The organism is Sphingobium naphthae (assembly GCF_043589935.1).
GTDB classification, from domain to species: domain Bacteria; phylum Pseudomonadota; class Alphaproteobacteria; order Sphingomonadales; family Sphingomonadaceae; genus Sphingobium; species Sphingobium naphthae_A.
In genome coordinates this window covers 1-47,367 of the sequence record NZ_CP171458.1, presented here as the reverse complement: position 1 = coordinate 47,367, position 47,367 = coordinate 1, and the positions used below count along the sequence as shown (strand labels likewise).

General features: G+C 59.6%; 40 protein-coding genes. 16 read left to right on the top strand and 24 right to left on the bottom strand.

The features are described 5' to 3' along the window. Positions 1 to 68: 68 nt before the first annotated feature. From ACGGKE_RS18710 to ACGGKE_RS18695, 4 genes are all read right to left on the bottom strand, one after another. Positions 69 to 1,700: a hypothetical protein gene (locus tag ACGGKE_RS18710; RefSeq protein ID WP_394443421.1), complete on the bottom strand. Its 1,632-nt coding sequence runs from the start codon at positions 1,698 to 1,700 to the stop codon at positions 69 to 71. 126 nt (positions 1,701 to 1,826) lie between these two features. Further along, positions 1,827 to 2,849 (bottom strand): glycosyltransferase, encoded by a 1,023-nt coding sequence (locus tag ACGGKE_RS18705; RefSeq protein WP_394443419.1) that lies wholly within the window; start codon positions 2,847 to 2,849, stop codon positions 1,827 to 1,829. A 545-nt stretch (positions 2,850 to 3,394) separates the two neighbouring features. After that, positions 3,395 to 5,425: a hypothetical protein gene (locus ACGGKE_RS18700; RefSeq protein WP_394443417.1), complete on the bottom strand. Its 2,031-nt coding sequence runs from the start codon at positions 5,423 to 5,425 to the stop codon at positions 3,395 to 3,397. A 302-nt stretch (positions 5,426 to 5,727) separates the two neighbouring features. Continuing rightward, positions 5,728 to 6,939, bottom strand: coding sequence for an IS256 family transposase (locus ACGGKE_RS18695; protein ID WP_380909150.1), 1,212 nt, complete (start codon positions 6,937 to 6,939; stop codon positions 5,728 to 5,730). A 300-nt stretch (positions 6,940 to 7,239) separates the two neighbouring features. Here ACGGKE_RS18695 and ACGGKE_RS18690 point away from each other — a divergent pair, with 300 nt between their 5' ends. From ACGGKE_RS18690 to ACGGKE_RS18675, 4 genes are all read left to right on the top strand, one after another. Beyond that, complete coding sequence (locus tag ACGGKE_RS18690; protein ID WP_254908191.1) at positions 7,240 to 8,055, top strand: ABC transporter permease; 816 nt, start codon at positions 7,240 to 7,242, stop codon at positions 8,053 to 8,055. A gap of 419 nt (positions 8,056 to 8,474) precedes the next feature. After that, a complete protein-coding gene (locus ACGGKE_RS18685) occupies positions 8,475 to 9,377 on the top strand; it encodes a replication initiator protein A (protein ID WP_394443414.1) in 903 nt (300 codons plus the stop codon). Positions 9,378 to 10,000: 623 nt separating this feature from the next. Beyond that, a complete protein-coding gene (locus ACGGKE_RS18680; RefSeq protein ID WP_394443412.1) occupies positions 10,001 to 10,735 on the top strand; it encodes a helix-turn-helix domain-containing protein in 735 nt (244 codons plus the stop codon). Positions 10,736 to 11,020: 285 nt separating this feature from the next. Next, positions 11,021 to 11,176: a hypothetical protein gene (locus ACGGKE_RS18675; RefSeq protein ID WP_394443410.1), complete on the top strand. Its 156-nt coding sequence runs from the start codon at positions 11,021 to 11,023 to the stop codon at positions 11,174 to 11,176. 36 nt (positions 11,177 to 11,212) lie between these two features. On the opposite strand, the gene ACGGKE_RS18670 is transcribed toward ACGGKE_RS18675, so the two are convergent. The 5 genes from ACGGKE_RS18670 to gmd form a co-directional block, all read right to left on the bottom strand. Continuing rightward, on the bottom strand, positions 11,213 to 11,578 hold the full coding sequence (locus tag ACGGKE_RS18670; protein WP_325233912.1) for a hypothetical protein: 366 nt from the start codon (positions 11,576 to 11,578) through the stop codon (positions 11,213 to 11,215). Next, the gene (locus ACGGKE_RS18665) at positions 11,575 to 12,273 is read right to left on the bottom strand and encodes a ParA family protein (protein WP_325233914.1); all 699 of its coding nucleotides are present in this window, start codon (positions 12,271 to 12,273) and stop codon (positions 11,575 to 11,577) included. Before ACGGKE_RS18665 ends, ACGGKE_RS18670 begins: the two co-directional genes overlap by 4 nt. 195 nt (positions 12,274 to 12,468) lie before the next feature. Then, a complete protein-coding gene (locus ACGGKE_RS18660; RefSeq protein ID WP_325233916.1) occupies positions 12,469 to 13,128 on the bottom strand; it encodes an ATP-binding cassette domain-containing protein in 660 nt (219 codons plus the stop codon). A 68-nt stretch (positions 13,129 to 13,196) separates the two neighbouring features. Next, positions 13,197 to 14,033, bottom strand: coding sequence for a GDP-mannose 4,6-dehydratase (locus ACGGKE_RS18655; protein ID WP_325233919.1), 837 nt, complete (start codon positions 14,031 to 14,033; stop codon positions 13,197 to 13,199). Positions 14,034 to 14,044: 11 nt separating this feature from the next. Continuing rightward, on the bottom strand, positions 14,045 to 15,082 hold the full coding sequence (gmd, locus tag ACGGKE_RS18650) for a GDP-mannose 4,6-dehydratase (RefSeq protein WP_086486484.1): 1,038 nt from the start codon (positions 15,080 to 15,082) through the stop codon (positions 14,045 to 14,047). A 478-nt stretch (positions 15,083 to 15,560) separates the two neighbouring features. On the opposite strand from gmd, the gene ACGGKE_RS18645 reads away from it, so the two are divergent. Beyond that, positions 15,561 to 17,642 (top strand): glycosyltransferase family 1 protein, encoded by a 2,082-nt coding sequence (locus tag ACGGKE_RS18645; protein ID WP_325233926.1) that lies wholly within the window; start codon positions 15,561 to 15,563, stop codon positions 17,640 to 17,642. 20 nt (positions 17,643 to 17,662) lie between these two features. Here the strand turns inward: ACGGKE_RS18645 and ACGGKE_RS18640 are convergent, their stop codons facing one another. After that, positions 17,663 to 18,574, bottom strand: a complete 912-nt coding sequence (locus tag ACGGKE_RS18640) for an FkbM family methyltransferase (protein WP_325233929.1) — start codon at positions 18,572 to 18,574, stop codon at positions 17,663 to 17,665. Between the two features lie 377 nt (positions 18,575 to 18,951). Here ACGGKE_RS18640 and ACGGKE_RS18635 point away from each other — a divergent pair, with 377 nt between their 5' ends. After that, entirely contained in the window at positions 18,952 to 20,082 is a 1,131-nt protein-coding gene (locus ACGGKE_RS18635; protein WP_325233932.1) for a lipopolysaccharide biosynthesis protein, read from the top strand. A 46-nt stretch (positions 20,083 to 20,128) separates the two neighbouring features. Here the strand turns inward: ACGGKE_RS18635 and ACGGKE_RS18630 are convergent, their stop codons facing one another. The 4 genes from ACGGKE_RS18630 to ACGGKE_RS18615 all read right to left on the bottom strand — a co-directional run bounded on the left by ACGGKE_RS18630 (position 20,129) and on the right by ACGGKE_RS18615 (position 26,055). Beyond that, positions 20,129 to 21,214: a polysaccharide biosynthesis/export family protein gene (locus ACGGKE_RS18630; protein WP_325233935.1), complete on the bottom strand. Its 1,086-nt coding sequence runs from the start codon at positions 21,212 to 21,214 to the stop codon at positions 20,129 to 20,131. 200 nt (positions 21,215 to 21,414) lie between these two features. Then, positions 21,415 to 22,725 carry a glycosyltransferase family 1 protein gene (locus tag ACGGKE_RS18625; RefSeq protein ID WP_325233938.1) on the bottom strand — a complete coding sequence of 437 codons (1,311 nt, stop codon included), beginning with the start codon at positions 22,723 to 22,725 and terminating at the stop codon, positions 21,415 to 21,417. Beyond that, complete coding sequence (locus tag ACGGKE_RS18620; protein WP_325233941.1) at positions 22,722 to 23,867, bottom strand: glycosyltransferase family 1 protein; 1,146 nt, start codon at positions 23,865 to 23,867, stop codon at positions 22,722 to 22,724. The genes ACGGKE_RS18625 and ACGGKE_RS18620 overlap by 4 nt, the downstream gene beginning before the upstream one ends. 34 nt (positions 23,868 to 23,901) lie before the next feature. Further along, positions 23,902 to 26,055 carry a glycosyltransferase gene (locus ACGGKE_RS18615; RefSeq protein ID WP_325233945.1) on the bottom strand — a complete coding sequence of 718 codons (2,154 nt, stop codon included), beginning with the start codon at positions 26,053 to 26,055 and terminating at the stop codon, positions 23,902 to 23,904. 257 nt (positions 26,056 to 26,312) lie between these two features. On the opposite strand from ACGGKE_RS18615, the gene ACGGKE_RS18610 reads away from it, so the two are divergent. Next, on the top strand, positions 26,313 to 27,590 hold the full coding sequence (locus ACGGKE_RS18610) for a hypothetical protein (protein ID WP_325233948.1): 1,278 nt from the start codon (positions 26,313 to 26,315) through the stop codon (positions 27,588 to 27,590). A gap of 80 nt (positions 27,591 to 27,670) precedes the next feature. Here ACGGKE_RS18610 and ACGGKE_RS18605 read toward each other — a convergent pair whose 3' ends face one another. Further along, positions 27,671 to 28,921: a DUF6492 family protein gene (locus ACGGKE_RS18605; RefSeq protein WP_325233951.1), complete on the bottom strand. Its 1,251-nt coding sequence runs from the start codon at positions 28,919 to 28,921 to the stop codon at positions 27,671 to 27,673. 411 nt (positions 28,922 to 29,332) lie between these two features. On the opposite strand from ACGGKE_RS18605, the gene rfbC reads away from it, so the two are divergent. Genes rfbC through ACGGKE_RS18580 form a run of 5 tightly spaced genes read left to right on the top strand, consistent with a single transcriptional unit; the run spans position 29,333 to position 33,604 of the window. Then, positions 29,333 to 29,899 (top strand): dTDP-4-dehydrorhamnose 3,5-epimerase, encoded by a 567-nt coding sequence (rfbC, locus tag ACGGKE_RS18600; protein ID WP_325233983.1) that lies wholly within the window; start codon positions 29,333 to 29,335, stop codon positions 29,897 to 29,899. Between the two features lie 13 nt (positions 29,900 to 29,912). Next, positions 29,913 to 30,968, top strand: a complete 1,056-nt coding sequence (rfbB, locus tag ACGGKE_RS18595) for a dTDP-glucose 4,6-dehydratase (protein ID WP_325233954.1) — start codon at positions 29,913 to 29,915, stop codon at positions 30,966 to 30,968. Continuing rightward, positions 30,965 to 31,876 (top strand): dTDP-4-dehydrorhamnose reductase, encoded by a 912-nt coding sequence (gene rfbD, locus ACGGKE_RS18590; protein ID WP_325233958.1) that lies wholly within the window; start codon positions 30,965 to 30,967, stop codon positions 31,874 to 31,876. The genes rfbB and rfbD overlap by 4 nt, the downstream gene beginning before the upstream one ends. After that, entirely contained in the window at positions 31,873 to 32,748 is an 876-nt protein-coding gene (gene rfbA / locus ACGGKE_RS18585) for a glucose-1-phosphate thymidylyltransferase RfbA (RefSeq protein WP_325233960.1), read from the top strand. Before rfbD ends, rfbA begins: the two co-directional genes overlap by 4 nt. Positions 32,749 to 32,785: 37 nt before the next feature. Next, positions 32,786 to 33,604 (top strand): class I mannose-6-phosphate isomerase, encoded by an 819-nt coding sequence (locus tag ACGGKE_RS18580; protein WP_394443443.1) that lies wholly within the window; start codon positions 32,786 to 32,788, stop codon positions 33,602 to 33,604. A 156-nt stretch (positions 33,605 to 33,760) separates the two neighbouring features. Here the strand turns inward: ACGGKE_RS18580 and ACGGKE_RS18575 are convergent, their stop codons facing one another. The 6 genes from ACGGKE_RS18575 to ACGGKE_RS18550 all read right to left on the bottom strand — a co-directional run bounded on the left by ACGGKE_RS18575 (position 33,761) and on the right by ACGGKE_RS18550 (position 38,156). Further along, on the bottom strand, positions 33,761 to 35,254 hold the full coding sequence (locus tag ACGGKE_RS18575; protein ID WP_325233966.1) for a phosphomannomutase: 1,494 nt from the start codon (positions 35,252 to 35,254) through the stop codon (positions 33,761 to 33,763). A gap of 35 nt (positions 35,255 to 35,289) precedes the next feature. Then, entirely contained in the window at positions 35,290 to 36,375 is a 1,086-nt protein-coding gene (locus ACGGKE_RS18570) for a mannose-1-phosphate guanylyltransferase/mannose-6-phosphate isomerase (protein WP_325233969.1), read from the bottom strand. A 181-nt stretch (positions 36,376 to 36,556) separates the two neighbouring features. After that, positions 36,557 to 37,036: an RES family NAD+ phosphorylase gene (locus ACGGKE_RS18565; RefSeq protein WP_394443440.1), complete on the bottom strand. Its 480-nt coding sequence runs from the start codon at positions 37,034 to 37,036 to the stop codon at positions 36,557 to 36,559. Beyond that, a complete protein-coding gene (locus ACGGKE_RS18560; protein WP_325233980.1) occupies positions 37,033 to 37,467 on the bottom strand; it encodes an antitoxin Xre/MbcA/ParS toxin-binding domain-containing protein in 435 nt (144 codons plus the stop codon). Before ACGGKE_RS18560 ends, ACGGKE_RS18565 begins: the two co-directional genes overlap by 4 nt. A gap of 121 nt (positions 37,468 to 37,588) precedes the next feature. Continuing rightward, positions 37,589 to 37,816: a conjugal transfer protein TraD gene (locus ACGGKE_RS18555; RefSeq protein ID WP_394443438.1), complete on the bottom strand. Its 228-nt coding sequence runs from the start codon at positions 37,814 to 37,816 to the stop codon at positions 37,589 to 37,591. A gap of 37 nt (positions 37,817 to 37,853) precedes the next feature. After that, positions 37,854 to 38,156, bottom strand: a complete 303-nt coding sequence (locus tag ACGGKE_RS18550) for a conjugal transfer protein TraD (protein WP_394443448.1) — start codon at positions 38,154 to 38,156, stop codon at positions 37,854 to 37,856. Positions 38,157 to 38,332: 176 nt separating this feature from the next. Here ACGGKE_RS18550 and traA point away from each other — a divergent pair, with 176 nt between their 5' ends. The 3 genes from traA to ACGGKE_RS18535 all read left to right on the top strand — a co-directional run bounded on the left by traA (position 38,333) and on the right by ACGGKE_RS18535 (position 43,172). Beyond that, positions 38,333 to 41,398 carry a Ti-type conjugative transfer relaxase TraA gene (gene traA, locus ACGGKE_RS18545; RefSeq protein ID WP_394443436.1) on the top strand — a complete coding sequence of 1,022 codons (3,066 nt, stop codon included), beginning with the start codon at positions 38,333 to 38,335 and terminating at the stop codon, positions 41,396 to 41,398. 13 nt (positions 41,399 to 41,411) lie between these two features. After that, positions 41,412 to 42,122: a DUF6118 family protein gene (locus ACGGKE_RS18540; RefSeq protein WP_394443433.1), complete on the top strand. Its 711-nt coding sequence runs from the start codon at positions 41,412 to 41,414 to the stop codon at positions 42,120 to 42,122. Positions 42,123 to 42,359: 237 nt separating this feature from the next. Continuing rightward, entirely contained in the window at positions 42,360 to 43,172 is an 813-nt protein-coding gene (locus ACGGKE_RS18535) for a phosphotransferase family protein (RefSeq protein WP_394443431.1), read from the top strand. A gap of 142 nt (positions 43,173 to 43,314) precedes the next feature. Here the strand turns inward: ACGGKE_RS18535 and ACGGKE_RS18530 are convergent, their stop codons facing one another. Continuing rightward, positions 43,315 to 44,268 carry a tyrosine-type recombinase/integrase gene (locus ACGGKE_RS18530; protein ID WP_394443429.1) on the bottom strand — a complete coding sequence of 318 codons (954 nt, stop codon included), beginning with the start codon at positions 44,266 to 44,268 and terminating at the stop codon, positions 43,315 to 43,317. Between the two features lie 209 nt (positions 44,269 to 44,477). On the opposite strand from ACGGKE_RS18530, the gene ACGGKE_RS18525 reads away from it, so the two are divergent. After that, positions 44,478 to 45,035, top strand: coding sequence for an integrase core domain-containing protein (locus tag ACGGKE_RS18525; protein ID WP_394443427.1), 558 nt, complete (start codon positions 44,478 to 44,480; stop codon positions 45,033 to 45,035). 29 nt (positions 45,036 to 45,064) lie between these two features. On the opposite strand, the gene ACGGKE_RS18520 is transcribed toward ACGGKE_RS18525, so the two are convergent. Next, positions 45,065 to 46,321 (bottom strand): hypothetical protein, encoded by a 1,257-nt coding sequence (locus ACGGKE_RS18520; RefSeq protein WP_394443425.1) that lies wholly within the window; start codon positions 46,319 to 46,321, stop codon positions 45,065 to 45,067. Continuing rightward, positions 46,318 to 47,367, bottom strand: coding sequence for a glycosyltransferase family 4 protein (locus ACGGKE_RS18515; RefSeq protein ID WP_394443423.1), 1,050 nt, complete (start codon positions 47,365 to 47,367; stop codon positions 46,318 to 46,320). Before ACGGKE_RS18515 ends, ACGGKE_RS18520 begins: the two co-directional genes overlap by 4 nt.

The following is a 47,367-nucleotide window of genomic DNA, read 5'->3' as shown; positions in this document are numbered from 1 at the left end:
GCCATGATCCTATACATCCGCCATATTCCTGTTCTACCGTGAATCAGGAATATACTTTTTTAATTTATTCAGTGCGACGCTCGAGGCTGCGTCTCGACGTCAGGGGCACCGTCTTCTACCCGTTGAGCGCAGATCGTATGAACGAAGAATCCGAGCTGTCGGTCGTCCGTGCTCAGTCCCAGGCTGCTTGGCGAAAAGCTTGACGCCAGGCGTAGCTCGACGGTGACGACATCACCTTTAGACATCTCCGGTAATGGGACGTGGAAAGTGGTGATCTCGCCGGGCCGTTCGAGCACCGCCGTACAGACCTCCTGTCCGTCGAGCCAAGCCGAAATTTGGTTGCTTTCGAGCGGTGGCAGGAACGGCTTACCGACGATCACGAGATCATGGTCGTTCAGGTCTTCTTCTGCCAGCAGCGAGAGCAGGCTGCTCTGGCCGATCGACCAGACGCCTTCCTCCTCGGGGTAGCTCCATCCGGCGATCAGGCCCGTGTCACCAGATGCTCCACTGGCCGTGGACACCGGCCTATCGCTCCACAGCGGCGCAGGGGCCCGCGTCTCGACGTCAGGGGCACCGTCTTCTACCCGTTGAGCGCAGATCGTATGAACGAAGAATCCGAGCTGTCGGTCGTCCGTGCTCAGTCCCAGGCTGCTTGGCGAAAAGCTTGACGCCAGGCGTAGCTCGACGGTGACGACATCACCTTTAGACATCTCCGGTAATGGGACGTGGAAAGTGGTGATCTCGCCGGGCCGTTCGAGCACCGCCGTACAGACCTCCTGTCCGTCGAGCCAAGCCGAAATTTGGTTGCTTTCGAGCGGTGGCAGGAACGGCTTACCGACGATCACGAGATCATGGTCGTTCAGGTCTTCTTCTGCCAGCAGCGAGAGCAGGCTGCTCTGGCCGATCGACCAGACGCCTTCCTCTTCGGGATCACTCCACCCCTTTATCAACCCATGACCGAATGCATTGTCGGCCATGGACAACGGGCTCTCACCCCATAACGAGGCAGGCGCGCGCACTTCCGTATCGTCAGCACGATCATCCAAGGCTTCTGGACTTATCGCTTCATGCACGATTTCGGGATACGGATGTTGCCAATCGGTCACAGCGGCCACCTCGAGTGGCGGGAACAGACCTTGCGCGTCCGGAACAACTCCTGGGAAGGTTGCGTGAGGGTAGAGGAGAGCGATGTCAGCATCCGCAGAATGGACACCGATCGATTGCACGAAAAACCCCAGCTCCCGAGGATCCGGCCCTATGCCTAGACTTTGGGGAGAGACGACCGACGTGAGGCGCAATTCGATGTCGATGACCGCTCCTGCGTTGACTGCCGGGAAGGGAAAACGGAGCGCGCAGAAGAGATCCGCCTGACCAAGCAACGCAAGGAAAACCCTGTTACCGCCGATCCAGATTGATATCTCATTGGTCATGCCGAACGGGATGAATGGTCCGCCGGCGATGACGAGTAAATGGTCCTGAAGGCTTCTCTTCGCGACGAGCAACAAATGACTGCTCGTCCCGATAGACCATATACCGGTGTCTTCCGCACCACTCCAGCCGCTGACGAATCCGGCATCGCCAAAGCTGCGGTTGACCGCCATCGGCGCACCATCAAGCTTCAAGGCAAGCGGTTCGCGGCAAGACGCAAGGAAACTCTTTTGATCATCTCCCCACAAATCGTCGCCGATTGCCAGGTCCAATACAGCCTGATCGTACGAGGTTAGGATCGATGAGAATGTCGTGGAGTAGTCCGCCCACTGACTTAATCGCCGAATTGCCTTGCTCATCTCAAGTATTCCCGTTCGCAACCTGTATCCCAACGGCTACTAGATAGAGTCGAGGAGAGTTTGCCACTGAGGTGCTATGACCTCGCGGCCAAAGAGCGAACGGGCTTTTCGCTGTCCGGCAGCGCCTATCTGGGCTGCGCGTTCCGGATTTCCGATTAGTTCCGTGAACAATTCACGGGCCTGAGCTGCGTTTGACACCAGAAAGCCGTCCTCATCGGAAGTGATGAGGCTCGGAATTTCGGCGAATTTGCAGCGGTTTTCATCGTAAATGGAGTGGCAGTCCAACGCCACGACTGGGATCCCCGAAAGCCAGGCCTCCATGAAATTCAGCGTGTAGGGTATGAAGGATCCTGCACAGTAAAAATATGCAGCGGATTGGGATAGTAGCTTGAGTTGCTCGGAGTAGGACACCATGCCGATCGCCTCGGGAAAGCTGTCGTTACCGATCCCGCCGAGCTTGAAGCTGAATTCTCGTACCACTTCAAGAAAGAAGGAGGATTCAATAGGGTAGCGTGCGACAAAATCGTTTGAGAAGAGAAGTATATCGTCATTTGCACGTTTGCGATGATCAAGTTCGTCACTGTTCTTGCAGAAACGGATGATACTGTCATGGCCAATATAGTCGGTTGCTCGCTGCTCGGTCGGGCAATAACGAACGATCTTGCAGCCATTTTTCCGATAAGGCAACATGCGGCGTTCGACTAGTTCAGTATCAACGCCGATAGTGCGCCAAATAACTGGAATAACAGAAAGACTTTCCCAATATAACTCAAATAATTCAGGATTGTGCATCACGATGCAGCAATCGAACATCTTTATAAATTCTTCAGGAAGATTATATTCGTCCTTTTTAATGTGCGGCGAGTAGTGGCCCCCCAGTACGGTGAAGCGGTCCATCCACTCAAGAAGCTCCGGGCCAAAATCGATTTCGGGTCGAAACTGCTGAGACGCTTCGCCTCCGAAGTAACTCCCAAGTGGGAAAACGAAATGCCCCAGAGAACGAAGCAAGTTTATTTCATCAAATTCGAGGATCGCATGAACTGATACATATAAAATATTCATAAATCCTCGTTTCTATGTCTGTAATATATATATTAGAGGGCTCTGCACGCCATTCGACGCAATCCAGGTACAACGGATTTCTGTGCATGTATATCGAGCGGCATACTACGCCATATCGCGGATCCAGGACTTGCTGTGTGTGCGAAAACCTCGATAGTTGCAAGCCCGGAGAAAAGCGGAGGCCCTCCTTCGGCTGCGCTGAATACCCTCTTATCACATACATACGCTATCGGCATAAACGTTCTATGAGGGAGCACGCTGTGGCAAGCTCCACCCGAGGAAGAAGTCCTTGCGGATGTAGCTGAACGGCCACTCGACCTTTCCCTTGGTTTTGGCCCGATACCGCAAAGAGCAGGTTGGATGGATAACTCGTCGCGATTTCAACTCTACGCCCGCTTCAAAACTCTACGCCCGCCCGCGCCCAAGTCTCATAAGTGACTTGGCAAATGATCTGTGCTTCGAGGTTCTTGAGCTTGGCGGTCTCGATGGCGGAATAAACGGACGCCTCGAAATCCCCCGGTTTTGAGGTATCCATTCGCCGGGGATTAGCGTCCCCAGAAACGTGACCAGCCATGTGAGTTTTTGGCATTGACGGCCGCCGCGACAAGTTCGGCATGGAGCTGGTCGCGCTCTGCTGTAAGCGCTTGGGCTGTCTGCTCAGCGGCTGCGCGCGTTTGCGCCAGATCGGTGGTGAGCTGGTCGCGCTCTGCTGTAAGCGCTTGGGCCGTCTGCTCAGCGGCTGCGCGCGTTTGCGCCAGATCGGTGGTGAGCTGGTCGCGCTCTGCTGTAAGCGCTTGGGCCGTCTGCTCAGCGGCTGCGCGCGTTTGCGCCAGATCGGTGGTGAGCTGGTCGCGCTCTGCTGTAAGCGCTTGGGCTGTCTGCTCAGCGGCTGCGCGCGTTTGCGCCAGATCGGTGGTGAGCTGGTCGCGCTCTGCTGTAAGCGCTTGGGCCGTCTGCTCAGCGGCTGCGCGTGTTTGCGCCAGATCGGTGGTGAGCTGGTCGCGCTCTGCTGTAAGCGCTTGGGCCGTCTGCTCAGCGGCTGCGCGCGTTTGCGCCAGATCGGTGGTGAGCTGGTCGCGCTCTGCTGTAAGCGCTTGGGCCGTCTGCTCAGCGGCTGCGCGTGTTTGCGCCAGATCGGTGGTGAGCTGGTCGCGCTCTGCTGTAAGCGCTTGGGCCGTCTGCTCAGCGGCTGCGCGTGTTTGCGCCAGATCGGTGGTGAGCTGGTCGCGCTCTGCTGTAAGCGCTTGGGCCGTCTGCTCAGCGGCTGCGCGCGTTTGCGCCAGATCGGTGGTGAGCTGGTCGCGCTCTGCTGTAAGCGCCTGGGCTGTCTGCTCAGCGGCTGCGCGCGTTTGCGCCAGATCGGTGGTGAGCTGGTCGCGCTCTGCTGTAAGCGCCTGGGCTGTCTGCTCAGCGGCTGCGCGCGTTTGCGCCAGATCGGTGGTGAGTTGGTCGCGCTCACTTACAACATGCGCGAATTCAAATGATTTCTGCTCAGCATGAACTTCTAAACCAGACAACTCTTTTTCATAGAAGGAAATAGTATTGCATGTCACTCTACTATGATAAGACCATGCAGAAATAAAATCATCTCTTGATTTGACTGAAAAATCAACACTGGTTTGGCTATCGCAACTCGATATTATAATCTTAGTGAATTGATCAACAGTATCAATAAACTTCTTTTTGTCTTTTATCAAAATAACAGATGAGTCGAAATTAACTTCGACATCAGAAAGGTCTATCGAAGACAAGAGCATTTTTGATAGCTCCGATTCTGCATCCGTTCTAAGTTTATCGTCACTTGCAATTGCGGAAGTGTCTATAACAAGATCAGAATAATCTATGCATTTTGAATAAAAATATATATGCATTATCACAAATAATAAAAATAAACTCTCATTTTTTGGTGACAATTGAGCATTTGAAAAAAAATCTCTTAAGGAATTAATGAACTTATCATTTTTACTGGATGAATTAACAGTCTCTAATATAGTCGATATAAAGTAGTCGTTTCCTTTCAGACTTTGTCCGCAATACGATGCCCACTGATCGAATATGTTTCTATAGACTAGCACATTATTGACGGGAATAGACTTTTTTATAGAAAGAATTCTTCCCAAGGTTCTGGTCTCGCTCAGTACTGGGATCTTCCTACTTTTATATCCTTGCTCTATCAGAAGTCTTAAATATGATATCTCTTGCAAAGACAATTCGCCATTTATTCCTCCTTCGGGAATAAATCTTTCAAAAGACATACTTGAGTCAAATAATTCTATGCCGCCATCTTTTTTTAAAAAAGGCAAGAACTCCAAGAAATAGGGCGCTTGCGCAGGATGTCCGGATGACCAGCTAGAATGGCTGTTAAAATTTAAGGATCTTGCATCAACATTAGCCAAGGACTCGTGAAATACCTCATAATATGCTAAAACATTAGGAAGTTTCCTAATCTTACTCCATAGCCAAGTGCTTGAAGTGCGAAAACTAGAGTGAATAAATACTGGAGGCGGTAAAATATTAGCATTTTCTACACCAAATTTATTCCGTGAATTAACTATAGATGTATTCTGGTTTGTCATTGCTATGTTTCTTTCTGTTCGGATTCACCAGAAGAAGCAAATTTCAATTCGTATATGCAGGATTCATGGCCTTCCGTGCAAGGCTTGCGTTTATGGCCGTGCAATCAGTGCAGGGTTTGGCAAGGATGAATTTTCAAACGCCGTGCCGGCGCATCAGGGTATCGCAATGGAGAGGCTCGGACCCATTCGCCTCCGCGTCAATTCAGAAGCGAACGGTTGTCCCTGTTGCCCGCGACAAGGTCAGAAATCGGTCGCGTCCGTCAATGTGGTGTAAAATCGGGTGTGGCCACTGGGCTGCATTTTCAGGCGGCCTTGGGTGTAATCTGTAGCGGCTGTGCCTCCTCGATCATTGGGGTGGCAAGGGCGGCCATGCCCTCGATCTGCATGTAGCGGTGCTGGAGCTGGTATTCGTCATTCTGCTCGAGCAGGACGGCGCCGACGAGGCGGATAATGCTGTCCTCGTTCGGGAAGATGCCGACCACATCGGCGCGGCGCTTCACTTCCTTGTTCAGGCGTTCCAGCGGGTTGGTGCTGTGGAGCTTGACCCGGTGCTGCTCGGGGAAGGTCATGTAGGCGAGTACGTCGTGCTCGGCATCGTCCATGCAAACGCCGAGCTTTGGCCAGCGGGCGCGCAACTGATCAGCGACCTGACGCCAGACCTGCGTCGCAGCGGCATGGTCGGGCTGAAGGAAGACCTGACGGATGGCAGCGGCAACGACGGTATTCTGGCCTTTGGGCACATAGGCCAGGGCGTTGCGCATGAAGTGGACGCGGCAGCGCTGCCAGGTCGCGCCCATGACGCGGGTAATCGCCGCCTTGAGCCCCTCGTGGGCATCGGAGATGACCAGCTTCACGCCGGTCAGGCCGCGCCGGGCGAGGTCCTTGAGGAAGCTCGACCAGAACGGCTCGGCTTCGGAAGGACCGATGTGCAGGCCGACGATCTCGCGCTTGCCCTCGGTGTTGACGGCCACAGCGATTATCGCGGCGACACTGACGATCCGCCCGCCCTCGCGCACCTTGAGGTAGGTAGCATCGAGCCAGAGGTAGGGCCAGTCGCCGGCGAGCGGCCGCTTGAGGAAGGCGTGGACCCGCTCGTCGATGTCCTTGCACAGCTTGGATACCGAGGACTTGGAGATGCCAGTCATGCCCATCGCCTGCACCAGCTCATCGACGCGCCGGGTGCTGACGCCGGCGATCCATGCTTCCTGGATCACCGCGACCAGCGCCTTCTCGACGGTCTTCCTGGGCTCCAGAAAGCCGGGAAAGTAGGCGCCGGTCCGCAGTTTGGGGATCTTGAGATTGAGCGTGCCGAGCCGGGTATCGAGGCTGCGGTCGCGGTAGCCATTGCGCCAGGTCGTGCGATCGCCGGAACGCTCGTGCCGGCCGGCGCCGACCAGGCCATCGACGTCGGCCTCCATGATGATCTGTAATACGCTCTCGGCGATCGTGCGCAGGAAATCTCCATCTCCGGTCTTCGCCATCAGCTCGGCAAGCGGTAATCTATCGTCGGTCATCGGGATCAACTCCTCGGTGGGCGTGTGAAGTGTGGTAACTCCACCTTACCGATGAGCCCGGTGGCCACCGAGACCGAAATCGCGTGGGTGGGGCATGCCCCACCCACGCGATCGCCTCAATCTACACCGGAAATTACACCACGAGCGCGGACGCTAACCAGAAATCGTGGGCGTTTTATTGCTGTCTCCTGCCCGCGCTGGGCCGATAGGGAGTGCGCGTCATGGGGGCCAGTAGTCTCCCGCCTGCCAGGAGAGCGAGAGATCTTTTCTTGTCACGGTATCCGGCTTAGAAGCCCTATTATGACGATGATTTCAGATGTTTCAGGCTCGACCGGCGACCGGGGATTTTGGTACGGCTTGAGAGTTCAGGGCAATGTCATCGGCGCCTTGCTGATGCGTGAACTGCACACCCGCTATGGTCGTGAAAATATCGGTTATCTGTGGGTGTTTCTGGAACCCCTCAGCCTAGCGAGCGCCGTTGCATTGCTGCACGCTGGGCACGGGTTGCCGCATGGCGGCATTCATCCTGTCCCATTCGCCATCCTGGGTTACACGATGTTCCTTATGTTCCGTGGCATGGTCACCCGCGCTGATGGGGCATTGGAATCCAACATGCCCCTTCTGTATCATCGTCGTGTGACGATATTCGATATGATGCTGGCGCGTGGGCTGCTTGAAACTGTCGGCTCGATTATGTCATTTGCGGTTCTCATGAGTTTGATGGGGATATTGGGCCTAGCTGACAGTCCAAGTCGTCCTTACGAACTTCTGCTTGGAATTTGGCTTCTGTTCTGGCTGTCATTCTCGCTGTCGCTTTTGATATGCGCCTGGACCCATGATAACAGGCTGGTTGCCCGCTTTGTTCATCCCATTACCTATATTCTGATGCCGTTGTCGGGGGCATTCTATCAGGTTTCATGGGTTCCCGAACCCTATAGAAGCTGGCTGGGTTGGTTCCCCCTGACAGGCATTTTCGAACTGTTGCGCTACGGCCAGTTCCATATGGCGAAGGATACCTATGTGTATGTTCCCTATATCGCCGGCTGCTGTCTGCTGTTGAGCTATGCGGGGCTGGTATCCATCAAGGTGACCAGGCGCCATATCCACCTCCAATAGGGCGACACCGTGTCGTCCTCTGAGGGCGCCACGGTGACGGGGGTGGGGTGTTGCCTCTCCTTCGATCTGCCGACTGCCAAGCCGGGAAAGGCTTCCCTGATCCCGCCCCGTCCCCACCAACGCCAATATAGCGACGGAAGGCGGGTGTGCGGCGTCCTGCCCTTTCCCCGCCCCTCCTACCACTGTCGGGCCACTTTCTATGCCGGGCTGGCGTCCCCCTGTCTTTGGCACAAGGATATCCATAAGATATCCATGAGATACTTATAAAGTTGTGGGCCTGGAGCGGCGATTCCGCGGCGCGGGCGTCTGTTTTTTGCCGTATGGAGAGTCTATGATGCGCAATATTGCCGGCGACTGCGTACATTCGTGCTTTCGAGTAGAAATAGCCAACATGACCTGATCGCGGTAAAGTCGGCGCTATGGCCAACCCCCAGCGCGAACTCTTTCAGCTCGATAGCCCGCTTATGGGCGAGATCCGAGGCGAGCGGTCGCTCATGGCCTTCCCCTTCTTTGCGCTTGCCAAAAATGCGTGGATGAAGCCGCTCGCCTATTCCACCCCCACCGTCCAGATCGAGGTGCGCCCCTCGGCGCGCGGCGTCGCGACTATCTATGACAAGGAAATCGTCCTCTACATCGCCAGCCTCATGGCCGCGAAGATCGAGGCGGGCATGAGCGTGAGTCAGGACTTCACCTTCACCGCGCACGACCTCTTCAGCGTCACCGGCGCCAACCACAGCGCCCGTTCCTATTCGCGTCTGGCCGATGCGCTGGAGCGACTGCAGGGCACGCAGATTCGCACTAATATTGAGGCCGGGGGCGAGGGCGAGGAGGGTTTCTTCTCTTGGTTGTCCGAAGCGCGGCTGCAATATGCGCGCTCGGGAAAGGGCGAAAAACGGTTGAAAGCCGTACGTGTGCGGCTGTGCGACTGGTTGTTCCGCGCGATCCTGCGCGATGGCCAGGTGCTCGACTATGCCAACACCTATTTCCAGCTTGGCCCGATCGAGCGGCGCATCTACGAGGTCGCGCGATCGACCTGCGTGGAGGGCGCGCCGCTCGACCTCGACCTAGACCTTTTGCGCCATCAGATCGGCTTCCAGAACCCGTTGTCGAACTTCCGCATCGCCATGCGCCAGGTCGCGGCGACCAACGCCATTCCCGATTATGACATCCGCCTGATAGAGGACGCCCCTGCCCCGCCGCCGGCGCAAGGAGAAGAACGTAAGGCCGGACGCCGCCCCGCCAAGGGAAGGGTGATCATCACCCGCCGCCCCCCTGCCCTGCCCGAGGCGAACGAAGCGGGGGATGAAGACACGCAGGCCTGAAAACCTGTCTGCGGTGATTCGCGTGAACCCGGCAATTCTTACTCGAAAGCACGAATGGACGACCGAGTTTCTACTCGAAAGCACGAATGGGAAATATCCATTCTTACTCAAAAGCACGAATTTTCCCTTATTCCTACTCGAAAGCACGAATGATTTTCTGCATTCCTACTCGAAAGCACGAACCGGAAGGCCTTTTAGAACAGGAAATTAGCTGCGATCATATGCCCGCCCGTAGCGCTGTCGCTCTGCGGGCATGAAGAGGCCGGCGATACCGGTCGAAGGGATCATGGAAAGGGCGGCTGTGACCACATAAAAGAATACCCGGCACGAAGGCCGGGCATCCACTGGAGGTTGGAGCGACGTCGCCAAACGTCGAACCGGGTGCCTCAAAAGAGGTCAATCACCCCCCTCTCCTACTTCAGTTCTCCAATGGTTTCAAGGATGCGCGCTTCGCGCCACGCACTCTTTTTGTCTGGTGACGGCCTTCCTCGATGGAGGGACGAATGGGAACACTTGCCTTTGGCGAGGCGCTGGTCGGCGCGCTGGGTGGTCATGTCGCACGGGTGAAGGGGCATGGCCCCCGCAAAAACCGATCCGGCGCGCCCCACCCCACTGGCGCGCCGGTGCTGCGCGACAGCGTGGAGGAAGGGACGTTTGAGCATCTCTTCTTCACCCCTCCCGCCAAGGGTGAAACCGACCGTCTGCTGCGCGCCGCGCGCCGGATCCTCGATGCCGGGCGGCAGCTGCGGCGCGAGGCGCGCTGCGACGGTCGCGTCCTGACGCCCGGCGAACAGCGGCTCATCACGCTCACGGCTGCGAGCGTGCGCGTGTTCGAAGAGATTTTGACGCTCGCCCGCCTCAACAAAGGCCGCGTGTTCCCTAGCTACGACTATCTTGCCGACGCGACGAGCCTGGGCCGCGCCACCGTGGCGCGCGCGCTGCGCATCCTCGAAGGCATCGGATTTCTCGTGCGACAGCGCCGCTTCAAGAAGGTGGAGGGCGATGGCCCCGGGCCGCGCTATGCGCAGACCTCCAACGTCTATCGCGCCTTCTTGCCTGACCTCGTCGCGCGCTATTTGCCACGCTGGATGCGCCCTGCCCCCCTTCCCGACGACGAAGTCCAGCGCGAGGCTGACCGGCAGGACGACATGGTCGCAATGCGCGCCACACTCGACCCCAGCGAGCGGCGACAGGCAATGGAAAAGGGCGCGCTCGCCAAAGTGCTGGCGCGGATCGAGGCGATGATCGACCAGCAGGAGGTAGTCCCCAAGCGCGAGTCTCAAAATCATCCGGAACCGCTCTCAGATTCCTTTATAGAAGAAGAAAACGGAGTTGGCCTCAACCGGCCAACACGTTAACTATGATCGGAAAAGCCAAATGCCGAGCCCACCACCGCACTAACCTCCCAAACCGTCAGCCTCAAACGCACCGCTTCGCGGCGCGAATGCTCCCCAACGGGAGCAAGCGGCTTGGGCAGCGCTTCAACGCGACTACCAGAACAATCGGAAGCTCATCCAGAGAACGATATTGGATAGCTACCGGATACCATATGACATTACGCCTTTCTGACAGGTCGCCATAAACCACCATCGTCAGCGCCCTTGTCGAGGGCAAGCCTGCCTAGCGCGCTTTGTGCCCCAGGCATGACTGTGCTCGCCGCTATCCACGAACCGAGAGATGTGATGAAGGAAGCCGGTGTCGAAATCGTCCGACATGTGGAGAGGGCGAACTATTCCCATCAGAGCGAAGCCGCCAATAGCGGACGCCTCATGATGGAAGCGATAAGCCGCGATAACTGAAAGCTATCCTATAGCTACTATGTAGCTATAGGATAGCTACTCGATATCCTTCGCCAACGCCGTCAGCGCTCGCTCCAGCACAGCGCCCAAAGGCACACCCATCTTGTCCGCGATCCGGTAAAGCGCCTCAATCGTCTCTTCGGTCGCCTTGATGTTGATCTGCCGATTGCGTCCCGTGGTGTGCCGGCGCGGGGCACGATGCGGACCGGAGGCCGGGGCAGGAGAGGGGACGCGCGCTTCAGCTGTCCACGTCGCTGTCTCGCTCGCGGCTGCTTTCTCGGCTTTGCGGCTCGGAAAACCCGCCTTTTCCGCAATCTTGTTGATTGCGTCTGCAGGGACAGGCTTGGCCGTGCCATCGGACGCGAAATCGTCAAGGTCGCTGAAAGGATTGGCCCGGCTCATGTTGTTGCATCCTCCTTGTTCGCGGCCTTGCCGCGGCTCTTGCGCAGCTGCTCGATTACCTCGACCGCGAATTGTTCGGCATTGGCAATCGCCTTGTCGAGATTGGCGACCTCCCTTGGGTCGAGCGCTTCCAGCGTCTGGCGAAAGGAAAAGATCGCCCGGAACGCCTCGCGCTCATGCAACTGCGCCTTAAACATCGGCACGCCAGCGTCGGTCAGGCCGTCCTGGATATGACCCATGGTCCGCGTGCGGATGATTGGGCTCGTCCGCGACAGCAGCACGCCATAGGGCACCGCGCGGCCCGTCATCTTCTCATGCTGTTTGAGTACCCGGATCGCCCGACTCGCTTGTTCCGCATCGAGCTGCGATCCCTGCATCGGGATCACGACCAGGTCGGCCTGACTGACTGCCAGCAGCACGATCTTGGCCGCGGTGCCTTCTAGGTCGACGATGACGAAGGGGGTCTGCGCCGCCGCATCCTCGATCTTGTCGAGGATAGTATCCTCATCGACATCGGCGATGATCGACAGATTGCCGGGCAGGACTGCGTCCTTGCCCCACGCGGCAATGGGATGATTGGGATCGGCGTCGATGACCGACACTTTGGCCCCACGCGCCAGTTGCGAGGCAAGGAGCAGGGCGGCCGTGGTCTTCCCCACGCCCCCCTTGGGGCTGATGAACGCGATGGTTGGCATGGGACAGCGGTGTAGCGTTTGGATAACCGGGAAGCAATCCGATAGCTATCGGATACTACATCGATATCATTCAAACTATGACCGGATTGCTTTACCTCGATGCATTCACCGCTTCGGTCGCGCCGCTAGCGGTGTGGCTCATTCCCGTTCCAGCGCAGCAGCCGATTTAACCAGGCACCCTGACAGCGAAATGTCTCAGGCTGCGGCTTGATTATGCATGTGAACTTCGATGGCTTCGTCGATGCTGTCGTAGAATGTCAGTACACCTTTGTTGAGGACGGCCCCGCGCGTGCAATAGGATCGCAAAGTATTGGGGTCGTGGCTGATCATGATCAGCGTTCCAGTTTCGCGCCGATAATGAAGTGCTTCCTCGCAACGCTGGCGAAATCTGTCGTCACCTGCGGCCGTGACCTCATCGACGAGATAGCAGTCAAACTCAATCGCCAGCGATACGCCGAATGCCAGCCTAGCCAGCATGCCCGCTGAATAGGTGTGGATCGGCTGATAAAAATAAGGGCCGAGCTGAGCGAAGTCTTCGACATAGGCGCACAGCTCTTTGATGTCTTTATCATAGATGCGGGCAATGAACCGGGCATTATCGGCCCCGGTGAGGCTCGACTGGAAGCAACTGGCATATCCTATGGGCCAGGAACAGGATACCGTTCGCTCGATGCGTCCGGCGGTCGGTGATTCAACACCGGATATTAATCGCATCAAAGTCGACTTGCCGGCGCCGTTTGCCCCGCAGATGCCCAGGCTCGTGCCTGTCGCAATCTGGAAACTCAGGTCGCTGAAGACGGTCTTGTGGAACCGCCGGATATGATATGTCTTTGATACATCTTGGAATGAAATCATTGTCTTTTCGCAATTGCGTTAGCAGAGCGATGTTTCAGGAGACGTGCTGACAGTGCCCGACATCGTCATCAATTCATGGCCTCATACAGCCATTGGAGCGTATCGTCGATCGCATGTGGACTCCAGTTGGGAAGCGTCTTGCGAAGAAGCGTAGCGTCGCCGCCCAATACTTCCACATCGCCCTTGCGGACGAAGGCAGGATTAATCTTGATGTCGATCTGATGTCCGCTGAGCGCCGACAGCGTTTCGATGATGTCGCCGATGGATGAGACGCTGCCGGTCGCGATGTTGACGACACGCGGGACGTCCGGGGCCATGACCAGGCCGACATAGGCGTCGGCAACCGAACGGACATCTCCGAAGTCGCGCTGCACCCATGTGTTGCCAAGCTCGATCACAGGGGCGCGACGGCGGAAATGATCGACGATCTTAGGCACCAGATATTTGGTGTCTTGTCCTATGCCAGTGTAGTTGAACGGCCGCGCAATGACGATGTCCAACTTGTCGGCCCAGAGCTTGGACCCCAACTCCATGCCATATTTGCCGATAGCGTAATGGTTGGCGGGATTAGGCGTCGCTTCTTCGGTAATCAGGCCCTGGGCATTGGGACCATAAATCTGGGCGCTTGATGCTAAGATGCATCGTGTCCCCTCCGTCTTGCGCGCCACCGCATCGAGCAGGTTGAGGGTGCCGATCTGGTTGACCGTGTAGAAGGGGTGCCAGTCGGCGGCATGGACGAAGGCATGCCCGGCGAGATGGATCACATGGTCGAAATCCGCCGCCTGGATGGCCAGATCGGTAGCGTCAGGATTGGTAAGATCGACCTTGAGCGGGAGCGGCGTCGCCCCCGCCCGTTCAAGGGCGTCGGCAACGAAGCGACCGGTAAATCCAGTTGCCCCAGTCAACGCCACCCGCATCAGAAGGACCAACCCGCGGAATTGCGACGCATGTCCGCCTCGACCATCAGCTTGGTCAATTCCTCAAGCTCCACGACCGGCTTCCAACCCAGCTCACGCTCGGCTTTGCCGGGATCGCCGATCAGCAGGTCGACCTCGGCAGGACGGTAGAAGGCCGGATTGATGCGAACCCGGGTCTTGCCGCTCTTGGCATCAACACCGATTTCATTCTCGTCCTTGCCCGACCATTCGAGCGTGACGCCGATCTGCGCGAAGGCGAGCTCGACGAAATGGCGCACGGTCTCTGTACGGTTGGTCGCGAGAACATAAGTGTCGGGCGTGTCATGCTGCAGCATCAGGCGCATGCCTTCGACATAATCCTTGGCATAGCCCCAGTCACGCTTCGCATCGAGATTTCCCAACTCGAGCATCTCGGCCTTGCCATGGGCGATCTTGGCAACGGTGTCGGTGATCTTGCGGGTTACGAACTCACGGCCGCGCAGCGGCGATTCATGATTGAACAGGATACCGCTTGTGCCGAAGATATCGAAGCTTTCGCGATAGTTTACAGTCAGCCAGTGGGCATAGAGCTTGGCCACGCCGTAGGGGCTGCGAGGATAAAAGGGCGTATCCTCCTTCTGCGGGATCGCCTGCACCTTGCCGAACATTTCCGACGTTGATGCCTGGTAGAATCGGATTTTCTTGTTCACCGTACGGATCGCTTCTAGCAGATACGCCGCGCCGAGGCCAGTAATCTGGCCGGTGGTGATCGGCTGATCGAACGATACGCCTACGAAGCTCTGGGCAGCGAGGTTGTAGACTTCGGTCGCTTCCGACGTTTCGATCAGGCGGATCGCGGAGCCCATATCGGTCAGGTCATATTCGACCAGCTTCAGATTGGGATTATCGGTGATGCCTAGTTCGTCGATACGCCAGAAGTTGACCGAACTGGTGCGACGATAGGTGCCATATACGGTATAGCCCCGGTTAAGAAGATTTTCCGCCAGATAGGCACCGTCCTGGCCGCTGATCCCGGTAACTATAGCACTTTTCGTCATGTGATGGATCCCCTACTGAATCGCCTGTCTAGTAGAGAGAATATGGATCAATGCCTAGGCAGTAACTTATGTAGCCGCGCCGAAATGCGCATCGGCACAAGACACACGTTCCATCCTGCCGAAAGGGACGGCTATAGTCGCATGTCAGCGCAGTTAGATGCACCCCATGGTGGTGAGCGTGCGGCGTAGCGCGGCAGCATCGACGAATAGTCAGATCGCTTTATATGGGCGACATCGCCATCGGTCCGGTCCAGATAAAGGCGGGATCAGCCCGGAATGAAAATAGGGTCGATTTGTGCCACATATCGGCTGCTTTCGTGGGGACAGCGATCGGCCCGGCCGAAGGCTCGCGCGCCCGGTTGGTGCCGGCCAAAAACTAGTGTCATCTTTGCCCCATGCGCTCTAGGTCGGTTGCATGCAGACATGGAAGACATGGCGAGGGAATCTGATCCGCTGGATCAGGCCAAAGTCTAATGGCATGCCGGTACGTCGCCGCACTGCCGCACAGATACGTGCTGGCGATACCGCGCGGGTAGGCCAGAATTGGAGCGGGGCGGCGCATCATTATCGCCAAGCGCTGTCCATTGAACCGCATCTCTATCATCTGTGGGTGCAGCTTGGGCACATGGAAAAGGAGGCCGGCGCCATAGACCGCGCTGCCGCCGCCTATGAAGAGGCGGCGCGTCTTGGGGCAGGACAGGCCGAACCGCTTCTGCACCTTGGGCACATGGCGAAGGCCTGGCAGCAGCCCGATGAGGCCGCCCGCCATTTCGTGCGCGCCTTGCAACGCAAACCCCAAGATTTGCAGGCAATTTCCGAACTCGCGCGCGTCATGCCCGATCGTGAGGCCGTCGACTCAACTTTCTGGGCCGCCGCGCTCGCCGCGCTCGGCATTGCTCCAAACATGGTGCTGGATCAGGAGGTTGTAACGTTGTCGGACGCGCCGGTTCTGTTCGATGTCACCGACCTGCTGGCCTTTTTCGGCCGATCGCGCCTCCCCACCGGCATCCAGCGCGTCCAGATCGAAATATCGCTCGCATTGCTGGACGATGCCGCCGCACACAGGGCAGTCTTCTGTGGCTATTCGAGCAGCCGGCGCAGCTGGATCATGCTGCCAAGAGACAAGTTCTTCGCGCTGTGCCGCCTCGCCAAGCAAAGTGATGACGCGGGCGATCCTGCTTGGGTGGCCCAGCTTGTCGGCATCTACCGGGCGATGGCCACGGCGCGCACCTTGCGCTTGCCCGCCGGCACCACGCTCGTCAATCTGGGCACATCTTGGTCGGATCGCAATTATCTGCTCGACGTGCGCACGTTACGCGCCCGCGTAGGCATGATCTATGTCCCGCTGGTATTCGATCTCATTCCGCTGATCGATCCGACCTGGTTCATCGGTTCGCTGGTGCGCGACTATCGGGCTTGGTTTACCTCGCTGCTCCATTCGGCCGACGGGTATTTGGCGATATCGCGAGCGACCCGGCAGGATCTGCTGGACAAGTCGGTCGAACGCCAAGCGGCCATCCCGTCTGAGACGGTGTCTGTGGTCGCGCTTGACGGTGATTTCCGGCAGAATGCCGCCGATCGATCGATCCTGCGAGACTATGCGCTTGGCACGCGTCCCTTCGTCCTGCTCGTGTCCACACTCGAACCGCGGAAAAATCACATTGGCGCCTTCCAAGCATGGGTGATGCTGCGCGATAGGCTCGATGAAGCCGACATGCCCGATCTAGTGTGTGTGGGCGGGCGAGGTTGGCTCAACGACGCGATCCACCGGACATTGCGCCATGACCCTGCCTTGCGCCAACGGGTGCATATCCTGCACGGCGTTCCCGACGACAGGCTGGCCACCCTATACGAAAACTGTCTCTTCGCGCTCTATCCCAGCTTTTACGAAGGCTGGGGCCTGCCGGTGTCCGAAGCATTGTCCTATGGCAAGGTGCCGGCCATCTCCGCCGTCTCCTCGCTGCCGGAGGCCGGTGGGCGCTTCGCGCGCTATTTCGATCCGCACGATCCGGCCACGATCGCCGATGCGGTATGCGCCCTGCTGGACAAGCCCGTGCGCGACGCGGCCGAAGCGGCGATCACGGCGGGTTACAAGCCCCGAACATGGCACCACATCGCCTATGACCTGCTGGGGAAGGCAGTCACCGTTCAACCACGGGGGGAGGCGGGCCTGCCGCTGGTCGGCGGGCCGGGTATCTGGTCCCTCCTGTCGGACAGCGGGATGCAGCATGACGATGCCCCGGGCGAAGTCCTGCGCCACGGGCATGGATGGGGCCTTCCGACCGCCACGGGATGCCGGATTGCCGGCGACGATGTGTCGCTGTGGTTCCGCTGGGCCGGATGCGCTGGTGGGGTCCTGCATATCCATGTTGCCGCCGACCATGGCGGCGCGCCGATCGGGATCGACATCCATGGCTATTCGTCGTGCTTCGAGGGACGGGCGGGCGAACCCCTTGTCCTGTCCCTGCCGCTTCCGGCCCGACCCGGCCCGGTCCGTATCGGCCTAGCGCCTCCCGGCGGGGGATGCGCCATCGCGAAGCTGTGCTTTACCTGCGACTGAGGATCAGGGCAGCGAGGGCATCACCGTACCAGCAGCAGCATGACATCGTCCTGCGGAGGCGCAGCGAGGATACCCTCCCGGTCGATGGGCTGGACGCCGCCGTCAAGCATGATGACCGACAGGCTGAAGCCATCGGCCAGGATCCGGTCGATGAAGGCACCCGGATCGGCATAGCGGATGCGCGCAAATTCTAGCACGATCGTCAGCGGCCGCCTCTGATCTAAGATGGCCGACATGCCGTACCAGATCGTCATTTCGGACGTGTCGGCATCGATCTTTATAATGTCGGCGTCATAGAGTTCGGGATAGCTGTCGAGCCGCCTTGTCCGCATCAGCCGGGTTTCGACTGCGTCATCGCTCGATGTGGGATGATCAGCGGGCAGGAGGTGGCCATTTTTCGGTTCGTTTTTGGGGACAAGCAGAACCACGTCGGTTTCGGCATCGGCCAATGCCTGTTCATGAACGGTCGCGATCCTAGAAAAACCGTTGAGCGCCAGGCTCTGCGCCATGCGATGGGCAAGATCGACATTGGGTTCAAAGGCATGGACCTGACCTGTCGGGCCCACAAGGTCGGCCATCAGCAGCGAGAAATAGCCCAGATTGGCGCCGACATCGATGATCTTCATGCCCGGCTTCACCAGCGTGGCGAACAATTCAGTCAGCCACATTTCCCAATAGCCATCAAGCAGCAGGTGGCTTGACAGGCCGACATCACGAGTGTCGATAATCATCTTGTATCGGCCCAGCACCCGGCACAAGGATCTTTCCCCACCCAGATAGGCGTTCGCACAAAGCTCGCGAATGACCGCTTCGTTGCGTTGGCGGGGATAAGAGAGAAGATGTTCGAGATTGAACAAGCGGATACCAGCATCTTGCGCATGACTACGGCGGATGCGCTGCGAGACGCCGGCGATGAGGGAAGGCAATTTCATAGGGGCGGACCTATAGGGCAAAGCTGCCGGCAATGCGACCATGGCTTTGCGATCGCACGTACCCCGCGATATGATCGGCGGCCTGATGACAGAACATCGACGGGAGTGACGATTTTATATTCTAAGGTGCAGCGTCCCGCTGTAGAAGCGCCGCGATGATGATCGTTTCAGACATTTGGGAGTGTTGGCGTGGCCAAAGCTTTGGCCCGACATGCACGAGGAGGCCTGGTTGCTTATACTGCCCGGAGGCACACGGCCTGAAAACGTCGTACTTCGTTGACAGATAGAATCGATTTCACGCCCCTGTTGCACGCAGCCAGCTTTGTTGCCGGATCAAAAATCTCTAACATTTTCCCTTCATCGTAAGGTCTTGTATTTTGGATAAATTATACTCAAAAGCTGGATCGCGGCTGATTGAATGGACTAAAGAACATCGCAGCTGGTGTATCATCGTTCTTTTTCCAACAATTCTGGCGGCCTTGTATTTTTACTTAATCGCATCCAACCAATATCAATCGGAAGCGCATTTCGTCGTGCGTACGTCACAGACGCCGACATCCGCACCGAGCGGATTGAGTCAGGCACTGACCATGGTTGGCGGCGCGTCATCGGAGCGCGACGCGCTAGTAGTCGCCGACTATCTAGAGTCACATGATGCCGTGAATGCGCTGGAAAAGCGCATCGGCCTGATCGACCGGTTCCGTCGGCCCGAAGCGGACCCGCTGTCACGGCTGTGGTACGCCAATCCCAAGCCCGAGCAGCTGGAGAAATATTTCAAGGCTAAGGTTGATGTGGACGTCAGCACAGAAACGGGCATCACGACGCTCAAGGTGCGTTCATTCCGGCCAGAGGATTCCTACCGGATTGTCCAGGAACTGTTGCGATTGAGCGAGGCGCGGGTCAACACCCTCAACCAGCGCAACTATGCCAACGCGATTCAGATGGCGGAACGCCGCGTGCGCGAGGCGGAGAACAATCTGGCGCAGACACAGCGCCAGATCACTCAGTTCCGCCGCAGCGGGCAGGACTTCAACCCCCAGGTGACAGGTACGTCGCGGACCAGCATGGTGTCTGAACTACAGGCTCAGTTGGCCGCTGCCCGCGCGCAGGAAGCCTCCATGGCCGCCGTTGTCGGGCGCAACAGCCCGCAGCTAATTGCTTTGCGGAACCGTGTCGCGGCGCTGTCGCGGCAGGTGGCCGCAGAGCAAGCCAAGCTGTCGCAGGGACCGGGCAATGTCGCGGCGGGTCTGGGGGAGTATGAAGGCTTCAAGATCCGCCAGGAGATGGACGGCAAGCAGCTGGAAATGGCATCGGCCGCGCTCCAGCGCGCACAGGACGAAGCCCGACGCCAGCAGTTGTTCGTTGTGCCGGTGGTCGATCCCAACATGCCGGTAAAGGCGCTGTATCCTGAACGGACCAAGACGGTGGCGACGATCTTCTTCGCCTTGCTGCTGATCTATGGCATTGGTTGGCTGTTGCGAGCCGGCGTTAAGGAACATGCGGCCTGATCGATAGAGGGGGGTGCCCACCGCTGGTTCCAGCGGGCACCCTCACTTATCGCGTGGCGTTCTGGACACTCAGCACAGGCGCAAAAAGCTGACCGAGTGCTTGGACTAGCTTCAGGGGCTGATTAGCCGAAGCATTGCCGATATAGATCAAATCCTTGTCCCGCATCGTGAAGCGCTGCGACAGGAAGTAGTTTTCCGCCTCCATCATGTTGATCCGGTAGGCCACCGGATAGGCGATCTCCGTCGTCGAAGCGGGAATGCCCTGAGCCACCAGATCGGTGGCGGGGACCATGCGGAATATAAACACCGCCTTGGGATCGGCCCGATTGTCATTGGGGCCGCCCGCTCGGGCAAGTGCTTCCGCCAAAGTCAGCCTCCGGCTCTCGAAGGGAACCTGCGCAACGCGGTCGAGCGCGCCGAATACGGTGAAGGTGCGCGGCTGACGGATCAGTTCGATCCGGTCGCCGCCCAGCAGGACCAGATCGTCCACTGATCCTGCAACGATGCTGTCCAGCGCTTGCTCAGCCACGCGGCCGCGCCGAGTGAAGCGCACGATGACGTCCTGCGCGCCGGTGCCTGTGGCTGTCGAGGAGCCGGTCTGCACCATCCGATTTATTCCACCCCGTTCGGCGATTGCGTCCAACAGCCGTTCGCGAGCCAGTGTCAGCGGCATCCGGCCAGGGTTGGTCACGTCCCCCATCACGACGACGGCATTGGAGATGTTGCGGCGCAATGAGACGATGACCTGTGGGCTTTGCGACTTACCCCGCAGCGCCGCGACAATTCGGTCCTGTACCTGCGAGGTGGTCAGGCCGGCAACGGAGAGGGTTCCTGCATAAGGCAGGCTGATATTGCCATTGCGGTCGACCACGACACCGCTGCCACCCACGGTTTCGCTGCTGGCCGACATGCTGAGGTCGTTTTCCAGCATGGTGCCGGCGACACCTATATTCGCGCGTCCGCCAAACAACGTAACGCCCACTTCGTAAATCTCGATCGCCAGCACGTCCCCAGGGCCGATCAGGTCAATGTTGCCATCTGCGGCCAGCGCGGCCAAGGCCCCGGCCTGGTTTTGCGTGGTAGACAGGGCGTCAATATTGTCGGGCGCAATATCGATAATTCTGAAGCCCATTGCGTTGTGCTTCGCACTCCGTTCGACCTGGGCTCCAGTCGGGCCATTGCGCGGCAGGGTCGCGCACCCGCTCAGGCACGTCGCCGTAAGTAGGATGACCCCTGGACGGATCCATTGCGTCCCGCGCTTAAGATACATGCTATTACTCCAATGCCGTTATCAGGCTGTGCTTCGCCCAAGGTTAAAAGCGCTTGAGGCGTCTAGCGTCTGCAGATGCCTTGGTAAAGTTGGCCTATGCGCTCTGAAAATCTGATCAGGGAAAACTTGTCAGCCTGTAGGGGACCATGTTGCGTTAGCCTGTTGCGCAACATGGAATCGCCGTCCAATCTGCGTATTCCGTCAACCATGGCATCAATGTCATAGGGATCGATGGTTAGGGCCGCACCACCGGTGATTTCGGGCAAGGCTCCGGTCGTGCTGGCCAGCAGCGGCACCCCAGCAGCCAGCGCTTCGAGCGCGGGCAGGCCGAAGCCTTCATAAAGACCCGGAAATAGACATGCCTTAGCACCGTGTAACAGATCAGTTAGCAGGGTTCGCGGGATGTAGTCGATGCGCCGGATACGATCGACACCGGGCAGCTTTCTGCCATGGGCGGCGCCTAGCAGCTTGAGTTCCCGGTCGGCATGCCAGGCCTCGGCCCCGACGATCACCAGGGGGGTGGCGATATTCGCTTCGAGATAGGCCTGAATGAGGCGGCCGAGATTCTTCTTGGGCTCAATCGCGCCAAAATACAGGAGATAATCCTTCATCTTGAGGTCGAACAACTGATGCAGGCGATTGGGCAAGGCATCTGGATCGCGCAGCGCAGGCATGTCGCTGCTCTGGTAGCAGTTGGTGATCCGCGCCGGATCGGCCTGAAGCAGTTCGATAATGTCGGCGCGGGACTTTTCTGACACGGTGACGATATGGTCCGCCTGCCCCACGCAAGCACGGACCAATTTGTCATAATAGCGCTTGTCCTCCAGACTGGACTGCGGCAGCCGCAACGGCACCAGATCATGCAGGGTGTAGATATTGCGCGCGCCAGCCAAGCGGATGGGCAGCGGATAGGTCCAGTGCATGATAGCGGGCGGATCGGGCACTCTGACGGTCATGAACTTGTCGTAGCGGCGAAAATGGCGGGCGCAGATGTCGAACAGTTCCGCCCGGTTGAATAGCCGGTCAAACGACGGCAGGCGATCGCTGCCTTGCTGCGACACGGTGCGTCCGGCGACGGATATTCGGGTCATATCGTGGGCGAAGGGATGTACGCGCCAGCGTCGTATCCGCCGCCGCATAGTCAGGCGATGAGGCGGATCAGCACCCAATTGCCCAAAGAATAGCGACTCCCGCAGCTCATCGCCCGTCTTGCGTGGGATGTTCAGACCGAACAACAGGTCTACTCGATATCCAAGCACAGCGATTGCCGCCGCCAGGTTCCGTCCATAGGTCGCAACGCCCGTACCTTGGGGCAGTGCCATATTATAGCCATCAATGCCAATGCGCAGCTTGGCTGGTACAGTCTCAGTCATGCCATTCCATACAGGTTCGCGAGCCGCTGTGCATAGGATTCCAGTCCGAAATATTGCGATCTTTCCAGCCCGGCGCGGACTAGCTTCTCCCTTAGCGCGGCGTCACCATCGATCGTGGCTAGGCCATGGCGCAGCGCCGCCGGATCACGCGGATCAATCAGCAGCGTCGCGCCGCCGCCTACTTCGGTGAGCGCCGGGATGTTGGCGGACAAAACGGCCGTCCCCAGTCTCATGGCTTCGGCGACTGGAACTCCGAAGCCTTCGGCCAGCGATACTAGGATGAGGGCGCGGGCTGAAGCGATGAGCCGGAGCACGGCATCCCGCGGTTGCAGCCCTAGGCGGATCGCGCCGGGGGTGTCCTGTATTTGGGCGGTGATATGTTCGGCATCCAGGCCATCAGGACCTGATATGACTAGTGGTGTCGTGATGCCGCTCGCCCGGTAGGCATCAAGCAGGGCGATTAGATTCTTGCGGGCTTCTACCGCGCCGACATAGAGCAGATAGCCGCCTGCCTGCAGTCCGGCGGGCAGGGTGTCGCGCCCTTTCACCGCCATATCGTCAATGTCGACGCCCTGGTGACAGATTGCCACCTTGCCGGGTGGCCAGCCGGTGGCTTCCACTATGGCCTGGCGCGCGGCGTTCGACACGGTGACGAAGGAGCCTCCTGACGCCGCCAAGCCGTCCAGTACCGCCCGCAGCCGACGTCCGTCGACAGGTGTCGGGATATCGGGATCAAGCGGCATAGCATCATGCACGGTGTAGATGTTGCGCCACCCGCATATGCGCATGGGCAAGGGATAGCTCCAGTGCATGATGCCCGTTGGTCCAGGCAGGCGCAGCGGCATGATCCGCCCATAGATACTGAAAAACACATGGGCTTCACGGAAAATGTCGTAGGCCCGGTAGCCGCCCGGCGTGATGGTGGCTCCGCGGGGCCAAGGACGCAGCGCTGCCGCCCATTTTGCGGGGCGTGACCTGCGCGCAGTGCGTTCGCCGTCGCTCAGGATCAGCGGCGCTCTGCCTGCCAATCGCAACGCCTGCACCAAGGTCCGGGCATATTGCCCGACCCCGGTGCCCGCGCCGCCATCTTCCAGCAGCCTGCCGTCGATGCAGACAGCGACGTCCGTTGATCCAGCCATCATGATCGTCGCAGCGCCGTGTTGCGGGAATGCGATGTCAGGATGTCAGGTCCACCAGGCTCATGGCTTCGTACAGCTCCTGTCGCGCGACTAAATTCTCCGGGGTCGCATAACCGATGGAGCGCAGCCCGATGACGAAATCACGATTGTCGCCCTCATATCGAGGGTAGGGGCCGGTCACGTCGAAGCGCAACTGGATCGCGCCGTCGTCACCCGCCTTGGTCATCAGCCTGATGACCTGGCCCGTGGCCACTTCCTGCAACCGGATCGCTCTCATCGCGTCGTTTTCTGCGTTGAAGATCGTCAGCATGCAATCCTGGCTACTTGGTGCCACCGACACCTGTAAATAGACCAGCAGCGAGGCGCCTGCCGTCATGCCGGTAAGGATACTGAAGCTGGGATTGGAACCTTTCATCCAAACCCCATGGTCTTCCGATCCGTAGAGATGGGCGGATTCGATCAGGATGCGCCTTGGGATGTCGAAATATGATTTGATATCGATTGTACTGCCGGCCTTGGTCCGTAGCGAAAGCACTTTGCCTTCCTCCAGACTGGTCTGAAACGGTATGATATCAGCGGTTTGATAGAATTTGACCTTACTAAGAAAATTACTACCTACATCCTGCCATGTTGTTGGAACGAACTGGTCGCGGATCATCTTGGCACGGGCATCGCGATAGCCTTTGTCCGTTATCATCCGCCGGAATATCTCGATGCCTTGGGTCAGGTTGAAGGGATCAACATATTCAACCAAGTCGCCGCCGACTTCCGGAATGGACGATGTGTCAGAAGCAATGCAGGGTCGGCCATGCAACAGGCTTTCGCCCACCGGCAGGCCCCAGCCTTCGACAAAGCTGGTGAACACCGAAAAGTCGCAATTAGCATATACCGCGTTCAGTTCGCCGTCAGACAGGTTGTGGGCGATATGCAGGCGGCCATTCAGGTTGTTCGTGGCCTTGAGCACATCCATGAGACCGCTGATCTTCCAACCATGCCGCCCCACGAAGACGAGATCGGGAACATCCACCCCCTCGGCCATCAGGCGCCGCCAGACATTGACCACATAGAGATGGTTCTTGCGCGCTTCGATCGTCGAGACATAGAGAACATAGCGCTTGCCCTTCACCTGGCGCAGCTGCTCGGGCCACTCAACCGCGTCGTCTGCGGATTGGGTCAGGTGATGGGCCAGCGGCACGGTCTGCATCGGTATGGGACGGCCGCCATTTTTAGCGATAAACTCCGCTAGGGCAAAGCGTGACGCATCGGAAATGGTTAGAATGAAGTCGGCAACCGCGCATAGCTCGCAGATCGCCATCGAAAAATCGGTGACTAATGCCTCGTCGCAGAATTCGGGGTGGGTGACAGGGATGATGTCATAGACATAGGCCCCGATCCGCACGCCATCGCGTTTGGACCGGATGAATTCCCGAATGCTGTTGCCCAGCCCCCAGAAGGCGCCCAGCAGGATGATCGTGCTGCCATGCGACGGGCGCACCCGGACGGCGTCATTCTCGCAGGATAGTATCATGGCGCGCAGGATGTCATGGTCAACCTGCTTGCCCGACGCATAGTCGATGATGCGCAGCACTTCGGCATTGTCGGCCATCCAGAACTCGCCGGCGGGCAGCACATGTTCAAGCGCATTGCCGACGATGAAGCGGGCATCGACGCCCTCATCCTTGATGGCGTGCAGCGCGATGCCGGCTTGGACCCGTTGAATCCCCGACATGGTGACATGTGCCTTCAGATAGCCGAACAAATCCTGGATCGCGAAAAAGACAGTCCCCTCACCCATTTCCGCGGCTGCGCTGACTTTGTTGTCCTTGCGCAGCAAGCGGATGTTGCGGATGGCTTCGGCGTTGGGCGCGACCTTGTTGACGCGTTGATAGGCGGCCAGTGCCTCCTCCAGGCGGCCAAGCCGGCGCAGCAGATCCGCCAGATGGATGTTGGCGTCGGGATCGTCCACATCCAGATCGACCGCCATCTGATAGGCTTGAGCCGCTTCTTCTAAGAGCCCTTGTTCCTTCCAAGCGTGACCTAGCTGGACCCAGATGGCCTGATCGCCACTATTCTCTTCGAGATGCTTGGTGTAGGCGCTGACCGCATTGGGCCAGTCCCCTGCGTCGCGATACTGGTTCCCCTTGCGGCGATAGTTGACTTTTTGTTTGTCGTTCAGAAACTTGGAAAGCATTCTGTGCTCCATACAAGACCTGGAAAGATCATGTCTTTGATCACCCCCCCGAAGGCCGGCCCAAGTTACCCGCAAAGCTGGGGTGGCCGGTCATGCATGGGACTGTGGCAGCGATTATCGCAATGGAATGGTTTTTGCCAGTCATAGTCGGGATAATACAGATCGCACCTGATGCGCAGGCGGTGCCGTATTCTTGTACGCGGGAACGGCAAGTCCCTCACTTGCGTATAGCCTTAATCAGGCGAGGCGGATATAGGATGAAAGCAGCGGTTATAGCGGGCGTCGCAGCACTAGGTGCGGCAGCGGCGGTGACGATGGCTCCATCAAGCGAAAATCCCCTAGCGCCACAGCGGGTTGCGTCAACTTCGCAAGCGGGTAAGCCTGGCATGCCAAGAAAATTGTCAATAGATGCGGCCGAGCCGCTTGCCGAACCAGCCTGCAACGCGACATCCTTTGCGCAATTGCCAGGCAACCCCAGCATGTTCATCGGACGGAGGCTGGTGACGATCGAAGGCAAGCTGGCAGGCGTGTCCGGCGCAAACGACTGTAGCGGCGGCGATCCGGCCAACGAGGCGAAGGGGCGTCCATTCAACCGCTGGGGTCTGGTGCTTGACCGCTTCGACTGGAAGACACATCGCTTCATCAGCACCACGGCGCTTCTCGACACCTCGATCGATCCCCGCACCGGCCAGACTCATGCGCTAGTAACAGGCGGTCCCATGCGCGGCCTTCGCATTCGTTCAGCCTATGATCCGACCGTCGCGTTGCATGATAACACCACCTATGTCGCCTTTGAATGCACTGTAGAGAACGGTAGCAAATTCAATGTCGATCAAACATCGTCCTGTATCAGCGTCTACGACCCCAACACCGGCAAACTAGACATGGATCGTACGCTGGTCATTCTCGGAGGTATTCAAAAGGGGGCCATCGGCGAAGTGGCAGCGGTGCCCCGACTACTGGCCTTCAAAGGACGCTTATATCTTTATTGGTCGGCGCTGAAGGTGGGAAAAGCCGTCATAAACAGCTCAGCTGTCCGTGGCGCTGAACTGACTGTGGTGAACGGGATTCCTCAAATTAAGGGAGCCGTAGGGATGGTCCGCCCATTCGATCCATTGTCTGCCGAGGTGTGGACACTTGGCCGGGACGAGATGAGCAACCAGATCGCCAATCTCATGGGCTTCTGGGTCGATGGCGACTCCATAATTGCGTTCGCCGCCCTTGGCGGGAGAGGCTGTAACGATCCTCTTGGCAAGGTTCGTGGCTGCTATCGCCTCGCTGCAAAGCGTAGTTCCGCTCCACTAGGCCAAAACACATTCGGCGGAGGTGATGATGTCGATCTTGGCCTGCCCACCAATCCTCAGGAATATGCCGCGCTGGTTGTCGATCCCCAAGGTCGTCGCTGGTTGATGGGGCATTTCATCCGACCACCCAGCAATGGCTTTGCCGATCGCATCCCGGCGCCGCCGGCTGCTTATTGGCGGACGAATAAGCGTCAATCGGCATTGGTGTTGGTGCCCATAAAGGGGTCTTAACACGAGTTACAATGAAGCATCAGAGCGCGCCAATATTCGCCGCCTGTGCATTTTTTGCGCCTCTCCGCTAATGTGGCTGTTCACGTCGCCAAGCAAGCTAGGTAGGTCTGCATCGGCTGCAGGTCGTCGCAAGCCGGTTTTTGGAAAAGATAGCCGAAAAAGCCGTCGTCTCCGGTCGGCGGCGGTTCATCAAGTAGGTGGTCTGCCTCGACGATCGGGCGGAATATGCAGGGTTCGATCGGTTTGAACAGATCGGGATGGCAGTAGGTGACGAACGCCCCGTACCAAGCAAATTCATAAGGGCACAGATTGATCAGGCCAACGAAATTGCCATAGCCAAAATCGGCGGCCTTCGCTTCCAGAGCATGGCAGATATCGGCATCGAATATGCCGTTGCAACCGATATAATGATATTTGAGCGGCTCGCGCCGAGATGTGAAATGAGCATCAATGGCGTCGAATGCGACGCTGGCGGAAACAAGTTCGCCCTGTAGCCAGCATTGTTCTCCGGTATTGCTGAAATGGCGCTCTATCTCGTCTCGGTCCTGCGGGCGGGCGGTCGTGCACAGGATGCCGTCACGGAACATCGCCGTAGTGAAATCGAAAGACCGCGTGAAGAACTGGGCCGAATCGCAGGTCAGATACTGACGGCAGAGGCCGAGCCTGGAAAAGGCCAGCTTGACGACCTGCTGGACCTGCCAGCCCGTGAACCCAGCGGGCGTCACATTGTCGCTTTTTGCCAACACCCAGTCCTCGTATAGGGTAATCGGCAATCTATCGATGAAACCAATGGCATGGGCGCTGGCAAAAAGCCTGTCGAACAGCCCTTGATCGTCCCTGGGGATAACAAGGTAGAAGGGAATGTCTGGCTTCACATGGGACAGACATGAACCAAAAAGGACAACCGACCAGTGCGCATCGCTGGCATAGCTCTTGTTCAGCAGAGCATAGTCTTTGTCTGCGTCGCGTTCCTGGATATGAACACCCTGGAAGGCGAGCCGCGTGTTCGCCGCGACGGCCAGTCGGATTTCGAGATCATCAACATCCTCCGGCAGATGGAGCGAAAAAATGCTGATGATGCCGGGTCCGGCCTGGACCGTGATGTCGCTTTTCGCCAATTGGCGTGCGCCGCTATCGCAGGCCACATCGACAAAGGCGAGCATGCCGCCATCGTCCACCTCGCCTAATATGGCGATGGTGTAGGTGCCGGCCTTTAAGGGACGATAGGGGCCGCAAACCAGGAAACCGGGTCGGTCGATCGTTCGAATCCGCTGATCCTGGCGCTCTCCGTTCAATATGTAGCCGACATAGTCATCGATCGTCAGCACCATGCTGTGAAGAGGGCGCCTCGGAGACGTCGGATTTGGCGTGATCATATTTTGAGGGGGCTGTCCTCGAGAATGACGCATTGTTGTCGCCCAGGCTTTCGTTATTGCGGATAGTCTCGCGAAAACCTGTGCCATCCGTCTTTCAACCAGCCAGGGACGCAATCGTGCTTGCAATGCCGAAGAAAGACGAATGTGACAACCATTATTGAGGCGGGAAGCCATTGGGACGAGATAGCTCGGCTGAGCTGTTCCACCGCGAAAATCGTGACCCTGTGGCGCAAAAGCGGGATATTGTGGGATCGTCATCGTTGGCAGACCCGGCAGAGGGCCACAACGCTTGGCTGTGTACGGTCTTTCCGGTAATTTGAACGGTGGGCGTCCAAGCTGGGGATGCTTGCGATAATGCACTATGATATGTCACCACTCAGACTAATAAAGCCCATGCGGCACATGGATGCGCGTGGGTGGTTCACAGAAGTTTATTCCGAACCGGCTTTTGTCGCTTTGGGCATCGAATGTCGGTTTATTCAGGATAACCACTCCTTGTCCGCCCCGCGTTTCACTTTACGGGGTTTGCATTTCCAGACGCCACCTCGCGGTCAGGACAAGCTGGTGCGATGCATCCGCGGTCGTATTTTCGATGTGGCAGTGGATATTCGCAAAGGGTCGCCGACCTATGGGCAATGGGCCGGCGCCGAGCTGTCTGCTGAAAATGGCTTTCAGCTTTTCATCCCGATCGGCTTTGCCCATGGATTTCTGACGCTCGAGCCGGATTGTGAAGTGAGCTATAAATGTTCCGATACCTATGCACCGGATTATGACGGGGGCGTTCGCTGGGATGATCCGGCGATCAGTATCGCGTGGCCAATACCTGACGGCATAGTGCCGGAATTGTCCTCTAAAGATGTGATGCATCCTCTACTGGCCGATCTTGACAGCCCCTTCGCTTATGACGGCCATCCACTCCTGCCGCTTGATTGAGGAATGTAGACCCATGCGCGTGATCGTCACCGGCGGTGCCGGCTTCATCGGCTCGGCCCTCGTCCGCTATCTGGTGCTGCGAAAGGACTATGATGTCCTCACCATCGACGCGCTCACCTATGCCGGCTGCGAGGCGTCTCTCCAGGAAGTCGAAGGGCGCAACAACCATCGCTTCCTGCACGCCAATATTTACGACCGCGCCGCGATGGACCAAGCCATCGCCGAGTTCCGGCCCGACCGCATCATGCATCTCGCCGCCGAAAGCCATGTCGATCGCTCGATCACCGGCGCGGCCGACTTCATCCAGACCAATGTGGTGGGCAGCTTCACCCTGCTGGAGGCCGCCCGCGGCTATTGGAATGGCCTGGACCCACAAGCTAAGGCCGCCTTCCGTTTCCTCCACGTCTCGACCGACGAAGTCTATGGCTCGCTGGGTGACGAAGGCCTGTTCGAGGAAACCACGCCCTACGATCCTTCCTCGCCCTATTCGGCGTCTAAGGCCGCGTCCGACCATCTGGCGAAAGCTTGGCAGCGCACCTATGGCCTGCCGGTGGTGGTGTCGAACTGCTCGAACAATTACGGCCCCTATCACTTCCCCGAAAAGCTCATTCCGCTGACCATTCTAAACGCGCTCGAAGGGCGCAAGCTGCCGGTCTATGGCAAGGGTGAGAATATCCGCGACTGGCTCTATGTTGACGATCATGCCCGTGCGCTCGACCTCATCATCGAAAAGGGCGAACCGGGCGAAACCTACAATGTGGGCGGCCGCAACGAGCGCAAGAATATCGACGTGGTCAAGCGCATCTGCGACATGCTCGACGAACTGCGCCCCACCGACACGCCCCGCGTCGAGCTGATCGAATATGTTACCGACCGCCCCGGCCATGACGCCCGCTATGCGATCGACGCGACCCGCCTAGAGAACGAGCTGGGCTGGAAGGCCCAGGAGAATTTCGACACGGGCATCGAAAAGACGGTGCGCTGGTATCTCGACAATGATTGGTGGTGGCGTCCGCTGCGCGACCAGTATGACGGCCAGCGCTTGGGCCTCGAGAAAGTCAAGGCATGAGAATCGCCGTTACCGGGACGGCGGGGCAGGTCGTCACCAGCCTCCTTGAACGGGGTAAGGCCGCCGGGCATGAGGTGATCGCAATCGGCCGCCCTGACCTCGATCTGGCCGATCCCGCCTCAGTCATCCGCGCGCTGGAGGCGACGAAGCCCGACGTGATCGTCTCGGCCGCCGCCTATACTGCGGTAGACAAGGCGGAGACGGAACGCGATTTCGCTTTTGCCGTCAACGGTGCCGGCGCCGGCGCGGTCGCACAGACGGCCAAGAAGCTCGGCGTCCCCGTCATCCACATCTCGACCGACTACGTGTTCGACGGGACGCTGGACTGTCCCTATGTCGAAACGGATCCCACCGGCCCCACCGGCGTCTATGGCGCATCAAAACTGGCGGGTGAGCGGGCGGTGCTGGCCGCGAGCGACAACAGCGCGGTGCTGCGCGTCGCTTGGGTCTACAGCCCGTTCGGCGGCAATTTCGTCAAGACGATGCTACGCTTGGCGGCCGACCGTGACGAGCTGGGCGTGGTCGGCGATCAGGTGGGCAATCCCACCAGCGCGTTGGCGATCGCGGATAGTATCATTCAGGTAGCTACCAATATGGTAGCTGATGGTAGCCCGGCGCTGCGCGGCATCTTCCACATGACCGCATCGGGCGAAGCGAGCTGGGCCGATTTTGCGCAAGCGATCTTCGCCGCATCGGCGGCGCGCGGCGGTCCGTCGGCATCGGTGCGGCATATCGGCACCGCCGATTATCCCACACCCGCCACTCGGCCCGCCAATTCTCGCCTCGACTGCACGCGGATCGCCCAGGCCCATGGCGTGACGCTGCCCGACTGGCGCACGTCGCTCGATGAAGTGATGGACCGGCTGCAGCCGGCGGCCGACGGATTATTGGGAACTTTGAAGCTATGAAGGGTATCATTCTTGCTGGGGGCAGCGGCACGCGCCTCTATCCCATGACGCTGTCGACCTCCAAGCAGCTCATGCCAGTCTATGACAAGCCGATGATCTATTATCCGCTGACCACGCTGATGCTGGCGGGCATCCGCGAGGTGCTCATCATCTCGACCCCGCGCGACCTGCCGGCCTTCCAGTCGCTGCTGGGCGATGGCTCGGCCTGGGGCATGACCTTGGACTATGCGGTGCAGCCCAGCCCCGACGGCCTGGCGCAGGCCTATATCATTGGTGCCGATTTCGTCGCGGGCCAGCAGTCGGCCCTCATCCTTGGCGACAATATCTATCACGGCCACGGCCTGCCCGAAATCCTCGCCAGCGCTTCGTCGCGCAAGGAAGGGGCGAGCGTCTTCGCCTATCATGTCAACGATCCCGAACGCTATGGTGTGGTCAGCTTCGACGAAGCGATGAAGGCTGAAACCATCGAGGAAAAGCCCGAGCAGCCAAAGTCCAACTGGGCGGTCACCGGCCTCTATTTCTACGATGAAAAGGTCGTCGATATCGCCGCCAACATGAAGCCCTCGGCCCGTGGGGAGCTGGAGATCACCGACGTCAACCGCGTCTATCTGGAACGCGGCGACTTGCATGTCGAACTCATGGGACGAGGCTATGCCTGGCTCGACACCGGTACGCCCGACAGCCTGCTCGACGCCGCCGAATTCGTTCGCGTTCTCGAAAAGCGCCAAGGCCTCAAGGTCGCCGCACCCGAAGAAATCGCCTTCCGCCAGGGCTTCATCGACGCCAACGGCCTCGAACAGGCGATCGGCAAGCTCGGCAAGTCCGACTATGGCCGCTATCTTCATGGGATTATGTTGACAGCGATAAAGTGACTCGAAAGAGAATCCGTGCCTAAAAAATCGGGATACTGTGTCGATGCAAAAGCTTGTTCCCCATTATGTCGAAAAGCCATGGGGCCGAACCGACCTTCCGCCGATCTTCGCGGCCGCTGGCGCAGGCCGCCAGATCGGCGAAGTCTGGTTCGAAAGCGGCGACGGTCGCGATCTGCCCCTGCTGGTCAAATATATCTTCACCAGCGAACGGCTTTCGATCCAGGTGCATCCCGACGATGCGCAAGCCTGTAACAAGGGGCTGGCGCGCGGCAAGGAGGAAATTTGGTATATCCTCGATTGCAAACCTGGCGCGACGCTGGGCATTGGCCTCACTGCGGCCATGACCCCCGATCAGTTCCGCGCCGCCGCGCAGGATGGATCGCTCGAACAGTGGATCGACTGGAAGCCGGTCAAGCCGGGCGACTGCTACTTCATCCCGGCGGGCACTGTCCATGCGATCGGAGCTGGCATCACGCTCGCTGAGATTCAGCAGAATGCCGACGTCACTTACCGCCTTTATGATTATGGCCGCCCACGCGAACTGCATCTCGACGATGGCGTCGCGGTCAGCCGCCTCACGCCCTATGAGCGCGCCCTGATCCAGGCGCGGCCTGGCGCTGAAACCCGCCTAATTGGCGAGGACGAAGCCCCCTTCTCGCTCGACCTCGTCCACTGGAGCGAAGACCAGAGCCTCAGGGTGCCGGAAGGCAAGCAGATGTGGTTTACACCCCTCAGCGGTGTGGGACAGGCGAATGGGCTGGTTTGGGAAAGGGGGGATTGCCTGCTGCTGGAGGGGAATTGCGATTTCACGATCGCGCAGGGACCGGTTTCTGCCCTGCTCGCCATTCCGCGCTAGCGGCCTGCACGGCAAGTCCCTAAAAGGAAACAGGATAGTGTGCGATCATCCCAACCGCATGCGCACGAAAATCGATCTTTTGTAAGGACTTGCAAAGCGCAATATTGCGAATAACTGCTTCACTCGCTGTTGCTTTCGCCGTCCGCGCCGGACCGGTCAGCCCGGAATAGGATAATCTCGCACCAGCACTAGCGCCTGCCCGTTGAGCACCGCCGCCCGTTCTGCGCTGTCGCTTTCGGTGTAGCAGCGCAGTTCCGGCGCATTGCCGCTAGGCCGTAAGTGTATGATGTCGCCGCCGGCAAAATGGATGCGCAGCCCGTCGGTTCGGTCGATCCTGTCCGCCTCGCCCGCGATGTCCCCGAACATCGCTGTCAGCCGCGCGAGGACATCGGCCTCGTTGCCCTGTTCCAGATGGGCAATGAGCGCCTGGCTCTGCGCCGTGGGATAGGCCTGCAACCGCTCGCTGAACGTATAGCGTTCGGGCAACTGCGCCAAGAGGGCGGAGAGCGCCACCCCTTGCCGCCCCGCTTCGATCAGCGTCGCGAGGATCGGCAACACCGCATCCCGCGTCGGCAGCGCGCCCAGCGTCCCACCCGCCGCCACCACCGGCGTCGCCAGCAGGAAGCCGCCATTGGCCTCATAGCCGCACACGCTCTTCTGCCCCTCGGCTGCGAGCGCGTTCATCGCTTCGATGACAAAGGGCGATCCGATCCGGGTGCGGCGCACCGCGTTGAACAGGCCCGATAACTCGACCGCGCTGTTGCAGCTCACCGGCGTCGCCACCGCGCCGATACCCAGCGCCCGCGCGCACAATATGCCCAGCACGTCGCCGCGCATCCAGGCGCCGCTTTCATCGGCCAGCAGCGGGCGGTCGGAATCTCCATCGGTCGATAGGATCGCGTCGAGCTTCAGGTCCGCCGCCCATCGCCGCGCGAGTTGCTGGTCTTCGGGCCGGACGGCTTCGGTGTCGACGGGGATGAATTTGTTCGAACGGCCCAGTGACACCGCTTCCCCGCCCAGCGCTTCGACCAGAGCGATCAATATGTCGCGCCCCACCGCCGAATGTTCGTAGACGCCTAGCCTCATGCCTGAAAGTGCCTGGCTTCCGAACGCATCGACATAGCGCGCAATATAGGGCGTCGCGGCATCAACTAGCGGCGCGTCAGGCGCGGTGGGCGCCAGCATCCCCTCGCCATCGAACAGGTCGGGCAGATCGACGATTTGCGCACGGATGCCCTGTTCGTCGGCCTTCAGTACCTCGCCATCGGTGCGGTTGAACTTGATGCCGTTGCGGTCGTCGGGGATATGGCTGCCCGTCACCATCAGCGACGGAATGCCCCGACAGAAGCCATAGGCGGCTGCCGCAGGCGACGGCACGAAGCCGCAATTATCCACCGCGCCGCCCATATGTTCGATCGCCGTGGCGCAAGCCGCCATGATCCGGGGACTCGACGGCCGCAGGTCGCCGGCGATGGCGACATGGGTTCCCGGGCCGAACTGGCCGATGATGGCAAGATGCTGTAGAAAGGCCTGCGTATAGGCAAAGCATACCCGATCCGTCATCGCCGTAACAAGGCCGCGCGCGCCACTGGTGCCGAACGCGACGCCGGACTGCGCCATGAGGTCGGCGATGGAAACTCTCTGGGTCATGGCAATCCGCTGCAATGGGAGAAAGACGATTGGGGTCAGCTGGCGGCTTTGGCGGCGTCGAGGGCCTTGAGAGCCTCCGTCACCTTGCGGACCTTCTGAGATTCGCCCCTTTTCAGGATCATGATGTCGCCCTGTGCTACGACGACGATCAGATCATCGACATCGACCAGCGTGACGCGCGGCCCATCGCTATGGACCAAGCAGTTGCGCGCGCCGAGCAGCAGCGCGTCGCCGCGCACGGCATTTTCATCGGTGCAGCGGGTACTGACGGCGTGCAGGGAATCCCAGCTCCCGACATCCGACCAGCCCATACTGACCGGCACGCAGGCCACCTGTGTTTCCCTCTCCATGATCGCATAGTCGACCGAATCCGACGGGCAGGCGTGGAAGGCCATAGCGTCTGGAAAGATATGCGCCCCGTCCCGCTTCGCCTGCGCCATTGCGGTCTTGACGGCCTTCAGCATGTCGGGCTGGTGCGTCTCCATCGCGGCCAGATAGGCCTCGGCGCGGAACAGGAAGATGCCTGCATTCCAGGCATGATTGCCCTCGTTCAGCATTCGTTCCGCATTGGCGACGTCAGGCTTTTCGACGAAGCGCGCGACGGCATGCACACCATCGCCGCACAGATTGCCCATCTGGATATAGCCATAGCCGGTTTCCGGCCCGTTGGGTGTGATCCCGAATGTCACCAGCCAGCCCTGCGCGACCAGCGGCAGAGCGCGGGCGATTGCTTCATGAAAAGCGGGTAGGTCGGCGATGACATGATCGCTCGGCATAATCAGCAGCGCATCATCGTTTTGCGCTTCTAGGGCGGCGAGCGCGATGGCGGGCGCGGTATTGCGACCGATCGGTTCCAGGATGACCCGATAGTCGGCGATGCCGCTCTTTTGTAGCTGCTCGTCGATGATGCTGGCGTGAAGCGCGTTGGACACCAGGATCGGACGACCGACCAATGCGTCCTCAAACCCTCGCGTCCGCACCGCTGTTAGCTGTAACATGGTTTCATCCGCCGTCAGAGGCAGCAGCTGTTTGGGACACTCAGGCCGGGAAACCGGCCAAAGGCGTGTGCCCGATCCACCGGACAGGATGACGGGGACGATATTCACGGAATCGCTGGACATATCTCGCCTGAAATTAAGAGCCAATTTTCTGTATGCGGTGCGCCCCCGCAATAGTCTCGAACGTCATGGGCAAAAACAGAAAGCTTGCCAAGTCTTTAAAAAAGACATGTCACAGAACGGTTACAAGGTGAGATGGACCTGCTTTTCGGGCGTTAAAGCTTCATCGTACAGCCCTTCGCTCTCATCCATAAAGCCGCTCGTCCCACCAGACCGGTTCGGGCAACTCATGGATGATGCCGGCAGCGTCGGGATGCAACGGGTTGATCAGGATGTTACGCTCCACCCGCGCCACCATCGATGGCACGATCAGAATGGCGCTGCGCTGTTCCGCATACCAGGCCTGCCCGAATGCCTTGCACAGCCCTTCATCCTTTCCGTCCCAGCCCGGATGGGCGGCGGTCTGAAAGATTTCATAGCGTATACCATTGGGGATGGTGATGCGGATATGATGCTGGTTGGGCGGCAGCACGCTGCCCGCATGGACCAGCTTTTCCAGCATCGCCGTCGAATAATGTTCGGACGTGTAGATGATGGGGCTGAGCGACGTGTTCCACCGGCCCGGATACAGCCGCGCTCCTTCACTGTCGTAGACGGGGTGGACGCCATCGGGATCGCCGATGCGGTAGGCGGTTAGGATCCTGTCCGTCCGACCGCCGGTCACACGCCCCCGCCATAGGCGGCGCGGCCAAGCAGGTTGATGACGAGGTCCGCGCCCGGACTGGTCGCCAGCGCTACGTCGAGCGGGGCTTTCCCGTCCAGCATCGGATGCGGGCGGCCGAGAAACTCGCGTGCGCGCTCCGGCTCGCGATAGATGTCGAGCGCGAAGCTGAACACCTTAGCCAGACGGGCGAGCCGGTCTCCCTCCTCGCTCGTCAGCCGCTGGGTGGCGGACTTGCGCCGGCGGTCCAGCGTCGCCTTGGGAATGAGGCGAAATTTGAAGCGTGCGTCGCCCGGTGCCACGCTGTCGGCCAAGCGATCAAGCGCCGCGACGGGCAGCCCCTTCTCGATCGAGGATGGCAGCATCAGGCGTGAAGAATGGACTCCGGGCTTGACGCCGAGCAGCGTTTCGACGCTGTTAGGCTGCATCGCCATTTGCACTCCTGTTTCAAATGAGGAAAATATAAGCATCATATGATGCAAAAGCAAGTGGAGCAAGCAAGATTGGATCACGGCGCTGCTCAGCGTCAGCCGGCAGAGCAGCCCTTTCGGCTTTTCAGTCCGGCCATTGCGCCTCGGTCCCTTCCGCTTCCGCGTCGAACGCGCGTTTGCCGCGCCGCTTCCAAAGCACGAGTATATTGCCGTCTTCGCGCGCCTTAGCCGCCAAATCGAGCATTGCGCCGTACAGGGTAGCGCGATCGTCGTCGGCGAGATCGACGAGGCCGGTTTTCTGGACGAGACCGCCCAGCTCGATCAGGTGGCGGGTGCGTTCGCGGCGAGCCAAGACCCATCCTCTCGTATCTCTGCGGCGCTGTCCGGCCTCAGCCCTGCGAACCGCCTGTGTCAGCTTCGCCTGCGCCGCCATCGTTGCTCGCAGCGCCACGGCCGCCTTTGCGCCCACGCCGTTGAAAGAAGGCACCGCCCTTCGCGCGCCATGCCTCCTTTCCTTCCGCGTTCGCTTCGACGGCGGCGACGAGCGCGCCTGCCAGTGTCTCAATGTCGAGGGCATCGGCCCCGGTCGCCGTGACCAGCTCACCGAGTTGCTGGACCTTCTTCGCCTTGATCGACTTGGCCTTGTCGTTCAGCGCTCGCAGCTCGGCATCATAGTCGCGCGTCTTTCGCATCATCCTCTCCCTCGCGCCCGCCTAAACAGATGCCGCAGCGTAACATGATCGCGCTTGCAAGACAGCGGTTCCATTCAGAAATGCGGCGAAGTCAATCACGCGAACGGCAGAAAGTGTGAGTGCGCGCTTATACGTCGTTGCCGACGTGCGCTGAGAGAGGCAGTATAGCGGCCGTAATGGCGATCTACCATTTCTCGGCCAAGGTCATCAGCCGCGCCAACGGATCGAGCGCGGTTGCGTCGGCCGCCTATCGTTCAGCATCCGAGCTGTACGATGACCGGCTCGGACGTATCCAAGATTTCTCGAACAAGGCCGGAGTCGTTCATTCCGAAATCATGCTGCCCCAGGGCGCACCGGAGCGTTTAAACGATCGCACGACCCTGTGGAACGAGGTCGAGGCCGGCGAAAAGCGCAAGGACGCACAGTTGGCGCGTGAGGTCGAGTTCTCGATTCCGCGCGAGATGAACCAGAGCCAAGGGATGCAGCTCGCCCGCGATTTCGTCGAAAAGCAGTTCGTCGAACGCGGGATGGTCGCGGACCTCAATGTGCATTGGGACATGGGCAAGGACGGGCAACCGAAACCCCATGCCCATGTCATGCTGTCGATGCGCGAGATCGGCCCGGAGGGCTTCGGCCGGAAGGTGCGCGAGTGGAACAGCACGGCGCTGTTGCAGGAGTGGCGCGAGGCATGGGCCGATCATGTCAACGAGCGCCTGTCCGAGCTGGATATAGACGCCCGCATAGATCACCGGACGTTGGAGGCGCAGGGCATCGACCTAGAGCCGCAACATAAGATCGGGCCGATGGGGGTGCGGCGCGAGCTTGAGGGCGAGGACCATCGCCGCGCCGACGATCATCTTCGCATCGCGCGCGAGAATGGCGACAAGATCATCGCCAATCCCGACATCGCGCTCGACGCGATCACGCGGCAGCAGGCCACGTTCACGCGGCGCGACCTGGCGCAGTTCGCGTTCCGGCACAGCGACGGCAAGGATCAGTTTGCTCGAGTGATGAGCGCGGTGCGATCCTCGCCCGAGCTGGTGGCGCTGGGGCGGGACGGGCACGGCGACGATCGCTTTACCTCCCGCGACATGATCGACACCGAGCAGCGGTTGGAGCGCGCCGGCGATCGGCTTGCCGATCGGGCCGGGCATGGTCTCTCGGCGGCGTCTCAAATGGGGGGGCGAGACACCGCCGAGAGTGGAAGCCTTGCGCTGGGAAGCCAGCAGAAGGACGCGCTGGCGCATATCACCGGCCAGAACGACCTGGCAATCGTGGTCGGCTATGCCGGCACCGGCAAATCGACCATGTTGGGGGTTGCGCGCGACGAATGGGAGCGGGCGGGCTATCAGGTGCGCGGCGCGGCCCTGTCGGGGATCGCGGCCGAGGGGCTTGAGGGCGGCTCCGGCATCGCCTCGCGCACGATCACCAGCATGGAATATCAGTGGGGGCAGGGCCGCGAGCTGCTGACCAATCGCGACGTGCTGGTGATCGACGAGGCCGGCATGATCGGCACGCGCCAGATGGAGCGCGTGCTGTCGGAGGCCGAGAGGGCAGGGGCCAAGGTGGTCCTTGTCGGCGATGCCGAGCAGTTGCAGGCGATCGAGGCCGGCGCTGCGTTCCGCACGCTTGCCGAGCGCCACGGCGCGGCCGAGATCAACGAGGTTCGCCGGCAGCATGAGGACTGGCAGAAGGACGCCACGCGCGCGCTGGCGACGGGCCGGACCGGCGAGGCGATCCATGCCTATGCCGATCATGGCATGGTCCACGCGGCCGAGACGCGCGAACAGGCGCGGGCAGAGCTGGTGGAGGGCTGGGATCGCGCTCGCGTCGCCGACCCCAACAAGACGCGGATCATCCTCACCCATACCAATGCCGAGGTGCGCGACCTGAACCTAGCCGCGCGCGATCGGCTGCGCGGCACGGCCGAGCTGGGGCCGGACGTGCGCGTGTCGGCCGAGCGGGGCGCGCGCGAGTTCGCGACCGGCGACCGCATCATGTTTCTGAAAAACGAGCGCGGGCTAGGGGTGAAGAACGGCACGCTAGGGAAGGTCGAGCGCGTGTCGCCCGACAGCATGGCCGTCCGCCTCGACGATGGCCGCAGCGTCGCGTTCGACCTGAAAGATTATGCCCATGTCGATCATGGCTATGCCGCAACCATCCATAAATCGCAGGGCGTGACGGTCGATCAGGGGCATGTGCTGGCGATGCCGGGGATGGACCGCCATTCGGCCTATGTGGCGCTGTCGCGGCACCGCGACGGGGTGCAGCTCCATTACGGCCGCGACGATTTCGCCGATCAGCGCCAGCTCTCCCGCACGCTGTCGCGCGAGCGGGCGAAGGATATGGCGTCCGACTATCCGATGTATTGGGATCGTGACGACCATGATTTTGAGAGGCGCGCGCAGTCGTTCGCCGATCGGCGCGGGCTGTCGGGCGAGATTCGCTTGGCGGATGCGCCCGAGCGCAAGGGCGTGGAGATCCTCGCGCCCCGCGCGGGAACCATGCGCCCTGCAGGCGACCATGATCGCGCGCCTGGTGATGCTGGCGACCGCATCGGCGCCGCGGCGAAGGCCGGGGCCGAGCGTCAGCCGCGGCGTGGTATGTTCGAAGGCTTGAAGCTGTCGTCGCGTACGCCGACACCGGCGAAGGAAGCCCCCGCTCGCGCCGATCAGGGCCATACCCATGATTTCCGGCGCGCAGTCGAGCGCGCCTCGCGTTCGGCCGAGACGGTGTTGCAGGCGCGCGCGTCGGGCGGGCCTGTTCTCGAGCATCAGAAGGTCGCGCTCGAGCGCGCGACCGAGGCGCTGGACCAGATCAGGCCGGGAGCCTCGCGCGATATGGCGTCGGCGATGCAGCGCAATCCCGGCTTGCTGCGCGAGGCGGCGGCGGGGCGCAGCGGCCCGATGGTCGCGGCGATCGGCGAGGAGGCGCGCGTGCGGGCCGATCCTAACCTGCGCGCCGATCGGTTCGTGGAGCGCTGGCAGGGGCTGAAACAGGAGCGCGACCGCCTTTATCGCGCCGGCGACATGGCGGGCCGCGAGAAGGCGGGCAAGGACATGGCGGGCATGGCGAAAAGTCTTGAGCGCGATCCTCAGGTGGAATCGATCCTGCGCGGCCGCACCCGCGAGCTGGGGCTAGAGATCGGCATGAACCGGAGCCGCGACATGAGCGGCGGCGAGCTGGGCCGCCAGTTGACGCAGGAACTTGGCATCAGCCGCGATCGGGGCATGAGCCGTTAGGAAAGGGACACGCATGGATGAGGACGACGGGCAAGGTGAGGATGGCGCGGCGCGGGCGTTCGCCCAGCTCGGCCGCGAAGTGTCGTTGTTGCGCGCCGCCGTCGAAGGTCTGACCGCCGCCCGCGAGAATATCGACATTCCCGATTACGAGCCGACGCTTAAGCGCACCGAAAATGTGCTGGGGGTGCTGGCCCAGCAGATCGCGGCGATGCGGAAAAGTCCTGCCTTGGCGATGGACCCGGCGCATATGGCGGGCGAGATCGCATCGGCCGCAACGGGTGCGCGCCGCGAGGATCAGCGCCTTATCGCCGAGGCGCGCACGGCGTTGGACCAGACCGCGCGCGAGATCGGGAACCGGCTCGCGTCAGCGCGGCGGGGCGACGAGCAAAATCGCTCGCTCTATCTGTTCGGCGGTAGTGGCGTGGTGCTGGGGCTGGTGCTTTACGCCGCCTTTGCGGGTTGGCTCGCACGAGCAACACCGGATAGCTGGCGCTGGCCCGAGTACATGGCGACACGAACGCTGGGTGCGGCGACGCAATGGGATGCGGGGCAGCGTTTGATGCAGAGCGGCGCGCCTGAGAGCTGGGGATTGATCCTCGCGTCCAACCCGCTCGCCGAAGGCAACCGCGAAGCCATCCAGCGGTGCCGCGAGGCGGCCGAGAAAGCGAAAAAGCCGGTGCGCTGCACGATCGAGGTGAAGGGTGGTGATCCCGTTGCGCCATAGCCCATCAATAATCGATCGGAGTGTGTCGGTTTTTGCAGCTTGTTAGGCAGCAGTCATTTGCTCGCAACGAGGTATGACATCTCGCCAATGGGGCTTGAGATGATCCACTGCCACCGTTCAGCGGAAGTGAGGTCATGCGGCAAGCGAAAGAAAGCAGGAAGGGTAAGGCAATTTGTAGTGCCGAGTAACAATGCATCGAGACTGTTTGAGGCGGGCCTGCTCTGTTAACAAAATAGGATGAACGATCAGGCGTCTCAGCTGTCCTTCCTCGCCAGCGGTGCGAGTGCAGATTTGTTCGACATTGGCGGGGATCAGGTGGTCAAGCTGTTCCGCGACAGCGTCTCGGACGAGATGATCGCACGCGAAGCTTTGACATCCGCCCGAGCGGCAGCCAGCGGCGTGCCGACCGCAGCGGCGATCGGACGAACGACATGGGACGGGCGTCGGGCCATCATTTATCCACGGCTGCACGGTCCGACATTGATGGACTGGATCCGTTGTAATCCGATAAGGGCTGGATGGGCGCTCGACCGCATGGGTGTGTTGCACGGCGCGATGCACCGGGTGCCAGGCAGGACATTGCGATCACTTAAACAGGTGCTGGCGACGGATATTACCCATGGCCCTGCATCACATGCGCTGCAACGGTCAGCTATCGCCTATCTTGACCGCCTGCCGTATGGCGATGCGCTGACTCATGGCGACTTTCATCTCGGCAATGTTATGATGACCTCAGGGGGCCTAGTAGTGATCGACTGGTCGAAGGCCGCAGTGGGCCATCCGGCGGCGGACGCGGTGCGATCCGAGATGCTGATGCGCTTTGGCATCGGGCCTAATGATTGGGTGACGAGACTGTGGCGAGACTGGGCGGCGGCTCGATTGCGGAGGAGCTATGCGGCGGTGTCCGGCGTGACCGCTAGCGACATTTCTCAATGGCGGCCCATAGTCGCGTTAGCTTGGCTGCGCGCCCGAGACGCTGGACGGACGCCGGCATTCATGCGCTATCTAGCCAAGGCTCTGGCACAGGCAGGGTTGCCATCGCTTCGTTAACGAAGGCAGGCTGGAATGCGGCGGCGGGCCGAGCACTTTTTTCCGTCTCGCCTGAGCCATCCGGTGGCTTTGCAGGAAGGCATAGGTGTCACCCGGCTTCCTCAAGGTATTGCTGGAATTGAGGAACTTCTGGATCGGGCGCTCAAATCCGTACCCGCTCTACTTCGGCAAGGCTGATCTCGTCGCGCCGCCGGTCATAGAGCTGGGTCGTACGGGTCGAGCTGTGATTGGCCATGGCGGCGGCGTTTTCGAGGCTCCCGCCATTCTTTAGATAGGTAGTGATGCCGGTCGCACGGAAACTATGGTTGCCGATCCGCGTCCCGATCCCGACGTTACGAGCGCGGCGGCGGACCATGGCATGGACTTCGGCCTGCCGCAGCGGGGTGGCGCTGAGCGCTTTTGTGCCACGCGCGATCGTGCGGAACAGCGGTCCCCTGCCCTCGTTGATTCCGCACGTCTCTATATAAGAGAGCAGATAGTCTTCGAGGATGTGGTGGCAGGGCATCTCATGCCGCTTGCCGCCCTTTTCATGCAGGCGCAGCCAGAGCCGTCGCCCCTGCACGAATACATCGTCCCGTTTCATCGCCAGCGCCGCGCCCACCCGTGCGAAGCTGTAGATCATGATCCCTATCAGCGCCCGGTCGCGCAGCCCGGCCGGCGTCGAAATGTCGATGGCGTCGAGCAGCGCGCGTGCTTCCTGCGCCTCCAACACCGGTGTACGGCCTCTCCGCGCGCTATGCGCCGGGCCGCGGACACTGGCGGCGGGGTTGGTCGCGATCACCTGCCCCGTCACCAGCCAGTCGAACAAATGGCGGATCGCGGCCAGGCGCTGCTTGACACTGGGCGGTGCCAGCGATTGCCCTAGCTTCTCCACCCAGGCGGCGACATGTATGGGCACGATTTCTTCCAGGTGGCGTACGCCATGGCTGTGGCACCAGCCTAGAAAGTCCCGCGCCGCCTTCGCATAGGCGCGCCTGGTATTGGCATTGCGGATATTAGCGGCGAAAAATTCAAGGAAGCGAATATGCACATGCGGCTGCGCCTCCGCGACGATCGGCGGCAGGGCGAGCACAGGCGGGGACAATAACGGCAGCATAAGGATCGGACCTGGACAGAATATATGTGATAAAGGACATTATCACACATTAAGGGGCGACGACATCTTGAAGTCTGCCCTGGCAGAATTTTTGAAAAAGAGCCTGCCGACATTGAAAAGAATGAAGGAGCCATGAGAGATGGGATTGACCTGCCCCCCGCTGGGTCCCTCGATCTGATGTAGAGTCTGCCCAACGAAGGAGCAGACGAATGAGGAAGAGCCGTTTTACCGAGGAACAGATCATTGGCATGATCAAGGAGCAGGAGGCTGGGCTGCCGACATCGGATGTGTGCCGCAAGCACGGCCTCAGCCCGGCAACGTTCTACAAGCTGAAGGCGAAGTACGGCGGCCTGGAGGTGTCCGATGCCCGGCGACTGCGCCAACTCGAGGATGAGAACGGCAAGCTCAAGCGGCTGTTGGCGGAAAGCGTGCTGGACAATGCGATCCTGAAGTGGGCCAGCGAGAACCGGGTCGAGTGGCATTACATCGATCCCGGCAAGCCGCAGCAGAATGCGTTCATTGAATCGTTCAATGGGTCGCTGCGCGACGAACTCCTGAATGAGGAACTGTTCAACAGCTTGGCTGACACCCGGCGCAAGCTGGCGGTCTGGCGGTACGACTACAACAACGTTAGGCCGCACTCGTCACTGGGGAACCGAACACCGGCACAAGCGCGCCGGGCGCTCCTGCTAAATGGAGGCGTCACACCCGGCGCACTTGTGCCGGTGGCGCAGCACGAATATCAAACCGGCGGACTCTCATTATGACCGCGGGACCGGGGGGGCAGGTCAGTCCCCTATTCGGTCGTTGCCGCTGTTACCCGGGCGCTCACCTCTTTCCTCACATGTTCATTGTCCATCAATCCTGCCATCCTCCAAGAGACGCGCTGGACCAACCGCCTATCTACCCACCCGCGTCGCAATGTCGTTAGATCGCCTTTGATGCGGAGGATTTTATCGAAATACAGGTCGAACCGATGCACCTTCTCGAGATAACTGCGTCCGCGGGCGCCATATGCCGAAAAGAGTTGAGGATCGCTGATCGCACGCTCCAAAAGTGTGACGAGATCCTGTTGCTCCGTCCGTTGCGACACCTTGAAGACGACATCATCTGGCAGTTTTCCGTACCATCCGATGTCGGTCACAACTGACGGCAGGGCGAATTCGAAAATGCGAAGCTGGCTCGAGGATGCTTCTCCCATTGTCGGAAAGCGAAGATTGATCGCGAGATGAGACGATCGCAGCGCGGCCTCGAGTTCGGCGTCGGTGACAAAGCCGTGCATCACGACCGAACGTTCGACACAGGCTTCCTCGATAAAGCGCATGTCTGCTTGGTCCAGATTGACTTGTCCATAGATATGGAGTTCTATTGGATAAGTCTTGGCAAACGATCGTACGATCTCGACCACGGGGCGAAGCCTTCGATTGCTCCCCATGAAACCGAACATGATGAGTTTCAGGGTGTCGCCTCGTTTAAACTCTGTCCGGTAGGGCTGGCTTGCTTCAAAGAAGTGTGGCAGATCCACATGGTACACGGGAACATCCGCCTGGGAGCGGAAGATCGGAAGATCCGTTGGGTTGTGCGTGACGAGCGCAAGCGCGTTCTCGGCGAAAAGATCCCAACTCTGGGCTTCGACTTCGTCACCGACATTTGGATCGACGAGCGCTCTCTTGAAACGTTGGAACCCGGCCGGCCCGTTGCGCAGGACGACCTTGCGTGCAATAAGGTCGTACAGGCTGGGCGAAGTGATATGGGCGCCCCGGATCAGTCCCGACAGGTTGCGGTCATGTAACACGCAGACCGACGGCACACCGAAGGCATAGCGCATGCAGCCGGAATGATGGAGATGATTGTTCCCGATGTGGACGACGTCGAGCGTCTCGTCATCGTCCGTTGGCTGGCGCAGGTGATGATGCCAATTATGAGCGTTGGCATCGTTTTCGAGGTCTAGAACCGAAAACAGGCCAGTGCCTCGCAAGCGATCGGCTACTTTGCTGTTGAGATTGGCGATCTCGCTGGCGCGTGGCGCGAGCGGAGTTATGAAACGGATCATTGGGAAAGGAGCTTTGCGACGGTCTCGGGCCAAGTGATATTGAGGCTGTGAATATGGGCTAGGGCGTTGCGGCCCAGGCGGCGCGCCGCATTGACGTCGAGCCAGAGCTTGTCCAGCGCTGCGGAAATCGAGATATCCGTGAGATCGGTGACGATCCCTGTCTGATCGTCTAAGACGAACTCCAGCGGGCCGCCGCTGTCATTAGCTGTGATGACCGGCTTCCCTGCGTAAAATGCTTCTAGTGTGACATAGCCATAATCTTCATCCTGCGGCGAGAACAGTACGCCCCTGCACCGATTGTATAAGCCAATTAGCTTCGATCGATCGATCATGCCGGTGAACGAAACGTCCTCATGTCGCCCGGATTTATGGAGATAATCGCATATTTTCTTATAATAGGCTCCGTCTTCAATCGGGCCAGAAATTATGATCTTGGGGCGGGAGGTGCAGCGCGATAGCGCTTCGACGAAGAGATGCTGGCGCTTCGATGGATTGATGCGGCTCGGCAGAAGAAAAAAATCACCGTATTCTTCAGGCTTCAACGCGTTGGCATCCGAAACGGGTGGGTAAAGAACCTCAGCATCGCATGGCAGCTTTTGATGAAGACGATCTCGGACGTTCTTCGAGATCGTGAAGATGCGCTTATGATCTGGCAACCAGCGGTTATCCCCACTGATCACGGCATCACGCACGACTTCCCCCATAGGGTGTACGTTGAGGTCTGCGGTTCCGGTGTCCCACATGTCGTAAGCGGAACGATGCTGATGGACGAGCCAGAGCGTCTTGTTTGGGTGTGGAGCGAAGTATGAGGGAAATTTCAACGTGATGAGCCGATCGATTTTCTGACCATTAGAACTGGTCAAATCAAGCAGCCGGCTCCCTACAATCGCGTCGAGCACCGACTGGGGAGGATACCATTTAAACGGAACACGAACAAGATCGACCTCATGGCCACTCGCAGCGATCGCATCCACAAGGCCATCTGCAAGAACTTCGGCCCCCCCGCGTATAAACGGCACTTGTGCATTTAAGACAACTACTCGCAT

Coding starts and splice junctions, on each gene's coding strand:
- ACGGKE_RS18540 (WP_394443433.1), top strand. CDS start 41,412: ATGGATGAGGACGACGGGCAAGGTGAGGATGGCGCGGCGCGGGCGTTC.
- ACGGKE_RS18550 (WP_394443448.1), bottom strand. CDS start 38,156: ATGCGAAAGACGCGCGACTATGATGCCGAGCTGCGAGCGCTGAACGAC.
- ACGGKE_RS18660 (WP_325233916.1), bottom strand. CDS start 13,128: ATGATTTCATTCCAAGATGTATCAAAGACATATCATATCCGGCGGTTC.
- rfbA (WP_325233960.1), top strand. CDS start 31,873: ATGAAGGGTATCATTCTTGCTGGGGGCAGCGGCACGCGCCTCTATCCC.
- ACGGKE_RS18665 (WP_325233914.1), bottom strand. CDS start 12,273: ATGCCAACCATCGCGTTCATCAGCCCCAAGGGGGGCGTGGGGAAGACC.
- ACGGKE_RS18605 (WP_325233951.1), bottom strand. CDS start 28,921: ATGGTGCTGACGATCGATGACTATGTCGGCTACATATTGAACGGAGAG.
- ACGGKE_RS18685 (WP_394443414.1), top strand. CDS start 8,475: ATGGCCAACCCCCAGCGCGAACTCTTTCAGCTCGATAGCCCGCTTATG.
- ACGGKE_RS18530 (WP_394443429.1), bottom strand. CDS start 44,268: ATGCTGCCGTTATTGTCCCCGCCTGTGCTCGCCCTGCCGCCGATCGTC.
- ACGGKE_RS18575 (WP_325233966.1), bottom strand. CDS start 35,254: ATGACCCAGAGAGTTTCCATCGCCGACCTCATGGCGCAGTCCGGCGTC.
- ACGGKE_RS18690 (WP_254908191.1), top strand. CDS start 7,240: ATGACGATGATTTCAGATGTTTCAGGCTCGACCGGCGACCGGGGATTT.
- ACGGKE_RS18695 (WP_380909150.1), bottom strand. CDS start 6,939: ATGACCGACGATAGATTACCGCTTGCCGAGCTGATGGCGAAGACCGGA.
- ACGGKE_RS18615 (WP_325233945.1), bottom strand. CDS start 26,055: ATGCTTTCCAAGTTTCTGAACGACAAACAAAAAGTCAACTATCGCCGC.
- ACGGKE_RS18570 (WP_325233969.1), bottom strand. CDS start 36,375: ATGTCCAGCGATTCCGTGAATATCGTCCCCGTCATCCTGTCCGGTGGA.
- rfbC (WP_325233983.1), top strand. CDS start 29,333: ATGTCACCACTCAGACTAATAAAGCCCATGCGGCACATGGATGCGCGT.
- rfbB (WP_325233954.1), top strand. CDS start 29,913: ATGCGCGTGATCGTCACCGGCGGTGCCGGCTTCATCGGCTCGGCCCTC.
- ACGGKE_RS18535 (WP_394443431.1), top strand. CDS start 42,360: ATGAACGATCAGGCGTCTCAGCTGTCCTTCCTCGCCAGCGGTGCGAGT.
- ACGGKE_RS18700 (WP_394443417.1), bottom strand. CDS start 5,425: ATGACAAACCAGAATACATCTATAGTTAATTCACGGAATAAATTTGGT.
- ACGGKE_RS18630 (WP_325233935.1), bottom strand. CDS start 21,214: ATGGGCTTCAGAATTATCGATATTGCGCCCGACAATATTGACGCCCTG.
- ACGGKE_RS18520 (WP_394443425.1), bottom strand. CDS start 46,321: ATGATCCGTTTCATAACTCCGCTCGCGCCACGCGCCAGCGAGATCGCC.
- ACGGKE_RS18670 (WP_325233912.1), bottom strand. CDS start 11,578: ATGAGCCGGGCCAATCCTTTCAGCGACCTTGACGATTTCGCGTCCGAT.
- rfbD (WP_325233958.1), top strand. CDS start 30,965: ATGAGAATCGCCGTTACCGGGACGGCGGGGCAGGTCGTCACCAGCCTC.
- traA (WP_394443436.1), top strand. CDS start 38,333: ATGGCGATCTACCATTTCTCGGCCAAGGTCATCAGCCGCGCCAACGGA.
- ACGGKE_RS18675 (WP_394443410.1), top strand. CDS start 11,021: ATGACTGTGCTCGCCGCTATCCACGAACCGAGAGATGTGATGAAGGAA.
- ACGGKE_RS18625 (WP_325233938.1), bottom strand. CDS start 22,725: ATGACTGAGACTGTACCAGCCAAGCTGCGCATTGGCATTGATGGCTAT.
- gmd (WP_086486484.1), bottom strand. CDS start 15,082: ATGACGAAAAGTGCTATAGTTACCGGGATCAGCGGCCAGGACGGTGCC.
- ACGGKE_RS18525 (WP_394443427.1), top strand. CDS start 44,478: ATGAGGAAGAGCCGTTTTACCGAGGAACAGATCATTGGCATGATCAAG.
- ACGGKE_RS18610 (WP_325233948.1), top strand. CDS start 26,313: ATGAAAGCAGCGGTTATAGCGGGCGTCGCAGCACTAGGTGCGGCAGCG.
- ACGGKE_RS18620 (WP_325233941.1), bottom strand. CDS start 23,867: ATGATGGCTGGATCAACGGACGTCGCTGTCTGCATCGACGGCAGGCTG.
- ACGGKE_RS18515 (WP_394443423.1), bottom strand. CDS start 47,367: ATGCGAGTAGTTGTCTTAAATGCACAAGTGCCGTTTATACGCGGGGGG.
- ACGGKE_RS18645 (WP_325233926.1), top strand. CDS start 15,561: ATGCCGGTACGTCGCCGCACTGCCGCACAGATACGTGCTGGCGATACC.
- ACGGKE_RS18560 (WP_325233980.1), bottom strand. CDS start 37,467: ATGGCGATGCAGCCTAACAGCGTCGAAACGCTGCTCGGCGTCAAGCCC.
- ACGGKE_RS18640 (WP_325233929.1), bottom strand. CDS start 18,574: ATGAAATTGCCTTCCCTCATCGCCGGCGTCTCGCAGCGCATCCGCCGT.
- ACGGKE_RS18705 (WP_394443419.1), bottom strand. CDS start 2,849: ATGAATATTTTATATGTATCAGTTCATGCGATCCTCGAATTTGATGAA.